This is a genomic window from Actinoallomurus spadix (assembly GCF_024055725.1).
Taxonomy (GTDB): domain Bacteria; phylum Actinomycetota; class Actinomycetes; order Streptosporangiales; family Streptosporangiaceae; genus Actinoallomurus; species Actinoallomurus spadix.
Genome location: NZ_JAMXMX010000035.1, coordinates 1 through 57,671, shown reverse-complemented (window position 1 = coordinate 57,671; position 57,671 = coordinate 1). Strand labels below are relative to the sequence as shown.

Genomic DNA, 57,671 nt, shown 5'->3' with positions numbered 1-57,671 from the left:
ACGACACGACACGGCTGATGCTGCAGCGCGGCCGCCGGTCCGTCGGCGTGGGCTTCTTCTTCGCGATGGGCCACTCGACGGTCGTGCTCGTACTGTCCACGGTCATCGCGCTCGCGGCGGGCGCCGCGACCACCGCGCAGATCGACTCCTTCCGGCAGGTCGGCGGCGCCATCTCGGTCGTCGTCGCGATGGCCTTCCTCCTCCTCGTCGCGGCGCTGAACGCGATGGTGCTGCGCGGCGTCGCCGGGCTCTGGCGGCGGATGACCCGCGGCGAACTCGACGAACGCGAACTGGAACTCCAGCTCCTCAACCGCGGCCTGATGAACCGCATGCTCGGCGGCCGGGCCCGCGCGCTGATCAAGTCGTCGTGGCACATGTACCCGGTCGGCCTGCTGTTCGGCCTGGGCCTGGAGACCGCCTCGGAGGTCACCCTCCTCGGGCTGGCCGCGCAGAGCGCCGGCCAGGGCGCGCTGCCGCTGCTGGCGACGCTGACCCTGCCGCTGCTGTTCGCCGCCGGGATGAGCGCGCTCGACACCTGCGACAGCCTGCTGATGACCCGCGCGTACTCCTGGGCGTTCCGCAGCCCCGCGCGCAAGCTCTACTACAACATGGCGACCACCACGATGACCGTGCTCATCGCCGGCTTCATCGGCAGCGTCTACCTCGCCGACCTGCTCGCCAAGTACGCCGGAGCGGCGTTCCTCGACTCCTACGCCGCCCTCGCCGACCACTTCGAGTACCTCGGCTACGGGATCGTCGCCGTGTTCGTCATCTCCTGGCTCGCCGCGGCCGTCCTCTGGAGAGCGGGCCGGTTCGAACAGCGGTACGGGAGCACCCAATGAACACCAGGACCATCCACCCCATCGAGGAACGGTCGTACGCGATCCTGCGGTCGCGCGTCGACCTCAGCCCCATGCCGCCCCTGTGGCGGGCGGTCGCCGAGCGCGTCATCCACGCCAGCGCCGACCTGGAGTACGCCGTCGACCTCGTCACCGACGAGGCCCACCTGCGGCGCGGACTGCGGGCGCTGCGCGCGGGAGCGCCGGTCGTCACCGACGTCGCCATGGTCGCCGCCGGCATCACCGGCCGGGAGACGATCTGCTCGGTCGGCGACCCGGCCGCCGCGCGGATGGCGCGGGCCGCGGGCATCACCCGCTCGGCCGCGGCGATCCGCCTGGCGTACGCCGAGGTCGGCCGGGGCGCGATCTGGGTCGTCGGCTGCGCGCCGACCGCTCTGGAGGAGATCATCGCGCGCGACGTCGACCCGGCCCTCGTGATCGGCCTGCCGGTCGGGTTCGTCGGCGCCGCCGAGTCCAAGGAGGCGCTGCGCGAGAGCGGGCTGCCCGCCGTCAGCAACGTCTCCGAGAAGGGCGGCTCCGCCGTGGCCGCCGCCGCCCTCAACGCCCTCCTGTACTACGAGGGCCCCGTCGAAGAAGAAGGAAGCGAATGACGCCGCTGCTGCTGGTCGGGCACGGAACGCGCGACACGAGCGGGGCCGAGGAGTTCGGCCGGTTCGTCGATCGGTTGCGGGGCCGGCTGCCGGTCGACGTGTCCGGCGGGTTCATCGAGCTGTCGCCCCCGCCGCTGACCGACGCCGTCGCCGAGTTGTACGACGCCGGGCACCGGCACCTCGCCGCCGTGCCGATGGTGCTGGTCGCCGCCGGGCACGGCAAGGGAGACATTCCCGGCGCACTGGCCCGCGAACGCGCCCGCCGCCCCGGGCTGTCGTACGTCTACGGCCGCCCCCTCGGCCCGCACCCCAGACTGCTGGACCTGCTGGACGAGCGCCTGTCCGCCGTCCTGGACCCGGCCGAGCGCGCCGAAACCGCCGTACTGCTCGTCGGGCGCGGCTCGACCGACCCGGACGCCAACGCCGAGGTCCACAAGGTCGCCCGGCTGCTGTGGGAGGGCCGGGGCCTGGCGATGGTCGAACCCGCGTTCGTGTCGCTGGCCCGGCCCGGCGTGCCCGAAGGGCTCGAACGCTGCCGCCGCCTCGGCGCCCGCCGCGTCGTCGTGCTGCCGTACTTCCTCTTCCCCGGCGTGCTGCCGGACCGCGTCGCGGACCAGGCACGCGCGTACGAGGGCCTGGAGGCCCGGTGCGCCGACGTGATCGGCGACTGCGACGGCCTCGCCGACCTGGTCCTCGAACGCTACGAGGAGGCCCTGGCCGGCGACATCCGGATGAACTGCGACACCTGCGTGTACCGCGTCGCGATGCCGGGGTTCGAGGACCGCGTCGGCGCGCCGCAGCTCCCGCACCACCATCCCGACGACCCCGCGCACGGCCACGGCCACGGCCACGGGCACGCTCACGTCCATCCGGGCGACGCCCGTGCCCGCTGACGTCGACCTGCGCCACCACGGCGACGCGGAGGTCGGGCCCGGCCTGGTGGACCTCGCCGTCAACGTGCGCCCGGGGACCCCGCCCGCCTGGCTCGCCGCGCTGCTGCGCGACAGCGTCGCCGGGCTCGCGGCCTACCCCGACGCCGCCCGCGCCCGCGCGGCGGTGGCCCGCCGCCACGGCCGCTCCCCGGAGGAGGTGCTGCTGACCGCGGGCGCGGCGGAGGCGTTCGTCCTGCTCGCCCGCGTCCTCACGCCCCGGCGGGCCGTCGTCGTGCACCCGCAGTTCACCGAGCCGGAGGCCGCCCTGCGGGCCGCCGGCCACACCCCGGACCGGGTGCTCCTGACCGGCGACTTCCGCCTCCCCCCGGCACCGGAGGACGGAAGGGCGCCCGAGGGCCGGGCGATCGCCGAGGGTACGGCGGTGCCTGGAGGCGGGGCGGTGCTCGCGGGCGGGGTGGGGCCTGAAGGTACGGTGGTGTCCGAGGGCGGGGCGGTACCCGAGGACGCCGATCTGGTCATGCTCGGCAATCCGACCAATCCGACGTCCGTGCTGCACCCGGCGGCGGCGATCGCCGCGCTCGCCCGGCCCGGCCGCACGCTCGTCGTCGACGAGGCGTTCATGGACTGCGTCCCCGGCGAGACCGAGAGCCTCGCCTCCCGTACGGACGTCCCCGGCCTGGTCGTCATCCGCAGCCTCACCAAGACCTGGGGCCTGGCGGGGCTGCGCGTCGGCTATGTCCTCGCCGAACCGCCGCTGATCGCGCGCCTGGCCGAGGCGCAGCCGCTCTGGTCGGTGTCCACCCCCGCCCTGGTCGCGGCCGAGGCCTGCACGAGCGCGCGGGCCGTCGCCGAGGCCGACGCGTGGGCCCGAGACCTGGCGGTCGAGCGGGACCGGCTGGCGGCGGCGATCCGCGCCCTCGGCCCGCACGTCGTGCCCGGCGCGCGGGCCTCTTTCCTGTGCCTGCGGGTCCCCCCGGAGCCGGGCGGCCTGGCCGTACGCGCGGCGCTGCGCGACCGCGGCTACGCGGTCCGGCGTGGCGACACGTTCCCCGGCCTGGGACCCGACTGGCTGCGCGTCGCCGTCCGCGACGCGTCCACCGATGACGCCTTCACCGCCGCGCTCAAGACGATGCTGACCTGACCTCCCGGGAGACACAGATGGAGCTCATCGCCGAGACGATCGCCGCGATCCGGCCGCTGGACGAGGCGGCCATGCGCGCGGCTCGCGAACGGCACGACCGGCTGACCAAGCCGCGCGGCTCGCTCGGCACGCTGGAGGAGCTGGGGATCCGCCTCGCGGGCGTCGCCGGCGTGTGCCCGCCGCCGCTGCCGTCGCCGGCCGCCGTGGCGGTGTTCGCCGCCGACCACGGCGTGCACGCCCAGGGGGTGACCCCCTGGCCGCAGGAGGTGACCGGCCAGATGGTGCACAACTTCCTCGCCGGCGGCGCCGTCGTCAACGCCTTCGCCCGGCAGGTCGGGGCCGAGGTCACCGTCGTCGACGTGGGCGTCAAGGGAGAACTGCCCGAGGCACCCGGCCTCCTCGCGAGGAAGGTCGCGCACGGTACCGCCGACATGACCCAGGGGCCGGCCATGACGGCCGCGGAGGCCCGGCGGGCGGTCGAGGTCGGCATCGAGATCGCCCGCGACCTCGTCGCGGCGGGCCACCGGTGCCTGCTGACCGGGGACATGGGCATCGCCAATACGACCGCCTCGGCCGCCCTCATCGCCGCCTTCACGGGCCGCGCGGCCGAGGACGTCACCGGGTACGGCACGGGCATCGACGACGCCACCCACGCGCGGAAGATCGAGGTCGTCCGGGCCGCCCTCGCCCGCGCCCGTACCGAACCGTCCGGGGAGGCCGACGCGGCCGGTCGAGCGGACCCGCTGACGGTCCTCGCACAGGTCGGCGGGCTGGAGCACGCGGCGATCGCCGGCTTCGTCCTCGGCGCGGCCGCCCACCGCGTGCCCGTCGTGCTCGACGGCGTGATCGCCGGCGCCGCCGCGCTCGTGGCGGTCGCGCTCGCCCCCGGCGCCCGCGACTTCTGCGTGGCCGGACACCGGTCCGCCGAACCGGGCCACGCCGCCGCCCTCGCGTCCCTCAGGCTGCGCCCGCTCGTCGACCTGGAACTCCGACTGGGGGAGGGCACCGGCGCCCTCCTCGCCCTGCCGCTCGTCGCCGGCGCGGTGCGGGTGCTGCACGAGGTCGCCACGTTCGACTCCGCAGGCGTCGCCGACAAGGACGCCGCCGCCACGGATCCGGCCGAGGGGGCCGCCACGGTTCCCGCGGAGGGAACCGCCGGGGGCGCCGCCGCGGACCCGGCGGACGGGTCCGGCGGCGACGCCGCGCGGAATCGCGCCTGACGGGCGCGGGTACCTTTGGTGCCGGACCAGACCGTCCACGCTTCGACCAGGAGACCTTCCTTGCCGCCCTACCTTCTCGGTCTGCGCTTCGACGGCCGCCGCGTCGTCGTCATCGGCGGCGGGCGCGTCGCCCAGCGCCGCGTTCCCACCCTGCTGGCCGCCGGCGCCGACGTGCTGCTGATCGCGCCCGAGGCCACGCCGATGCTGGACGATCTGGCCGCGCGCGGCGAGCTCACCTGGGAGCGCCGCCCGTACCGGCCGGGTGACTGCGCCGGAGCCTGGCTGGTGCAGGCCGCCACCGACGACGGTGAGGTCAACACCGCCGTCGCCGCGGAGGCCGAGGCCCAGGGCACCTGGTGCGTGCGCGCCGACGACGCGGAGCTGTCCCCGGCCTGGACCCCGGCGAGCGGCAGGGTCGGTGAGACCACCGTCGGCGTGCTCGCCGGCGGCGACCCGCGTCACGCGGCCGGGCTGCGCGACGTCATCGTCGCGGGGCTGCGCGACGGCACGATCGAGGCACGGCACTCGCGGCGGCGGCCCGTGGGCGTGGCCCTCGTCGGCGGCGGCCCCGGCGATCCGGGCCTCATCACCGTACGAGGCCGGCAGCTGCTGGCGCAGGCGGACGTCGTCGTCACGGACCGGCTCGCCCCCCGCGAGCTCCTCGACGAGCTGCCGGCCGACGTCGAGATCATCGACGCGTCCAAGATCCCGTACGGCCGTTCGGTCACGCAGGAGCGCATCAACGAGGTGCTCGTCGAGCAGGCGAAGGCGGGCCGTTTCGTGGTGCGCCTGAAGGGCGGCGACCCGTTCGTCTTCGGCAGGGGAGGCGAGGAGGTCCTGCACTGCGTGCGGGAGGGCGTCCCCGTCACCGTGGTCCCCGGCATCACCAGCGCGATCGCCGTGCCCGCCGCGGTCGGCGTGCCCGTCACCCACCGGGGCGTGTCACAGGAGTTCCACGTGGTGTCCGCGCACGTCGCTCCGGGGCACCCCGCCTCGACCGTCGACTGGGAGGGGCTCGGCCGCGCCCAGGGCACGCTCGTCCTGCTGATGGCGGTGGAGCGCATGAGGGTCATCGCCGACACGCTGATGCGCTATGGTCGGTCGCCTGACACTCCCGTCGCCGTCGTTCAGGACGGTACGCTTCAGAACCAGCGCGCTCTCATGGCGACGCTCGCGACGGTTGTGGACGAGATGACGGCCACCGGCGTGCGGCCTCCGGCGATCGTCGTCGTGGGCGACGTCGTGCAGGTGGCGCACCAGATCGACATGCTGAACGCGGATATGGGGCGGACTCCGTGACACCCCCGGCTGACCAGAGCGCGATCAAACGCGCGGCGACACCCCTTCCCCTCGACGAGGCCCTGGTCGATCTACGGGACCAGATCGCCTCCTTCCGGTTCGTGCTCGACGCCCCGGGCGTCGACGAGGCGCGCGCCATGCAGCAGGATCTGCTGAACCAGCTCGACGACTACCTCCTGCCCCGGGTGCGCCGCAAGGACGCCCCGCTGCTGGTGGTGCTCAGCGGGTCGACCGGCGCGGGCAAGTCCACGCTGGTCAACACCCTCGTCGGCGAGCGGGTCAGCGCGACCGGCGTCCTGCGGCCCACGACGAGCAGCCCGATCCTGGTCTGCCATCCCGACGACGCCGACTGGTGGCTCGACGAGCGCTACGTCCTGCCCGGCTTCGGGCGGGTCCCGGGCCCGGCGCCGGACGCCGTGGTCGGCGACCAGCTGGTGATCATGAAGAGCGACGTGCTGCCCAAGGGCCTGGCGCTGCTCGACAGCCCGGACGTCGACTCGGTGTTCGAGGAACACCATGATTTCGCGGCACAGTTCCTGGCCGCAGCCGACGTCTGGATCTGCGTGACCACCGCCGCACGCTACGCCGACGCCCTGGTCTGGCGCCTCCTGCACCGCGCCCGCGACCACGGCGCCACCCTCGGCGTCGTCCTGTCGCGCGTGCCCGAGGGCGGCGAGGAGGTCGTCGGCCACTTCACCGAGATGCTCAAGGACCACGGCCTGGAGCAGGCCGCGCAGTTCGTCATCCCCGAGACCACGGTCTCCGGCGGGATGCTGCCGTCCGAGGCGGCCGACGAGGTGCAGATGTGGCTGGGCGGCATCAGTGAGGACGAGGACGGCCGCGCGGAGGTCATCCGGTCTACTCTGGGTGGTGTGCTCGACACCTTCCGCACCCGCGTCCCCGAGCTGGCCGCGAAGGTCGAGGAGCAGGTCGCGCTGCGCACGCTGCTCCGCGAGGACGTCGAGGGCGCCTACGCCACCGGCCTCGCCGAGCTCGACGAGGCCACCCGCAACGGCTCGCTGCTGCGCGGCGAGGTCCTCGCCCGCTGGCAGGACTTCGCCGGCACCGGCGACCTCGAGCGCGCGCTGCACGCCGGCCGCGGCCAGACGGGCCACCGCGGCAGCCGCCGCAATCGCGCCCCCGCGCGGGTCCGCGCCCTCAAGGCCGCCCTGCGCAGTGCCCTGGAGTCCCTGATCGTAGCCGGCGCGGAGCGCGCCGCCGATGAGGTCGTGAGCCGCTGGCGGAGCCGCCCGGCCGGCGCCATGCTGCTCGAAGGGCGCGACGAGACGCTCGACCGCGCCTCCGCGGAGCTGCCCCGGCGCGTCACCCGCGCCGTCAGCGCGTGGCAGGACCACATCGCCGACCTGATCCGTACCGAGGGCGTCACGAAGCGTTCGGTCGCCAAGTTCGTCTCCTACGATGACGAGGCGCTGGCACTCGTGCTGATGGTCGGCCTGTTCGGCTTCGGCACCAGCGACATCGCGGTCGAGGGCGGCACCAGCGCCGTGCCGCAGCGGCTGCTCAAGGCGCTGTTCGGCGCCGAGTCGCTGCGCAGCATGAGCGCCAAGGCGCGGGCCGACCTTCGCGGTCGCGTCGGCATGCTGTTCGATGAGGAGGCCATCCGGTTCGGGCAGGTGCTCGACGGCGCCGGGGTGGCCGACGAGACCACCCCCGTCCAGCTCTACCAGGCCACTTACAACCTCGAGGTCGCCCGGTGACCGAGGAGGATCGCGACCGATGACGACGACCACCCCCGGCGTCTCCGGCACGTCCGAGGAGACCTCGCCCCAGCAGACGGCCGCACCGAGGCGGGACCCGGCGGCGCCGTCCGAGGTGTCCGGGCTGACCCACCGCCTCGCCACCCTGGACCGCCTCGTCGAGCTCGGCGAGGGCCGCGTCGACCAGGATCTGATGGACGACGCCGCCGCGCTCCTCGCCCGGGCCGGCGACCGGCTGCGCCTGTCCGGCGACCACACGATCGTCGCGCTCGCCGGCGGCACCGGCAGCGGTAAGTCGTCGCTGTTCAACGCCGTCTGCGGCCTCGAGCTGTCCCCGACGGGGCTGCGCCGCCCGATGACCTCGTCCGCGCACGCCTGCGTCTGGGGTCTCGACGGCGCCGGCCCCCTGCTCGACTGGCTGGAGGTCGACAAGCGCCACCGGTACGCCCGGGCCAGCGCGCTCGACCAGGCGAGCGGCGAGGAGCAGGCCGGCTCGCTGCAGGGGCTCATCCTGCTCGACCTGCCCGACCACGACTCGATCCGGTCCGAGCAGGTCGCGGAGGTCGACCGGTACGTCGGCGTCGCCGACCTGCTCATCTGGGTGCTCGACCCGCAGAAGTACGCCGACTTCGCCGTGCACCGGCGCTACCTGGAGCCGCTGGCCGGCCACGACGGCGTGAGCCTCATCGTGCTCAACCAGATCGACCGCCTCGCGCCCGAAGAGATCGACGAGTGCGTCAAGGACCTGCGGCGGCTGCTGGAGGCCGAGGGGTCGCGCACCCCGCACATCCTGACCACGTCGGCCAAGTCGGGGGCCGGCATCGAGGACTTCCGCGACGTCATCGCGGACACCGTGGCCGCCCGGCGGGCCCGCACCCAGCGGCTCGTCGCCGACCTGGACCGGCTCATCCAGCGGTTCGAGGACGCCTTCGGCGCGGTCGAGCCGCCCGCCACCATCGACGGCAAAGGCGCGGCGGCGCTGGTCGAGGCCCTGGTGGACGCCGCCGGGATTCCCGCCGTGGCCGAGGCCATGGAGAGCGCGTACGCACTTCGCGCGACCGACTACGTCGGCTGGCCGCTCACCCGTCTCGCCACCCGGCTCCGCAGCGACCCGCTGCGCCGCATGCGCCTCGTCGAGCTGCGCGACGAGCTGCGCGCCGCGTTCACCACCCCCGTCAACGCCCAGCAGGCCCACGTCGACAACGCCCTGCAGGACGTCACCGAGGACGTCGTCCGCGACCTGCCGCCGTCCTGGCGGCGCTCGGTCCGGGAGGCAGGCCGGTCCAATGCCGAGGCCCTCCCGGAGACCCTCGGCGCCTCGCTGCGCGCGGTCGTACCATCCTTCAACCAGGTGCCGGGCTGGTGGTGGGCGGTGCGGATCTGGCAGTACCTCCTGCTGGTCGTCGCCGCCGTCAGCGTCGTCTGGCTCGTCGGCATCGCCGCCTTCGCCGGGCTCAAGGTCGCCCACGCGCCGACCCGGCTCCTCGGCGAGGCGGGGCTCGCGCCGTACGTCGCGCTGGTGCTGGTCTGCGTCCTCGGACTCGGCCTCCTCACCGCGCTGGTCGCCCGCAACCTCGTCGCGCTCACGGCGGCGAAGCACAGCGAGCGGATGGAACAGCAGATGCGCGAGGGCGTCACGGCGGCGGCGCGGGAGCTCGTCATCACGCCCGTCGAGGAGGAGCTCGCCGTCTACGCGCGGTTCCGCGACGAGGCCGGCCACGCCATCCGCGACGTCGCGCGGTAAGCGCGGTAAGACGGCTCCGGCGGTCACCGGTGCGTACCGGCGCCGGGCGCGATGGCCTGCCCGGGCGAGTCCACCGGCGTCGCGGTTATCCACAGTTCGCCACAGGGGGTGTCGGGCGGGATTCCGCATCCACGACGGTGGGGGTGTGACGGCGGCGGCGCAGGGCCGCCGCGCACGCACCCGAGGAGCCTTCGTGAACGACGCGCTGATCACCGTCATCGGTTTCGTGGCCGCCGAGCCCCACTTCGAGGTCCTGTCCAGCGGCACGTCCCTGATGTCCCTCCGCATCGGCAGCACCCCGCGCCGCTTCGACCGCGACCTCGGCCAGTGGCGCGACGAGGATCCGATGTTCCTGACCGTGACCTGCTGGCGCTCCCTCGCCACCAACCTCCAGGCGAGCGACCTCAAACGCGGCGACCCGGTCATCGTGACGGGCCGCCTCCGGATCCGGGAGTACGCCAAGGACGGGCAGACACGCTTCTCCGCCCAGATCGAGGCGACCACGGTCGGCCACGACCTCAGCCGCGGCGTCGCCCGTCTGCAGCGCTCTCAGCGCTCCTCGATCAACCTGTCGGAGGACCGCCGGCAGGCCGACGACCTCGCCGACCGGTGGCTCGAGGCGGGCGCGGACGGCACCGAGGAGCTCACGAGCCAGGTCGCCGAGGGCTCCGGCGAGGCCGAGGAGACCGCCGAGCCGGCGGGGATCCGGGCGGTCGCCTGATGCGCCCCTCCGGCGTCTCCTGGGTGCGCGCCGGCACCTGGCCGGCACGGAGACGGTAGCCCCCGGACGTCCGCCGGAGGCGGGGCGCTCCCGCCGCTCCGCCTCCGGCCTCTGCCTCCGGCCTTCGGCCTGCGCTGCCCCCTGCCCTCGGCCTCCGGCTTGTGCGGGCCCTGCCTTCGGCCTGCGCCGCTCCGACTGTGCCGCTCCTGACATCGGCTTGTGCGGGCCTTGCCTGCGCGGCTCCTGACCTTGGCCTGTGATGCTGCTGATTTCGCCCTGCGTTGCCCCTGACTTCGGCCGCCTGCGCAGCTCCGGCTTCGGCCGGCCGGACGCTCTCGCCGGTCGATGACGAGGTGGCCGCAAGCGGACACGCCCTCGTGGCGGGGCCGCGTGGGTGGGGGTAGGGGTGATGGATCGCTCAGATCCAGGAGATGCCGCGCATCATGCCTTCTTTCCGGGATGGCGCGTCCGCCGGCGTGGGGAGCCGGCACTCGCGAGCGCGTCAGGTGATGCGGGGCGGCGCCCATCGCCCCGGGCGACCGCGGCCGACCACCGGGCCGCCCGAGAAAGGTACCGAATTTCTTGCCCGCTCCGCACCCATTGCAACTATCCTATTACTGAACGTGATTCGATCAAGAGCGAGCATGAGCCGCCGTCCTGCGTCGCGGCGACCGCCCGGACGGGCGGTCACGGTCTGACCCGTAGGAGGATGAATGACGGCACTGCACACCTCCGGCGACGGGCGCGGTGATGTCGCCGCCGCCGCCCCGCGGCGATGGCCGTTGCTGCAGCAGCCGGCTCTGCTCGCCCCGTACGTCCTCGTGGTCGTCGCGCTGTACGCCGTGCTGATCGGGCTGGCGGTGACGCACACGGTCTGGCGGCCCCAGGCGATGCTCGTGTTCGCCGCGCTGCTGGCCTGCGGCGCGATCAGCATCGAGGCGTCGCGGCGGCTCGGCATGCCGGCGGGTGTCGCGCGTGACCTGCTGTCGGCGTGGTGGTTGCCCGCTGCGCTGCTGCTGCCGCCGGTCTACGCGCTCCTGATGCCGATACCGCTGCAGGTCCTGCTGCAGTTGCGGGTGCGCCGTACGCTGCTGCACCGGCGGGCGCTCGTCACCTCGGCGCACGGCCTGGCCGGCGCCGCCGCCTCGGTGACGTTCCACACGATCGTCCCGCATCCGCTCCGGGACGCCGGCGCGTGGCTCTCCGACCTCGACGCCATGATCCCGATGGTGGTCCTCTGCGCCGTGCTCTTCACGATGATCAACACGGCGATCGTCATGGTGGCCGCGCGCATCGCGAAGGCCGAGTGCTCCTGGCGGAAGCTGGTGGGCAACCGCGAGATCCTCCTCCTCGACCTCGTCGAGATCTGCGTGGGGATCCTGATCACCATCTCCTGCGCGCTGACGCCGCTGCTGCTCGTGATCGCGCTGCCGCCCGTGATGCTGCTGCAGCGCAGCCTGATGCACACCCAGCTGCGGGCGGCCGCCCGGCTCGATTCCAAGACCGGCCTGCTCAACGCCGCGACCTGGCAGCTGGAGGCCGACACCGAGATCACCCGCGCGGTCCGCACCCACGACTCGCTCGCCCTGCTCCTGATCGACATCGACCATTTCAAGCGGGTCAACGACGCGTACGGGCACCTGACCGGCGATCAGGTGCTGGCCGGGGTGGCCGGCACCCTGGTCCAGCAGCTGCGGGAGTACGACGTGGTGGGCCGGTTCGGCGGGGAGGAGTTCGCGGTGCTGCTGCCGAACGCCGACATGCTGGAGGCCTGCCGGGTCGCCGAGCGGCTCCGCAGCAGGGTCGGCCGGATGTGCGTCCCCGCCGACGACGCCACGATCACGGTGACGATCTCGATCGGCGTCGCCCTGTTCCGCACTCACGGGCACGACCTGATCGAGCTGCTCGCCTCCGCGGATCTGGCGCTATACCGCGCCAAGGAGTCGGGCCGCAACCGGATCTGCCTCCCAGCGACGAAGAAGCCGGGCGAGCCGCGCCGGATCACGGCAAGGCCATCCCCTCGGAGGCTCTAGTCTTGACACCATGCCGGAGTACATCTACACGATGCAGCGCGTGCGCAAGGCGCACGGCGACAAGGTGGTCCTGGACGATGTCACCCTGAGCTTCCTGCCCGGGGCCAAGATCGGTGTCGTCGGCCCCAATGGCGCCGGTAAGTCCACGCTGCTGCGGATGATGGCCGGCCTCGAGCAGCCCTCCAACGGTGAGGCCCGGCTGATGCCGGGGTTCACCGTCGGCATCCTGCAGCAGGAGCCGCCGCTGAACGAGGAGAAGACCGTCCTCGGCAACGTCGAGGAGGGCGTCGCCGAGACCAAGGCGATGCTCGACCGGTTCAACGAGATCGCCGAGCAGATGGCGACCGACTACTCCGACGAGCTGCTCGAGGAGATGGGCAAGCTTCAGGAGCAGCTGGACCACCGCAACGCCTGGGACCTCGACAGTCAGCTCGAGCAGGCGATGGACGCGCTGCGGTGCCCGCCGGCGGACGCGGACGTGACCAAGCTGTCCGGTGGTGAGCGGCGCCGCGTGGCCCTCTGCAAGCTGCTGCTGGAGGCGCCGGACCTTCTGCTGCTCGACGAGCCCACCAACCACCTCGACGCCGAGAGCGTGCAGTGGCTGGAGCAGTACCTCGAGAAGTACGCCGGTACGGTGCTGGCGGTCACTCACGACCGTTACTTCCTCGACAGGGTCGCCGGCTGGATCTGCGAGGTCGACCGGGGCCGGCTGGTCGGCTACGAGGGCAACTACTCCACCTACCTGGAGAAGAAGGCCGAGCGCCTCAAGGTCGAGGGTCAGAAGGACATCAAGCGCAAGAAGCGCCTGGAGCAGGAGCTGGAGTGGGTCCGCTCCAACCCGAAGGCCCGCCAGACCAAGAGCAAGGCCCGTCTCCAGCGGTACGAGGAGATGGCGGCGGAGGCGGCCAAGACCCGCAGGCTCGACTTCGAGGAGATCCAGATCCCGCCGGGCCCGCGCCTGGGCACCACGGTGATCGTCGCCGAGCACCTGACGAAGGGCTTCGACGACCGCCTCCTGATGGAGAACCTGTCCTTCAACCTGCCGCCGAACGGCATCGTCGGTGTCATCGGCCCCAACGGCGTCGGTAAGACCACGCTGTTCCGCATGATCGTCAATGCGGCCGGGGCGGGCGCGCCCGATGGCGTGACCGCGGACGAGAAGCCGGACGAGGGCAGCCTGAAGGTCGGCGACACCGTCAAGATCTCCTACGTCGACCAGAGCCGGGGCGGCATCGATCCGCAGAAGAACGTCTGGCAGGTCGTCTCCGACGGGCTCGACCACATCAAGGTCGGCCAGGTCGAGATGCCCAGCCGGGCGTACGTCGCGGCGTTCGGCTTCAAGGGCCCGGACCAGCAGAAGCCGTCCGGCGTGTTGTCCGGTGGTGAGCGCAACCGCCTCAACCTCGCGCTCACCCTCAAGCAGGGCGGCAACGTCCTGCTGCTGGACGAGCCCACCAACGACCTGGACGTCGAGACGCTCGGCTCGCTGGAGAACGCCCTGCTGGAGTTCCCCGGCTGCGCCGTGATCACATCGCACGACCGGTGGTTCCTCGACCGCATCGCCACGCACATCCTGGCGTGGGAAGAGGGCTCGAACTGGTTCTGGTTCGAGGGCAACTTCGCCGACTACGAGAAGAACAAGATCGAGCGGCTCGGTGCCGAGGCGGCCCGCCCGCACCGCGTCACCCACCGCAAGCTGACCCGCTGACACGCCACGACGACGGGCCGCGCGACCTCCGGGTCCCGCGGCCCGTTCCCTTCCGGCCCGCCGTGAGAGCCCTGCCCCGGCGCCTCCGGGCGCTCACCCGAGTTCGGGAGTGTCCGGCCGCCGGTGCCCTCGAGCCGATCACCTGAGATGGACGGACGATGACCCAGCCTGTTCTCGACCCCGGTCACGTCGGCACGCCGCGTGTCCACGTGCACGAGTTCCACGTACGGTTCGGTGACATCGACTCCCTGGGCCACGTGAACAACTGCCGGTACCTGACGTACCTCGAGGACGCCCGGGTGGCGATGTTCTACACCGACCCGGACCGCGAGGGACGCCCGCGGCCCCTGCACGGCCTGGTCGTGGCGCGGCACGAGATCGACTATCGGCGGCCCCTGCTGCTGCGGCCCGAGCCGGTGCGCGTCGAGACGCGGGTCACGGAGATCCGCGCGGCGTCCTTCCGCCTGGCGTACGAGGTGTGCGACGACGAGCACGTGTACGCGCGGGCGGTCTCCGTGATGGTCGGCTACGACCTGGAGCAGGGCCGGACCCGGCGCTTCGACGACGAGGAGGCCGCCTTCCTGCGGCAGTACCTCGTGTGACCGGCGGGACCCGAGCGACAGTTCCGTAACGAACGCCGAGGAGATCGGCTTTTGTCGCTGCTTTGCCCCGTAATGTCGCGGTTGCATTCTCGCGATCCGACACAAAAGGGGTAAGAATGCGCAACCTCTCTCGAGGAGTGCTGGCGCTGCTGCTGGCCGCCGGACTGGGCGGCGCCGGCGGTACCGCGCGTGCCGCGTCGGCCCGGGGCGGGGACGACGACGTCCTGACCAGGCTCAAGGCGATCCCCGGCATGACGGTGCAGGAGAAGACCTCCACGCTCTCGGGCTACCGCTGGTTCTGGCTGAACTACCGTCAGCCGATCGACCACCGCCACCCGGACCGCGGCTGGTTCGAGCAGCGGGTCCTGCTGGAGCACAAGTCCGCCGACCGGCCGATGGTCCTCTACACCAGCGGCTACAACACGCCGGAGACGATGTTCCTGTCGGAGCCCACGGCGCTGGTGGACGGCAACCAGATCTCGGTGGAGTACCGCTACTTCACGCCGTCGCGGCCCGAGCCGCCGGTGTGGACGAAGGACACGATCTGGCAGGCCGCCACCGACGAGCACCGGCTGATCAAGGTCCTCAAGACCGTCTACCACGGCAAGTGGATCTCGACCGGCGCCAGCAAGGGCGGTATGACCGCCACCTACCACAAGCGCTTCTATCCGTCCGACGTCGACGGCACGGTCGCCTACGTCGCTCCCAACGACGTTAACAACAAGGACGACAGCGCGTACGACCGGTTCTTCAAGACCGTCGGCACCGACCCGAAGTGCCGCGCCAACCTGGAGAGCCTGCAGCGCGAACTGCTCAAGCGGCGCCCGGAGATCCTCGCGCGGATGAGCGCCGACGCCCAGAAGGCCGGCCAGACCTGGAAGATCCTCAAGACCGTCGACCGGGCCTTCGAGAACTCGGTGATGGACTTCGAGTGGGGCTTCTGGCAGTACCACCTGCAGTCGGAGTGCGAGGACGTCCCGGCGGCGACCGCCTCGACGGATGAGATCTACTCCTTCTTCGACACGATCTCCGGCGCGCTGACCTACACGGACCAGGGCCTGGAGCCGTACATCCCGTACTACTACCAGGCGGGCACGCAGCTCGGCTGGCCGTCGCCGAAGTTCAAGCACCTGCGCCCGCTGCTGCGCTACGAGAGCACCTACCAGCCGCGGACGTACGTGCCGGGTGACATCCCGATGCGGTTCGACCCGTCGGCGATGAAGGACATCGACCACTGGGTCCGCACCCACGCGACCCACATGATGTTCGTCTACGGCCAGAACGACCCGTGGGGCGCCGAGCCGTTCCGCGTCGGCCCGGGCAGCCGTGACTCGGCCGTGTACGTCGCGCCGGGCCAGAACCACAGCGGGCGGCTGATCTCCAAGCTGTCCGACGCGCAGCGCGCGCGGGCCACCGCGGACCTGCTCCGCTGGGCCGGCGTCTCCTCGTCGCAGCAGGCGCGGACCCTCTCGGTCCCGGCGCAGGTCGCCGAGGACCCGATCCTCGCCCAGCGTCCCCCGCTGTGACGGGAGACCGCTCACGGCCCGGCCGTACGCCGTGACGCGCCCGTCGTCCGCATGACGCGCCACCGGTCCCCTGCGAGGGGCCGGTGGCGCGTCGCGTTCCGCGGTCTCACCCGCGCGGGCTGTCTCATATGTTGATACGCTAATATCAACATATGAACAGACGGTGGTCGGTCCTCGGGGTCGGATTGTTGGCCATGGTCGCCGGGTGCGCCTACCAGTACGGCCTCCCGTACCTCATCCCCGCCCTGCGCGCCGACGCCGGTCTCTCCCTCGGCCGGGCCGCGACACTGATCTCCTGCCCGGTCGCGGGCCTCCTCGTCTCGCTCGCGCTGTGGGGCGTGGCCGCCGACCGCTGGGGCGAGCGGGTCGTCCTCGCCACCGGCCTGACGATCGCCGGCGCCGCGCTGCTGGCCGCCGCCACCGTCCACCATCCGGTGCCGCTCGGCGTCTGCTTCTTCCTCGCCGGAGCGGGCGGCGCGTCGATCCACGCGGCCAGCGGCCGGCTCATCCTCGGCTGGTTCGCCGCCCACGAGCGCGGTCTGGCCATGGGCGTGCGCCAGACCGGGCAGCCGCTGGGCGTCGGGCTGGCCGCCCTCGTCCTGCCGCCTCTCGCGGCCGGAGCGGGGCTCGCGGGTGGCCTGGTCTTCCTCGGCTGCTGCTGCCTCGCCGCCGCGCTGCTGGTGGCCGTGCTCGTTCGCGACCCGGCACGTACGGAGGGCGACGAGCCGCACGGCGGCCGCTCGCCGTACCGCACCTCCGTGCTGTGGCGGATCCACGCCGCGAGCGCGCTCCTCGTGGTCCCGCAGTTCACGGTGTCCGCGTTCGCCCTCGTCTACCTCGTCGACGCGCAGGGTTGGAACGCCGGGACCGCCGGCCGGCTGCTGGCGGCCGCCCAGCTCGGCGGCGCCGCGGCCAGGCTGGCCGTCGGCCACTGGTCCGATCGCGCGGGCAGCAGACTGCGCCCGATGCGCGTCCTTGCGCTGGGAATCGGAGCCGTGATGCTGGCCCTGACGATCGGCGCGCTGGCGGGCTGGGGAGCCGCCACCGTCATCCTCGTCGTCGCCTCGGTGATCACCGTGACCCCCAACGGGCTGGCCTTCACGGCGGTCGCGGAGTACGCGGGACGGACCTGGGCCGGGCGGGCGCTCGGCTTCCAGAACACCGGCCAGAACCTCCTCGCCGCGGCGACCCCGCCGGTGCTCGGTTCCCTCATCGGCGGGTCGGACTACGGGACGGCCTTCGCGATCGCGGTGGCGTTCCCCGTCGTCGCGGGCCTGCTGCTCCCCGTACGAGCCGAACGCGCGCCGGCCCGTACGCCCTCCTCGGCGGCGACCCCCGCGCGCTGAGCGGTCGCGCCGCCCCGGAGGACCCGTACGCGGTGAGCCGGCGTGCCGGCCCGTACGGCCGTGTGGGCACGGACCCGTACGGGGGGAGCCGGCGCACCGGCCCGTACGGCCGCCGCGGCGGCGAGCCGCGTGCGGGCATGGGTCAGCCGGGCGCGTTGATCAGGCTGTTCGCCGCCATCACGAGGTAGTCCCAGAGCATCGTCTCCAGCGGCTCGGGAAGCTCCAGCTCGTCGATGGCGTCGCGCATGTGGCCGAGCCAGGCGTCGCGCTCGGCCTCGCCGATCCGGAACGGCACGTGCCGCATGCGCAGCCGGGGGTGGCCGCGCCGCTCGCCGTACGTCCGCGGACCGCCCCAGTACTGCATCAGGAAGAGCCGGAGCCGCTCCTCGGCCGGCCCGAGATCCTCTTCGGGATACAGCGGGCGCAGGAGGGGGTCTGCGGCCACCCCTTCGTAGAACCGGTGGACCAGGCGGCGGAAGGTCTCCTCGCCGCCGACCGCTTCGTAGAAAGTGACCTCTTGTGTCATGACCTGCCCCAGCCTACGCGGCCGTGAAGGCCGCGATGGTCAACCCGGCCGAGTCGAACGCCTTCTTGAGGCGCTCGCGCAGCTCCGACGCGGCATCCCCCTGCCGGCCGGGGGTCGTCTTGCAGACGACGCGGACGACGACCGCCTCGTTGGACAGCGCCTGGATGCCCCAGACCGTCGGCTCCTCCAGGATGATCTCGTCCCACGGGGGCTCGGCGGCCATGACCGACGCCGTCTCGCTCAGGATCGTCCGGACCTTGTCCAGGTCGACGTCGTACTCGACCGGGACGTCGAGGACGACGCGGGCCCAGTTCTGCGACTCGTTGCCGACCCGCTTGATCTCTCCGTTCGGGATGTACCAGACGACGCCGTCGGCGTCGCGCAGGCGCGTCGTGCGCAGCGTGACCGCCTCGACCGTGCCCTTGGCACTCCCGACGTCGATCACGTCACCGACGCCGTACTGGTCCTCCAGCAGCATGAACATGCCGCTGAGGAAGTCCTTGACGAGGTTCTGCGCGCCGAAGGCGACGGCGACGCCGATGATGCTGGCACTGGCCAGGAAGGGCGTGAGGTTGAGCCCGAGGTACCCCAGCACGGTGAGCGTCGCGGCGCCGAGGATGATCACCGAGGAGATGCTGCGCAGCACCGACCCCATCGTCTCGGCCCGCTGCCTGCGCCGCTCGCTGACCAGGACGGGACTGCCGTCGAAGATGGTGCGGGTCTTCTCGCGGAGCCGCTCGGGCATGGTGCCCTCGGCCATCCGGGTCGTGACCTTGGTGATCAGCTTGTGCGTCAGCCTGCGCAGGACGTACGCGATCACGATCGTGAGGACGACCTTCACGGTCCAGGTGATCGGGCTGCTGCCGTCCAGCCACACGTGGTACCAGTGGGCGAGGTCGCCGTTGTGCGTGATGTTCCAGGTCAGCCGGCACCCGGTGGTGATGTGGCCGGGGTCCTTCGGCCTCGGGTCGTCCGCGCAGGCGCTGGTGAGTGACGTCTTTCCGCTCAGGGACGGCAGAACAGACATCGCAAGACGCGCGAACACGAGACATCCTCCCGGGTGGTCCCCGTGCTGGGCGACCGTGTTGGACCGGCGAACCTACGGGATGGATCGTAGGCGACGGCGGGACGTCCCCGGTGCCATCGGGTGGACGGGCGCTCTGAGCGGGCCCCGCGGAGCCGGTCGGTCCGCGCCACTGGCAACAGGCTCCGCGGGGGGCTCTTCAGGCGCCGTGCGCCTCCAGGACGCGGGCCACCTTGACGGCGGCGCCGCAGGGGTCCTCGACGTCGTGCATCGGCTCTCCCCAGGACCACCAGAAGTACCAGGACCGCTGGTCAGGGGTGTCCGGCGCCGGCGCGCACGTGACGTTCTCCGACATGCTCGCGGCGTCCGGGTTGACGACCCGGCAGAACGCCGGGCCGGAGCGGCTGCGGACCACGCGCGCCACCAGACCGCGTTCGCCTAATTCCCGCGCCAGTCCTTCGAGATATCCCAGTCGACGTTCGTCGAACACGGAGCGTGCCTCCCTCGCTCACCCGGTGAACTCACCTCGTTACGCGGTGCGAGAATCGCAAGTCCGGTGGGAGGGGGTCAAGGGACGCTCCCGGCGGTAGGGGACCAACATCCGTCGACTCGGGTAGAGGTTTCTCAACTCGCGATGAAGCTTTTTCTGCTCCGGTATGGGGACTGCGACCGTATCGCGCGCCTTTCTGACTGAATCAGTTGGCGGATCGCGATGCCAGAGTTACGCTGCGTACGCGAGATTTCATCTCCGTGGCCATGAATCATCCGGTCGGCTCTTCCCCCCGAGGAGGCCGGGAATGACAGATCCCCCGAGAACAGAACCCTCAAGAACAGATCTCCCACGAGCAGAAGTAACAGATCCCCGCAAAAAGGACCCACCTCGCAAAGAGGCTGATACGGCACGTCGTATCCGTGCCCGCGGGCTGGCCCAGGGCCTCGCGCCACCGGAGATCGCGCGGGAAATTCACGATCAATGCGCGCCGATCTTCGGAACCAGTCCGATCAAAGCCCAGCGACTCGCGCACGGCATCGCACTGTCCGATGTCGTCGCCCAAGTCAGGGCGCTGTACGAACTGGAAGGCAAACCCCTTCCCAAGCTCGGTGAGACGCTGCTGTCGGCGTACGAGAGCGGCTACAAGCGCCCGGGTCCCGAATATCTGCACTATCTCTGCGGCGTCTACCGCGTAGAGCCCGCGGACCTCGGCTTCCAAGGGCCGTGCGTCTGCGGCAACCGGCACGACCGCCCACGTGCCGGCGCCCAGGAGACCGGCGCTCGCGAGCCCGACAGCGTGGTCGGGCCACGAGGCGTCGTCGCCGGCGGCAGCGACTGGGCGACGAAATTCGACCGAACCTCCGGTCCGCACCTCTCCCGGGTCCACTACCGCGCCGAAGACCCGGGGACCGGCACGGACGGGGACGAGGAGGACATAGTGCTTCGGCGAACTCTCCTGCAACTCCTGGCCGGAGCAGGCGTGGTGCTCGACGGCCAGATCCTGGGGGCGGTGGACGGCATCCGCCGCCGTATGGACGACACCCTGGTCAACGCCTCGGTGTCACCGACCATGCTCGACCAGTGGGAGGAGACCGTCCAGGGGTACGGACAGCAGTACATGTCCACCCCGCCGCTGCGGCTGCTCTGCGACGTCCTGCTGGACTTCAGCGAGGTCCGCCGCATGTGCGAGCAACGGCAGCCGATCGAACTGCAGGAACGCCTGTGCCGCATCGCGGCGCAACTGTCCGGCCTGTCGGGCGTCATCATGATCGACCTCGGCGATCACCGCCTCTCCCGCTCGTTCTTCCGCACGGCGCGGACGGCCGCCGACGAGACCGGCGACCGGGCGCTCCGCGCCTGGGTGAGCGTCCGCGAGGCGCTCGTGCCGATGTACTACGGCGACCCCCGGGAGGCGCTGCAGCTGGCACGCCGGGCGCAGGACCTGGCCGGCCGCGTACCCAGCGTGGCCGGCGCCATGGCGCCGATCGTCGAGGCCCGCGCCCTCGGCATGCTCGTCAAACGGGGCCGTAACGAGGCGGTCCCCAGCGCCAAGCGCGCGATCACCCGCGGCCAGACGGTCTTCTCCCAGCTAGGGAAGGACCAGGTGCAGGACACCGCCTTCGGCTACACCGAGCGCCAGCTGGCCTTTCACATGGGCGACACCTACACCAACCTCGGCGACCACGGCAACGCCGACGAGACGCTCCGCAAGGCACTGACCCTCTATCCCGCGACCGAGGAGCTCGATCGCACGCTCATCTGGCTCGACCGGGCGTCGTGCCGTCTCCAGGAAGGAGAGCCCGAAGAGGCGCTGCGCACCGCCAAGGAGACCATCCTCGCGGTGTCCGCCGCGCACCGGACCGACATCGTCATCCACCGGGCCCGCCAGCTCGCCAGCGCGGTCGTCTCGCAGTACGGCGACATCCGGGCGGCCCAGGAGTTCCGTGACGCACTCGCCGGTCCGGCCACGGCGGGCATCGCCCGGAAGCAGGCCTGACGGGTGGCCCGCCTGCCGGGAGGCGTCTCGGCGCGCGTGCGGCGGCTGTCGTACGACCCGCCCGAGTGGGAGTCCGCCGGCCTGCTCCTGCGGCGCTACACCGCCCGTGACCACCAGGCGGTGTTCGCCCTCCATCAGGAGTGCCTGTTCCGGGTGGGGGTGCGTCCGGGCGACGGCGTCTACTACGACGACGACTTCGCGCGCATCGAGGAGATCTATCTCCGTGACCGGGGCGAGTTCCTCGTCGGAGAGGTGAACGGCGAGGTGGCGGCACTCGGCGGGCTGCGGCGCGTCGACGACGTCACCGCCGAGATGGTGCGCCTGCGGGTCCGGCCGGACCTGCAGGGCCGGGGCTACGGCGCGGTGCTCGTCACCGTCCTGCAACAGCGCGCCGCCGAACTCGGCTACCGCGTGCTGCGGGCCGACACGACGGTGCGGCAACGGGCCGCGCTCGCGCTGTACCGCAGGTTCGCCTGGCGGGAGGTCGACCGCAAGGTCACCGGCGGCACCGTCACCGTCTACCTCGAGAAAGATCTGCACGGGGAGATGCCGCGCGGACGCGCGGGCCCCGTGCGGTGAGCGCCGCGTACGGGTGGTGCCCTGGCGGGGGGAGACCGCCCGTACGCGGTGTCCGCCGGCCACGCCGGCGGCCACGTGACGGCGGTCCCGGGACGGCCCGCCACACGCGGCCGCGCCGGGACCGCCGTCACGTGGCGGCACGAAGGCCGCCGGTCACGTGGCCGGGCCGAGGAGGCCGGTCATGGCGAGGGCCGCGGACATCAACGACTCCGGCCGGGCGTCCGCGCGGCGGGCGCCCGGCCGGGGCAAGGGGGCCGTGAGCGGCGGCGGTGCAGACCCGCCGCCGCTCACGTCACGCCGCGCGGACGCGGGTCCCGGTCCGCTCACCGTCGCCCACATCACAGCGATGGGGCGCCCGCCGGAGGGACGCCGCCGGGCGTGGACCCTCAGCCGCAGCAGCCGCCACCGCAGCAGCCGCCGCTCCTGGGCGGGGCCGCGGTGGTACCGCCGGTGACCGCCACCGTGGACAGCAGCTTCACCGTGTCGTCGTGACCGTCGGGGCAGGCGGCCGGGGCGGACGCCTCGGCCATCGGGCGGGACACCTCGAACGTCGCGCCACAGGCGCGGCAACGGTAGTCGTAACGTGGCACGGCCACAGCGTACGACGTCACCGCCCGCCCGTCATGCCCCGTCCGCCGTTCGGAGCGGTCAGGCCGCGGGTTCGGAGACGTAGGGCGCCCACTGGGGATCGCCGTCGTTGACCAGGCCGATCAGCCGCCAGTGCGCCCCGCGCGGAACGGACGGGACGAAACGCAGGCTCCAGCCGATCTCTTCAAGGAGTTTGTCGGCCTTGCGATGGTTGCAAGGCATGCAGGAGGCGACGCAGTTCTCCCAGACGTGCTTGCCGCCGCGGCTGCGCGGGATGACGTGGTCGATCGTCTCCGCGCGAAGGCCGCAGTAGGCACACCGGAAGTTGTCGCGCCGCATGAGCGCCGCCCGGGTGAGCGGCACGCGTTGTCGGTACGGAATCCGGACGTAGCGCAGGAGCCGGATCACCGACGGCATCTCGACGACGACGGAGGCCGAATGCAGCCTCGCCCCCGAGGCGTCATGGTGGACGATCTCCGCCTTCTCCCGCAGGATCAGGCAGACGGCACGCCGCAGGGGGAGGGTCGTCAGGGGCTCGTACGTCGCGTTGAGCAGCAGGACCTGTCTCATCAGACGGCCCCCGCGCCGCAGGTGCCGGCCGCCTCCCGGGCCGCGCTCCAGCGCGCCTCGGTATGAGGCTCGTCGGTCGTTCTCACCAGCGCACCCGCCACGAGGACCTCCTCACGGGTGATACCCAGAGTTGCAATCAGTGTGGCTGCTGAGATGCCGATCGCGCTACCCATAAATCGTGGTATTCGCTGGAGACACGCCCGGGAGGCGGCCCGGCCGGTCAGTGGCCCGGGTGGTGGTTCCTCTGGGCCCCGGTGTCCGCGGCGGTCGGCCGGTCGCGCCACGTCATCTTCGCGTCGACGCGCAGCGGGCCGCCCGCGAGACTGCCCGTGGTCCTGGTCCAGCCGGTGCGCTTCTCCCCGGCGCCGATCGTGTCGTACCGGCACACGGCCGTCTCGTGCTCCGACGCGCAGGGCTTCGACAGCCCGAGGATCTTGTGGCCGGACGTGACCGTCTGGGCCGCGATGACCTCGTCGGCGGCGCCGGCTCCCTCGTTCACGAGCGTCCAGCGCCAGAGGACGCCGGATTTCCCGGCGGCCGCGGGCCGGTCGAAGACGAGGTGAAGGTCCGCTCCCTTCGCCCGGTGCCCGCCCGGTGCCTCCTGCGAGCGCCGGGATCCGTCACGCGCCGGCCGGGCCGTCTGGGACGGCGCGTGCGTCGGCTGAGCCGAGCGCGACGGCGTTGGCACGTGCGTCGGCCGAGCCGTACGTGACGGCGACGGAGACGGCTGCGGCGTGCGACCCGGGTGCGCCGGCCGCCTCAGGTCCTGCTGCGGCGCCGGACGCGGCGGCTGGGGCGTGCGCGCGTGCGCGGGCCCGCCGCTCAGGACCGCGGCGGCGAGGCCGGCCACGGCCAGTCCCGCCGCGGTACGGCGGGCGTGACCGCCACCCCGCGAGACCGGTCTGCACGGGTCATGCGTGTCCTTCATTGTTCCCCCCGATCGACGTGGAAAGACGCGCCCCACATCTTTCTTGGTGCGGCGACCATGGGGAAAGCGCCACGCCACGCACGGGCGGCTCCGCCGACCTCGTAAAGTGCGACTCATGAGCCGACCGCCGTACCCGTCCGCGCATCGTCAGGACATCGTGGAGGAGATCCACGGTCACCGTGTCGCCGATCCCTACCGGTGGCTGGAGGATCCGAACGCCGACGACACCAAGAAGTGGCTTACGGCGCAGGACGAGCTGTTCCACCGTGAGGTCGACGACCTGCCCGGCCGGGACCGGCTGCGGACCCGGGTGCGCGAACTGCTCGGCGCCGGCAGCGTCGGCGCTCCGGTGTGGCGGGGCGAGCGCCGGTTCTTCATGCGGCGCACCGCGGAGCAGGAGCACGCCGTCCTCTACACCGTCGACCCCGGCGGTGCGGAGCGGGCGCTGATCGACCCGATGGCGCTCGACCCGTCGCACACGACGACGCTGGACTCCTGGCAGCCGGACAAGGAGGGCCGCCTGCTGGCCTACCAGCTGTCCCACGGCGGCGACGAGGAGTCCAAGCTGTACGTGATGGACGTCGCCACCGGCGAGACGGTCGAGGGACCGATCGAGCGGTGCCGCTACACGCCGGTCGCCTGGCTGCCGGGCGGCGAGGCGTACTACTACGTCCGCCGGCTCCCCGCCGACCGGGTCCCGGCCGGGGAGGACCAGTACCACCGCCGCGTGTACCTGCACCGGGTGGGGACCGACCCCGAGACCGACGACATGATGATCTTCGGCGAGGGGCGGGAGAAGACCAACTACTACGGCGTCGGCGTCAGCCGTGACGGCCGCTGGCTCACCCTCTCCTCCTCTCAGGGGACCGCGCCGCGCAACGACCTGTGGATCGCCGACCTGAGCACGTCCGCCCCGGAGACCCCGGAGCTGCGGGTCGTCCAGGAGGGGATCGACGCCGAGACCGGTGTGCACGTCGGGCGCGACGGCCGCGCGTACGCCTTCACCGACCTGGACGCGCCGCGCGGCCGGCTCTGCGTCGCCGACCCGGCCGACGTGTCGCCCGGCACCTGGCGCGACCTGATCCCCGAGGACGCCGAGGCGGTCCTGTCGGACTTCGCGATCCTCGACGACCTGGACCGGCCGATCCTCCTCGCCGGATGGACCCGCCACGCGATCAGCGAGATCACCATCCACGACCTGGCGACCGGGGAGCGGATCGGGGAGGTCCCCGTGCCCGGCCTCGGCTCGATCGGCGGGATCGTCGAACGCCCCGAGGGCGGCCATGAGGCGTGGTTCACCTACGTCGACCACACGGCGCCGTCGTCGGTCTACCACTTCGACGCCGCGACCGGCGAGACGACGCTCTGGGCGGCCCCGCCCGGCACCGTCGACGTTCCCGACGTCGAGGCGCGCCAGGTGACGTACACCTCCAAGGACGGCACCGAGGTCCGCATGCTCATCGTCGCCCGCGCCGACGCGGTGCCAGGCGAGCCCCGGCCGGCGATCCTGTACGGCTACGGCGGCTTCAACGTCCCGCTGACTCCCGCGTACTCCGCGGGGACGCTCGCGTGGGTCGAGGCCGGCGGCGTCTACGCGGTCGCCAACCTGCGCGGCGGCTCCGAAGAGGGCGAGGAGTGGCACCGCGCCGGGATGCTGGGCAAGAAGCAGAACGTCTTCGACGACTTCCACGCCGCCGCCGAGAAGCTGATCGCCGACGGGTGGACCACGGCGGACGGGCTGGCGATCTCCGGCGGTTCCAACGGAGGCCTGCTCGTGGGCGCGGCGATCACCCAGCGGCCCGACCTGTACGCCGCGGCGGTCTGCTCGGCGCCGCTGCTCGACATGGTGCGGTACGAGCGGTTCGGCCTCGGTCAGACCTGGAACGTCGAGTACGGCTCCGTCGAGGACCCCGAGCAGTTCGCCTGGCTGTACGCCTACTCCCCGTACCACCACGTGCGGGAGGGCGTGATCTACCCGGCGACCCTGTTCACCGTGTTCGAGAGCGACACCCGCGTCGACCCCCTGCACGCCCGCAAGATGTGCGCGGCGCTCCAGCACGCGTGCGCGGAGGAGGGCGGGCCCATCCTCCTGCGCAACGAGGCCGAGGTCGGGCACGGCGCCCGCGCCGTCAGCCGTTCGATCGAGCTGAGCGTGGACACGCTGTCCTTCATGGCGGCCCACACGGGGCTCACGATCGAGGAGGAGGCTTCCCGGCCATGAGCGAGGCGAGCGGGGGTGGCCGGTCGAACGCCCTGGACCGCGTCCTGCCGCTGCTGGACCGGCCGCCCGGGGAACCGGACGTGTCGCGTGGCTACCTCGACCTCCTCGGCGAGGCGCGGCCGCACGACACGATCGCGCAGCGCCTCATGCGGTCCGGTTTCCTGCCCAGGATCTACGAGGATCTGTGGCGACCGGTGATCTTCGGTGTCTTCAAGGGCCCGCTCGGCCCGGACATCGAGGAGGAGTACACCCTCGCCCGCGACTGGCTGAACCTCGCCGCGACTCCGGACGGCACCGTCCTCGACGTGGCCTGCGGCCCGGGCAACGTCACCCGCGCGCTGGCGGCCGGCATGACGGGCCACGGCCTCGTCGTGGGCATCGATGCCTCCGCGACCATGCTCGACCGTGCCGTGGCCGACACGGTGCGGCCGAGCCGCCGCGGCGAGAACGGCGCCGCCGACGTCGCGTACGTCCGCGGCGACGCGGCGGACCTGCCGTTCGGCGACGGGGTCTTCGACGCGGTGTGCTGCTTCGGCGGCCTCTACCTGTTCGACGACCCGTGGACGGCGGTCGACGGCATCACCCGCGTGCTGCGGCCCGGCGGCCGGGCCGTGTTCCTGACGACCCGGCGGCCGGAGCTGCCCGTCATCGGCCTGGGCAGCTCCGTCCTCGGGCGGCTGGCCGGCATCCGGATGTTCGGCGCCGACGACCTTTGTTACGCCCTCCGGGGCCGTGGCTTCACCGGCCTGCGCCAGCGCTCGTACGGCCTGATGCAGTTCGTCGGCGCCACCCGCGGCTGAGCACGGCGCGCGCACGACCGACGCGGTCGCGGTGAAATCCGCGACCTGCGCGAATCCCCTGGACGACGACGCCCCGCCCGGATCATCCCGGGCGGGGCGGTCGCGTTCGCGGGTGGTCTGCCGCGCTCGCCGCGGGTCGTCTGCCGGAGGGGTCAGCCGCCGAGCTGGGAGATGTCGCGGGCGGCGCCGGTGGAGGCGGACGTGGCCATCGCGGCGTACGCCTGCAACGCGGCGCTGACCGGGCGGTGCCGGTCACGCGGCCGGAAGGAGCCCAGCTCCTTCAGGAGGCGCTCGCGGCGGGCCTGGAGCTCGTCGGCGGGCACGTCGAGGCGGAGCTCGCGGCGCGGGATGTCGATGACGATCCGGTCGCCGTCCTCCACCAGGGCGATGTCACCGCCGGCCGCGGCCTCCGGGGAGGCGTGGCCGATGGACAGGCCGCTGGTGCCGCCGGAGAACCGCCCGTCGGTGATCAGCGCGCAGGCCTTGCCGAGCCCGCGGCCCTTGAGGAAGGACGTGGGGTACAGCATCTCCTGCATGCCCGGGCCGCCCTTGGGGCCCTCGTAGCGGATGACGACGACGTCGCCGGGCTTGACCTTGTTGCCGAGGATGCCCTCGACGGCGTCCTCCTGGCTCTCGAAGACGACCGCCGGGCCTTCGAAGGTCCACAGGGCCTCCTCGACGCCGGCGGTCTTGACGACCGCGCCGTCGACGGCGAGGTTGCCGTACAGCACGGCCAGGCCGCCGTCCTTGGTGTAGGCGTGCTCCGCGTCGCGGATGCAACCCTGCTCGCGGTCGAGGTCGAGCTCCTGCCAGCGGTTGTCCTGGCTGTACGGCCTGGTGGTGCGGACTCCGCCGGGCGCGGCGTGGAACAGCTCCACGGCCTCCGGGCGCACCTTGGAGGAGCGGACGTCGTACGCATCGAGGAACTCGGTGAGGGACCCGCTGTGGATCGTGTGGACCGTGCGGTTGAGCAGCCCGGCCCGGTCGAGCTCGCCGAGGATCGCGGGGATGCCGCCCGCCCGGTGGACGTCCTCGACGTGGTACTTCGCGGTGGCCGGGGCGACCTTGCAGATGCAGGGCACGCGGCGGGAGAGCTCGTCGATCTCCTTCAGGCCGAAGTCGACGCCGGCCTCACGGGCCGCGGCGAGCAGGTGCAGGATCGTGTTGGTCGAGCCGCCCATGGCCACGTCGAGTGCCATGGCGTTCTCGAAGGCGTCGCGGGTCGCGATGTTCAGCGGGAGGACGGACTCGTCGTCCCCGGCGTAATACCGGTTGGCGATCTCGACGACGCGCCGCCCGGCGTCCTCGAACAGCTTCTTGCGGTCCGCGTGCGTCGCGAGGACCGTGCCGTTGCCGGGGAGGGACAGGCCGATCGCCTCGGTCAGGCAGTTCATCGAGTTGGCGGTGAACATACCCGAGCAGGACCCGCAGGTCGGGCAGGCGTTCTCCTCCATCTGGGCGAGGGTCTCGTCGGACACCGACTCGTCCGCGGCGGCGATCATGGGGTCGATCAGGTCGAGCTTGGTCGTGCCGTCGACCGGCTTGCCCGCCTCCATCGGCCCGCCGGAGACGAACACCGTCGGGATGTTGAGACGCATGGCGGCGATCAGCATGCCCGGCGTGATCTTGTCGCAGTTCGAGACGCAGATCAGCGCGTCGGCGCAGTGCGCGTTGACCATGTACTCGACCGCGTCGGCGATCAGCTCGCGGGACGGCAGGGAGTACAGCATGCCGCCGTGGCCCATCGCGATGCCGTCGTCGACCGCGATCGTGTTGAACTCGCGCGGGACGCCGCCCGCCTCCTTCACCGCGGCGGCGACGACCTGGCCGACCTCGCGCAGGTGGACGTGGCCCGGAACGAACTCGGTGAAACTGTTGGCGACCGCGATGATGGGCTTGCCGAAGTCCTCGCGCGCTACGCCGGTGGCCCGGAGGAGGGCCCGGGCGCCCGCCATGTTCCTGCCGTGCGTGACCGTTCGTGACCTCAGCGGGGGCATCTGCCTCTCCCATCGTTTGTGCTCAGAGTTCGATCGTATGGGGTCGGCGGCCCGGATGAGACGGTGGTCTCAGTTTCCGAGACATCCGGGTCGCGCGATCGAGGCTCCGGGCACGAGGAGGGGAGGGGTCAGTCCGCGTCGGAGTCGGGGTACTTCGGGGGTAGCACGCGCTCGGCGGCGTTGTAGATCCGCTCGATGTCCACGGCGGTGAGGATCTTGGGCCTGCGGCGCAGGTAGTTGCGGGCCCGCCCACCGGAGTAGACGTCGACGTTGCGCACCATCAGGACCTTCCAGGAGATCGCCGGGCCGTAGATGGCCAGCGACGGCTGCACCGGCACCTCATAGCCGAGCTCCGCGCTGATCAGCTTGCTCGCCTGGTCGGCCTCCCAGCGGGCCTCGTCGAGCCGCTCCTTCTTGTTGAACGGCCCGAGGAACAGCTTGCGGTGCGACAGCGCGCGCACGGGCAGCCGCTTGTCCCACTTCTCCGAGTCGACGGCGTACACGCCGGTCGGCCCGATGACGAGGTGGTCGATCTGGCCGTCGCTGACGCCCTCGTCGTCGCGGGGGACGGCGCGGGCGTGCAGGGCGCGGTAGCCGGCCTTCTCCATGCTCCGCAACTGCCGTTCGGTCCGGCGTTCCGCGACCGACGGCTTGCGCCATGCCTCGACGCTGGAGTGCTGGCGTGACCGCCGGACGATGTCGACGATCACGGTGAGCACCGCCACGGCCAGGCCGATCCGGATCTCGAAGACGATCGCGAACAGCAGGCCCAGCACGGCGGCCGCGCCCGCCCGGATCATCCAGCGCTGGATCTGTGGATCGCTGATCCGGCCTCCGATCGGCTGTTCCCTCCGCCGCCTGGGCGGGCGTCCCTCGTCAGGACCTCCGGCCGAGCCTCCGCCACCGGGCGGCTCGATCGGACGTTCGTCGTCGGGGTGCTCGCGTGTGGACGTCTGAGTGGACTCGCCTCGCTCCACACTGGCCATGTCGACACTCCGTGCTCGATGGACTGCAGCACACATGATCTTTCCTGCTGCGAAGCGTAACCAGAGCCCGCGCCGAGTGCATAGTCGTGTCCGGTTGATACTTTTGTCTCCGCGCATGCGTGGTTCAGTGGCATGTTACCCGGGTAGATAAATCCCATCCCCCACTGCTCTGCTGCAACTTTCGGTGGGCGTACCGTTTTCACTTGTGACGCATATCCACGATCTCAGCGTTCGGGAGCAGGCCGCCGCGATCCGCGGCCGGGAGCTCTCACCCGTCGACATCGCCGAGCACTACCTCGACCGCATCGACCGCCTCTCCGACGCCGTCGGCGCCTATGTGACCGTGACCGCCGACCTCGCGCGCGACCAGGCCAAGGCGGCCGAGCGGGCGGTCATGTCCGGCGAGGAGGCCCCGCTGCTCGGCGTGCCGATCCCGGTCAAGGACCTCAACATGGTCAAGGACGTCCGCACGACGCTCGGCTCGGCGGCCTTTGCCGACTTCACGGCATTCACCGACGACAACGTCGTGACTTTTCTGCGCCAGGCAGGGACGATTCTCCTAGGGAAGACCAATACGCCAGAATTCGGACTGCCCTGTTATACCGAGAACGAGGTGGCGCCCCCCGCGCGCACCCCCTGGGACCTCGAACGCTCCGCCGGCGGATCCAGCGGAGGCGCCGCCGCGGCGGTCGCGGCCGGCCTCGCGCCCGCCGCGCACGGCAGCGACGGCGGCGGGTCCATCCGGATCCCGGCCAGCGTGTGCGGGCTCTTCGGGATCAAGCCGACGCGCGGCCGCATCAGCCCGGGCCCGATCGCCCCCGACCTCGTCGGCCTGGCCACCAGCGGCCCGATCGCCCGGAGCGTACGCGACGCCGCCCTGCTCCTCGACGTCATGGCCGGGAACGCTCCGGGAGACATGTACCACGCCGCGCCGCCGGAGGGGACCTTCCTGGAGGCAGCCGACCGGCCGCCGCGACGCCTGCGCGTCGCGCGGAGCGCCGTCCCCCCGGTCCCCGGCGCCCCCGTGCACCCCGACTGCCTGGCAGCGTACGAGTCCGCGAGCGGGCTGCTGGCGGAACTCGGCCATGAGGTGGAGGACATCGACCCGCCGTGGCAGGACGAGCTGATGCCCCACTTCGCGGCCCTCTGGGCGTCCATGGCCACGATGACCCCGGTCCCGCCCGAGAAGGAGGAGCTGCTGCGCCCGCTGACCCGCTGGCTCCGCGAGCGGGGCAACGAGGTCACCGCGCCGCAGCTGCTGCGCGCCCAGGCGGCCCTGCAGCTGGCCGTACGGTCGGGACTGCCGCTCCTCGAACGCTACGACGTGATCCTGCAGCCGACCCTCGCGCTGCCCCCCGTGCCCATCGGCCACTTCGACGAGGTCGGGCCCGAGGAGAACTTCCTGCGCCAGACGCTCTTCACGCCGTTCACGTCGATCTACAACGTCACCGGCCAGCCCGCGGTCAACGTCCCCCTGCACTGGACCGACGGCGGACTGCCGATCGGCGTCATGCTCGCCGGCCGGATGGGCGACGAGGCGACGCTGATCGCCCTGTCGGCGCAGCTGGAGGAGGCGCGTCCGTGGGCGCATCGTCATCCCGCGATTTGGGACTGAACGGCGGGGCATCGTAGGCATCGTGAGGACCGGCGAGGACGACGGAACCGGGGGAGAGGGCACCGTGGCAGAGGGCACCGAGGACCTGAACGCGCTGGCCGCCGCGTACGGGGTCGAGACCTCCTACATGGACTGGCGGGGCCGGCCGGCCGACGTGCCGGAGACGACCATCACGGCGGTGCTCACCGCGCTGGGCGCGGACGTGTCCTCTCCGGAGGCCGTACGCCGGGAACGGGGGCGGATCGACCGGGAGCGCCGCTCCCGGCTGCTCCCGCCCACCGCCGTCGTCTTCGCCGGAGAGGACCTGCTCGCGGCGGACGACGCCGAGATCCGGGTCGAGCTCGCCACCGGCGGCGAACTCCGCCTCGCCGCCGGGGAGACGGCGCCCGCCGTCGTGACAGGCCGGCCGCCCGCCACGTCGGCGGAGGCCGCCGGGTTCCGCACGGCGTACCCGCTGCCGCCCGGGACACCGCTCGGATGGCACCGGGTGCGGGCCCGGCGCGGCGAGCGGGAGGAGGTCGCCCCGCTCCTCGTCGCGCCGTCGAGGGCACCCGACCCCGGCGGGCGCGCCTGGGGCCTGATGGCCCAGCTCTACTCCGTGCGGTCGAGCCGGTCGTGGGGCATGGGCGACCTCGCCGACCTGCGGGAGCTGGCGACCTGGAGCGGCGGCGAACTCGGCGCGGGCTTCGTCCTGGTCAACCCGCTGCACGCGGGGGAGCCGGCGCCGCCGGTCCGGCCGTCGCCGTACCTGCCGATGAGCCGCCGCTACACCAGTCCGCTCTACCTGCGGCCGGAGGAGGTCCCCGAGTACGCCGCGGCCGACCCGGACGCGCGGCGCCGGATCGACGAGCTCGCCGGGCCGCAGCGGGCCCGGTCACGGGAGACCGGCGAGATCGACCGGGACGCGGCCTGGACGGCGAAGCGCGCGGCGCTGGAGCTCCTGGCCGCGGTGCCGCTCACGCCGGAGCGCGCGGCGGCGTACGCCGCGTTCCGCGAGCGTGAGGGCGAGGCGCTGACCGCCTTCGCGACCTGGTCCGCGCTGGCGGAGGAGCACGGGTCGTACTGGCCGTCCTGGCCGGCCGAGCTGCACGACCCGCGGTCCGCGGCGGTCGCGGCCGAGCGCGAGCGCCGCGCCGGCCGGGTGGAGTTCCACCGTCGCCTGCAGTGGTGGCTCGACGAGCAGCTCGCCGCCGTTCAGGGCGCCGCGCGCACGGCCGGCATGGACCTGGGGGTCGTGCACGACCTGGCCGTCGGGGTGGACCCCGGCGGGGCGGACGCGTGGGCGTACCAGGATCTGTTCGCGTCGGGGATGAGTGTGGGCGCGCCGCCGGACGAGTTCAACCAGCGCGGCCAGGACTGGGGGCAGCCGCCCTGGCACCCGCAACGGCTCGCCGCGGCGGGGTACGCGCCGTACCGCGAGATGCTCCGCCACGTGCTGCGGCACGCGGGCGGGCTCCGCCTCGACCACGCGATGCAGGTCTTCCGGCTGTGGTGGGTGCCGCGGGGCGCTTCCCCGGCCGACGGGACGTACGTCTCCTACCCCTTCGGCGACCTGCTCGGCGTGCTGCTGTACGAGGCGCACCAGGCCGGGGCCGTGGTCGTCGGCGAGGACCTGGGCACCGTGGCGGCGTACATGCGGGACGTGTTCGCCGAGCGCGGGGTGCTCGGCACCTCGATGGCCTGGTTCGAACGCGATGAGAACGGCGCTCCGCTGCCGCCCGAGCGGTGGCGGGAGCTGTGCCTGGCCACCGTGGGCACCCACGACATGCCGCCCATCGACGGGTACCTGAACGGTGACCACATCGCGCTGCGCGAGCGCCTCGGCCTGCTCACCCGGCCCGCGGCCGACGAGTACGGCGAGCTCGCCCGATTCCTGGGCGAGTGGAAGGAACTCCTGACCTCGCTCGGCCTCGACACCGCCGACATGACGGCGGCGCTGCACGCGTTCCTCGCGCGCACGCCGGCGCGGCTGGTCGGCGTCTCGCTGGCGGACGCGGTCGGCGAACGCCGCACGCAGAACCAGCCGGGCACGACGGATGAGTACCCGAACTGGCGGATCCCCCTCGCCGACGCCGCCGGGCATCCCGTGCTGCTCGACGACCTTCCCCGCCACCCGCGGCTGCCGGCCGCGCTCGGCCCCGTCCTCGGCTGACGAACCGCGGGCGCCGCCCGGCCCTCGTCCCAGGCCGGCGCGGTCGTTCGCGCCGCTCGGCTCCGTTCGCGGCCGGCTCGGTCGCCGGCCGCGTTCGGCTAACGATCGAGGATCGCGACGATGTGCGCGGCGACGTCGTGCAGCAGGGTGTCGGGCAGGATCGGGCGCCCGGCGGCCGCGGAGAACAACTCGGGCAGGCCGGGCAGGCAGTAGGCGGTGCCGGGGTCGGTGACCGCGCGGCCGAGCGGCTGGTTGCCGACCGACCGGCGGGTGCGCGCCCACGCCTCCTCGACCTCCTCGGGGCTCGGCACCCCGAAGCCGTGCCCGACCGGCGCCGCGTGGCGCAGCCGGACGAGCGCGCCGTCGGCGAACTCCTGGGCCAGCCGGCATCGGGCGGTCAGGGACTCCAGCACGTCGGAGGACAGGCGCGTGGTCACGTCGCAGGGGGTGCGGCAGGACGCCGCGCAGCGGCCGAGGGCGGACGCGAGCGTGCTGTGCTGCCGGTCGAGGTAGGCCCGCCAGCCGGGGCCGGGCTCACCGGCCACCCGCAGCGCGCGCTCGGCGGCGGACTGCTCGGGACGCGTCAGGTCGCACTCGCGCGGCCGGCCCGGCTCCGGCATGATCCCGAACCTGCTGCCGTCGCCGGCGACCGCCGCCGGAAGCAGCGCCGGGTCGCCGGCGTGGCCGAGAACCGGTTCCCAGGCCAGCAGCGGGAGGTACTCCGAGGCGATGTGCAGGGCGGCGACCAGGGCCGCCATCTCCCGCCGCCGCCAGCGCGCCTCGATCACCTCGAGCAGCAGGCCGTACGCCGGGCGGAGCGTCCGCAGGGCGCCGCGCGTGCGCTCCTTGGCCGACTGCGGCATCCTGCTGGCCCGGGCGCGGGCGAGCAGGTGGTCCGGCACCTTGTGGGCGTCGACGACCGGATCGCCGGTGACCTCCGGGACGCCGAAGTCCTCGGCGTCCAGGTCGATCAGCCGCTGGCCGAACGAGCACAGCAGCCGGACCTCGGCGGCGATGTCCGGTCGCAGCCCCGCCGCCCCGGCCTCGCACAACGCGGCGAGGTCCCCGAAGGCGTAGCGCCTGGCGAGTGTCGTGAGTACTTCCCGTGCCGTCTCCACCCGTTCACTTTGCCATGCCATGGGGGTCATCACCGCCGCCCGCGGCCGGGATTCCCGCGCCGGAGCCGCATCCCCGGTGGGCAGGGCGGGAGCCGGCGGGGATGCGGCGACCCGAACCGCGCAGTTACAAATCCGTATTCCAATTGATGGATCTTGGTTCGCTCTCAGTGAGATCATGTCGGCTGACACGGCGATCGTCCGGTTTCGGCGCCGCCGCAGCGAACAGGTGGCCCGGCCGGCCGCGACGGCGGCCGGGGCGACGGGCCGGGCGGCGCTCCCGCCCAGGCCGGGTGACGTACCGGCGGCCGTCGGGCGACATACCAGCACGAAGGCAGAAAGAGGAGATTTGCTAGTGACGCCGCAGCGGTCCGTTCCGACCGGCATTTCCGACTGGCTGCCCTGGCTCAGCGCAGCCATGGCCCCGGACGCGGACGCCGTCTCCTCGCGCCTCCACCACGGCGCCCGTTCCAATGAAAGCGGGTACTGAAGATGCAGATGGGAACCCAGCTCGCGGTCAAGGTGCTGGTCGCCGGTGGATTCGGGGCGGGCAAGACCACCCTGGTCAACACCGTCAGCGAGATCCAGACGCTGCGCACCGAGGAGATGCTCACCTCCGAGAGCGTCGGCGTCGACGACACCTCCGGCGTCGAGCAGAAGACCACCACGACCGTCGCGATGGACTTCGGCCGCATCACGCTCGGCGACGGCCTCGTCCTGTACGTGTTCGGAACGCCGGGCCAGAAGCGGTTCTGGTTCATGTGGGACGAACTGGCCGTCGGCTCGATCGGCGCGGTCGTCCTCGCCGACACCCGGCGGCTGGCCGACTGCTTCTCCTCGATCGACTTCTTCGAGCGCCGCGGCATGCCGTTCATCGTCGGGCTCAACCGCTTCGAGGGCGCGGCCCAGCCCGACATCGAGGCGGTCCGCAGCGCGCTGGACCTCGACCCCCACGTGCCGGTGATCACCTGCGACGCCCGGGAGCGGGAGTCGGTCAAGCAGGTGCTCATCACCCTGGTCGAGCACGTCCTGGGCACCCGGCAGCGGCAGCGCCAGCGGTCCGCCGCCTACCAGGCCTGATGACACCGCCGACCGCGAAGGAAAGGCCCGGCCGGGGAACCGGCCGGGCCTTCTTCGCGCTGGTGCTCAGGCGCTCTGGCGGTCCTTCTCCCGGGCCCGCAGGGCGCGGGCGACGCCGTCGCGCCCCTCGATGAGGAGGCGGCGCAGGGCGGGCGGCGGGTTCTCCGCCTCGAGGTACGCCGTGGTGCGGTCGATCGTCGCCGGCGAGATCACCAGGAACGGGTAGGCCGTCTCGGCGAATGTGCTGGCCATGTCGCTGGACCACGACGACCAGACGCGGCCGACCTCGGCGAAGTACTTCTCGACGTACGGCTCCAGCAGTGAGGTGTCGTCGGTGTCGACGAAGCCGCCGAGCGTGGCGCGGAACAGCGCGTTCGGCAGCTCGCCGCCGATGATGCGCTCCCACGCCGCGGCCTTGGCCTCGGCCGTCGGGACCGCGGCGCGGCCGGCGACCGCGTGCCGCTCGCCCGCGGCGGTCGCGTCCCGGCGCAGCTCCGCCTCGACCTCCTCCGCGTCCGCCGCACCGCGGACGACGAGCCGGCGCAGCAGCGACCAGCGCAGGTCCGTGTCGACGACCAGGCCGTTCAGGGTCGCGGAGCCGTCGAGGAGACCGCGGACGTACGCGACGTGCTCGTCGGAGGTGGCCACCGAGACGAACGCCTGGGTGTAGGCGAGCTGCCAGTCCGAACCGGCCTCGGCCTCGGTCAGCAGGGTGTGCAGCTCGTCGGCGAGCAGGCGGTAGCCGGTCTCCCGCCACGCCGGGTCGGCGTACTGCGAGGTCGCCAGCCGGGCCTGCCTCAGCAGCGTCTGGGCCACCGAGACGTCGGTGACGCCGCGGATGCCGGACAGCACCAGCCGGACGTAGTCGCGCGCGGCCAGTTCCGCGTCACGGCACATGTCCCAGGCCGCCGACCAGCACAGTGCCCGCGGGAGCCCCTCGGCGATCTCCCCGATGCCGTCGACGAGCGTGCGCAGCGAGTGCTCGTCGAGGCGGACCTTGGCGTAGGTCAGGTCGTCGTCGTTGACCAGCACCAGGTCCGGGCGGCTCTCGCCGACCAGCTCGGCGACCTCCGTACGGGCACCGACGACGTCGAGCTCGACCCGCCTGCGGCGCACGATGCCCTCGCCGGTCCGGTCGTACAGGCCGATCGCCACCCGGTGCGAGCGCAGCGTCGGGTGGTTCTCCGGCGCCTCCTGCAGCACCGCGAACGAGGTGAAGCGGCCCTCGTCGTCGACCTCGTACGACGGGCGCAGCGTGTTGACGCCGGCGGTCTCCAGCCACTCCTTCGACCAGGAGGTGAGGTCGCGGCCCGAGGTCTCCTCGAGGGCGTCGAGTAGGTCGGACAGCGAGGTGTTGCCCCACGCGTGCCGGTCGAAGTAGGCGCGGACGCCGCTGAAGAAGTTGTCACGCCCGACGTAGGCGACGAGCTGCTTGAGGACGCTGGCGCCCTTGGCGTACGTGATGCCGTCGAAGTTGACCTCGACCGCCCGGATGTCGGGGATGTCGGCGGAGATCGGGTGGGTCGACGGGAGCTGGTCCTGGCGGTACGCCCAGGTCTTCCAGAGGTTCGCGAAGGTCGTCCAGGCGCCCGTCCACCGGGTGGCCTCCGACTGGCAGAGCACGCTCATGTACGTCGCGAACGACTCGTTCAGCCACAGGTCGTCCCACCAGCGCATGGTGACCAGGTCGCCGAACCACATGTGCGCCATCTCGTGCAGGATCGTCTCGGCGCGGCGCTCGTAGGCCGCGTCGGTGACCCGCGACCGGAAGACGTAGTCCTCCAGGAACGTGACGCAGCCGGCGTTCTCCATCGCGCCCGCGTTGAACTCCGGTACGAACAGCTGGTCGTACTTGTCGAAGGGGTACGGCCGGGCGAAGGCGCGGCGGAAGAAGTCGAAGCCCTGCTTGGTGACCTCGAAGATCGCGTCGGCGTCGAAGTGCTCGGCGAGACTGGCCCGGCAGTAGGCGCCCAGCGGGATGCGCTGGCCGTCGGCGACGTACTCGTCACGCTCCACGTGGTACGGGCCGGCCACCAGCGCGGTGATGTAGGTGGAGATGCCGGGCGTCGCCGGGAAGTGCCAGCGGCCGCCCTCGGCGCGGTCGGGCGCGTTGTTGGTGATGACCTGCCAGTGCTCCGGGGCGGTCACGCTCAGCTCGAACCGCGCCTTCAGGTCCGGCTGGTCGAAGCACGCGTACATGCGGTGCGCGTCGCAGGTCTCGAACTGCGTGTAGAGGTACGCCTCCTGGTCGACCGGGTCGACGAAGCGGTGGAGCCCTTCGCCGGTGCGGGAGTAGGCGTTGTCGGAGATCACCCGCAGTTCGTTCTCGGCGGCGAGGCCGGGCAGCGGGATGCGGCCCTTCTCCGGGTCGTAGGACCCGGGGTCGAGCGCCCTGCCGTTGAGGGTGATCTCGCGGACCGTCGCGTCGTGGAGATCGACGAAGCTGGACGCGCCGGGCTCGGCGCAGCCGAACCTGATCGTGGTGTCCGAGACGAACGTCTCCGCTCCCGCCGTGAGGTCGAGATCGACCTCGTACGACTCGACGGTCAGCAGCCGGGCGCGCTCCCGCGCCTCATCGCGCGTCAGATTGCCAGCCAAGTGAACTCCTCGCCTCATATCACGACGTCGTGGCCCTACCAACGGTACGGCCCGAGGGCCGGCGGCACGAACGGCGGGCCGCCTCGGCACCCATCTAACCGCGAGTTCACGATCACACCCTCGGATCTGGGCGAACTCCCGGCGGAATGCGGACCGGAACGCGTCGGTTGCCGGTTGGGAGGGTCCGGCGTCGCCGTGACGTCCGGCCCGGTGACACAGACCGGCGGCCTCGGTTCGAGGTCTCGCCGGAAGGTTTACGGGCGGCGGTCCGCGAGGACGTGCCCGCGGGATCGTGGAGGTTGCGTTGACCGAGACCGAGCGCACACCGGTGGACTTCTGGTTCGACCCGAGGTGCCCGTGGGCGTGGATCACCTCACGGTGGATCCTCGAGGTCGAGCGGCTGCGGCCCATCGACGTCCGGTGGCACGTCATGAGCCTGGCGGTGCTCAATGAGGGGCGCGACGTCTCGGAGCACTACGCCGAGTTCCTGAAGACGGCGTGGGGACCGGTCCGCGTCTGTGTCGCGGCGGAGAAGAAGTACGGCGCCGAGGTGCTCGGCTCCCTCTACACCGAGCTCGGCACCCGCTTCCACAACGAGCAGCGGAAGGATTTCGGCCAGGTCATCGAGGACGCCCTCGGGGCGGCCGGTCTCGACCCCGCCCTGGCGGCCGCCGCCGGCACGGACGACCACGACGAGGCCCTGCGCGCCTCGCACGCCGACGGCATGGACCGGGTCGGCTACGAGGTCGGCACGCCGGTGATCTCCGTGGAGGGCGCGTCGTTCTTCGGCCCCGTCGTGTCGCCGATCCCGCGCGGCGAGGCCGCCGCGAGACTCTGGGACGGCGTCCGTCTCGTCGCGGGCACCGACGGCTTCTTCGAGCTCAAGCGCAGCCGCACCCGCGCCCCGATCTTCGACTGACCGAGCGGACCGCCGGGACCGCGCGTCCCGGCGGTTCCGCGTTTCGGCGGTCCTGCGGCCTGGCGGTTTCGTGGTCCTCAGGCGTCGGAGTCCTGCAGGGCGGCCGACCAGCGCTGCTCGATCCGGCCGAACCGCCAGATCGCCAGGGCCGCCGCCCAGGCGACCACGAGGAGGCCGGTGACGACGAAGCCGGCGACGTTGAGGTCCAGATTCGCGATCCAGTCCCAGAAGCCTCCGTGCAGCCCGAACCGGTCCTGAGCGACCTGCAGCAGCTCCGTACCGCCGATCACGAAGGCGAACGCCACCGAGATCCCGGTCAGCACGATGTTGTAGAAGATCTTGCGGACGGGGTTCGAGAACGCCCAGCCGTACGCGAAGTTCATGAACGTGCCGTCGATGGTGTCCCACAGCGACATGCCGGCCGCGAAGATGACCGGCAGGCACAGCACGGCGTACCAGGGGAGGGAGCTCGCGGCGGCGGCCGAGCCGGCGAGGGCGAGCAGGCCGACCTCCGTGGCGGTGTCGAAGCCCAGCCCGAACAGGAAGCCCAGCGGGTACATCTGCCACGGCTTGGTGATCGCCTTGGTGAAGCGGCCGAGGAAGCGGTTCATGAACCCGCGGTTGTTCAGCTGCTCCTCGAGCGCGGCCTCGTCGTAGACGCCCGCGCGCATCTCGCGGAACACCTTGATGATCCCCATGAGGATCACCAGGTTGATGATCGCGATGATGGCGAGGAAGGTCCCGGAGACGGTCGGGCCGATCGTGCCGGTGATCTGGTGCAGTCCGGAGTTCTCGTCGGAGACTCCGTTGGACAGCGCCTTGACGCCGAAGCCGAGCAGCAGGCAGGCGACGAAGACCACCGAAGAGTGCCCGAGCGAGAACCAGAACCCCACGGAGACCGGGCGCTGGCCGTCGGACATCAGCTTGCGGGTGGTGTTGTCGATCGCCGCGAGGTGGTCCGCGTCGAACGCGTGCCGCATGCCCAGCGCGTACGCCGTCAAGGCGATCCCGACGCCGAACAGCTTCCCGTTGCCCAGGTGGTAGTGACCGGGAACGACGAGGAGCAGCAGGAGCCCCCAGCCGACGACGTGCAACAGCGCCACGAAGCCGGCCATCCCGGCGAGGCGACCCCACTCCGCCCGGCCCAGCCGGGTTCGTGCCGTGGACCGCACCGTCGTCATCCATCCTCCTCGTGCCGGCCGTGAGCGCGGGAAGGCGCCCCTTCCGCCATTCAATCCCTATTGCAAAACACTTGCAACAGCCGCTCATATGCCGGCCCGGCCCCCGCCGGTCCCGAGCGCCGATCGGGAGCCGTCGCCGATCGGGGACCCGGCGGTGCCGCCACCGGGGACCCATATCCCTCACCTGGACGGTTGGTCGGTGCCCGGCGACCGGGGGAAGGATGAATGACATGCGCGATGTGATCTATGTGGGCGGGGCGTGGGCGGACTCATCGGCCACGGCGACGATCGACGTCATCAACCCGGCGAACGAGCAGGTCATCGACCGGATACCGGAGGGCGCCGCGGCGGACGTCGACCGTGCGGTGGCCCAGGCGTGCCGGGCACGGCGGGACTGGGAGGCGACGACGCCGGAGGAACGCGCCGCATACCTCCGCGCGATCCTGACCGGCATCGAGGCCCGCCGGGACGACCTGGCCCGGATCATCACGACCGACCTGGGCGCCCCGTACGCACTGGCGCAGAAGGCGCACGTCGGCACGCCGATCGCGGTCCTGACCGCCGTCATCGACCTCCTGGAGACGTACGACTTCGCGGGGGAGCGCTGCGGCAACTCGGTGATCGTCCGCGAGCCCGTCGGCGTCGTCGGCGCGATCACGCCGTGGAACTACCCGTTGCACCAGGTCGTCGCCAAGGTCGGCCCCGCGCTCGCGGCCGGCTGCACCGTCGTCCTGAAGCCCAGTGAGGTCGCGCCGCTCGCCGCGTACGCGCTCGCCGACATCATCGACGAGGCCGGCCTGCCGCCGGGCGTGTTCAACCTCGTCGCGGGGACCGGCCCGGTCGTCGGCGAGGCGATCGCGGCCCACGAGGACGTCGACATGGTGTCCTTCACCGGCTCCACGCGGGCCGGGCGGCGCGTCGCCGAACTGGCCGCCGCGTCCGTCAAACGCGTCGCGCTCGAACTGGGCGGCAAGTCCCCGAACCTCATCCTCCCGGACGCGGACCTTCCCCAGGCCGTCAAGGTCGGGGTGGCCAAGGCGTTCGTCAACGCGGGGCAGACGTGCAACGCCCTGAGCCGCATGCTCGTACCGCGCGCCCTGTACGACGAGGCGGTCGCGCTCGCCGCCAAGGCCGCGGAACGCCACACGCCCGGAGACCCGTTCGAGGAGGGCACCCGGCTGGGCCCGCTCGCCTCCCGCGCCCAGCTCGACCGCGTCCGCGATTACATCGACACGGGCGTGGAGGAGGGCGCGCGCCTGGTGACCGGTGGCGCGGAGAGCTCGCTGCGCCCCGGCTACCACGTGCCGCCGACCGTCTTCGCGGACGTCACACCATCGATGACGATCGCCCGTGAGGAGATCTTCGGCCCCGTCCTGTCGATCCTCGCCTACGACTCCGAGGACGAGGCCGTGCGCATCGCCAACGACACGCCGTACGGTCTCGCGGCGGCCGTGTGGTCGGCGGACCGCGACCACGCCGTCGCGGTCGCGCGCCGGATCAAGGCCGGTCAGGTCGACATCAACGGCGGCCGTTTCAACCCGTCGGCGCCGTTCGGCGGATACAAGCGGTCCGGCCTCGGACGCGAGCTCGGCCGCTACGGGCTGGAGGAGTTCCTGGAGGTCAAGTCACTGCAGTTCTGAGCGGCCGGCGGGCCCGAGGGGGCCCGTGGGGCCGAGCGGCCCGGCCGGGACCGCTCCCACGCCCGCCCGCCGCCTGGAGGCCCCGGCCGCACGGCGGGCGGTACCGACCTGACAGACTTTGCGCATGCGCGTCTTTCTCGGTTCCGACCACGCGGGCTACGAACTCAAGCAGCACTTGATCGGATGGCTCACCGAGCACGGGCACGAGCCGGTCGACTGCGGGCCGAAGGACTACGACCCTCAGGACGACTATCCGCCGTTCGTCATGGACGCGGCCGCCCGCACCGCCGCGGAGCCCGGATCACTCGGCGTCGTCATCGGCGGCTCCGGCAACGGCGAGGCGATCGCGGCCAACAAGGTCCCCGGCGTACGCGCCGCCCTGGCCTGGAGCGAGGAGACCGCGCGGCTCGGCCGTCAGCACAACGACGCGAACGTCATCAGCGTCGGTGCGCGGATGCATACCACCGACGAGGCCACCCGGTTGATCGAGATCTTCCTCGGCACGCCGTTCTCCGGCGAGGAGCGGCACGTCCGGCGCATCGCCATGCTGACCGCATACGAGCAGACCGGAGACCTGCCCCGCCTGCCGGACTGATCCACGCGGCGGGGTCGGTACGGCCGGGGAATCAGAGGCGGGCGGCGCGGCGTTTCGCGAGCCGGCGCTTCTCTCCACGGCGGGGCTTGACGGGCTGGGACGGAGCGGCTGCGTTCCTCGGCGCCTCGTCCTCCGAACGATCGCGCGAGACGTCGCGGGCCCGCATCGCCGCGTCGACCGTGACACGCATGGCCTGTCCCATCCGTCACCTCCGAAAAGATCTGTGATCCGGTAGATCTCCCCTGGATGAGCGGCCCGAAAACACCCGCGCGGCGGCACGCCCGCGCCTCCGGCGTCCGCGGAGGGCGCACGGGCGTACGGCACAACGGCGTTTCGGACGGCCGAGACACAGGTCCGGGCCACCGCGCGTCAGCATGGATCACGCGATGCTCGATACAGTGCCCGCATCATGCTTCATCGCCTGGTCCAGCTCCTGCCGCCGAGGGTCCGCGCGTTCCTGCGCCGGATCCCCGTCCTGGTGCGGCTGTACCAATGGCTCCAGCGCGGCCAGCTGACGCAGGATCGCAACGCTCTCGCGGCCCTCGTCACCGTGACCGTCGTGATCGCCGTCTCCGCGCCGGCGTCGCAGACCTGGTTCTCGCCCAGTGCCGTCGTCCTGACCGTGCTGGCCGGCGGTCTCCTGCTGCGCGTCCGCAGTCTCCGGATCCTTCTGGGCTTCGTTGCGGCGGCGCTGCTGTACGACGCGATCGCCATGGGCTTCTCACGCGTCGGCCCCGGCGTCGTCGGCACCATCATCGTCACGGCGGTCCTCGCGACGGTGCTGGCCCGCAGCCGGGAGCAGATCGGCGTGAAGGGCCTGCGCGGCGAGCTGATGCTCCTCGAACTGCGCGACCGGCTGCGCCGCCACGGCGAGATGCCCGCGCTGCCGAGCGGCTGGGACTCCAAGGTGGTCCTCCTCCAGGCCGGCGGCTCGTCCTTCGGCGGCGACTTCTTCGTCTCGGTCTGCCGTGACGACACCCTCGAGGTCGCCCTCGTCGACGTGTCGGGCAAGGGCGTCGACGCCGGCACGCGCGCGCTCATGCTGTCCGGCGCCTTCGGTGGCCTGCTCGGCTCCGTCGAGCCCGAGAGGTTCCTCTCGGCCTGCAACGCGTACCTCCACCGCCAGCGGTGGGACGAGGGGTTCGTCACCGCCGTGCACCTCACCATCGACCTGCGGACCGGCGAGTACGTCGTCGAGTCGGCGGGCCACCCGCCCGCCGTGCAGTTCGATGCGGGGAGCGGCACCTGGCGGGTCAGCTCGGCCAAGGGCATCGTGCTCGGCGTCGTTCCCGAGATGAGCGCCGAACCCGAGCGTGGCCTGCTCCGCCCCGGCGACGCGCTGCTCCTCTATACCGACGGCCTGGTGGAGGCGCCGGGCCGTGACCTCGACGCCGGCATCGACCGGCTGCTCGGGGCCGTCGAGCGCCTCGTCCCCAGCGGATTCCGCGAGGGCGCCACCGAGCTCGTCACCGAGATGGCCGCCGCCCGCGACGACGACTGCGCGCTGGTCCTCATCTGGCGCAAGTGACGGGCCACCCGGGAGCCTCCCGGACGGGTCCCCGGCGCGAGTCACCGATCCCGGGCCGTGCCTCCACGTCACCACGGCCCCGACCTGGCAGTCTGCGACTATGAGCACTGTCACACTGCAACCGGTCGACGAGAACCTGTTGCCCGGGTTGCTCGAGCTCGCGGTCACCGACACCGACCCGTACGAGGTCGTGTCCGGCGCGTCCGAGGCGCCCGGATGGACCGCCGAGCGCCGCGCCGCCTTCCAGGAGACCCACCGGCCGGCGGGCGGGGCGGCCTACGCGGTGCTCGTGGACGGCCGGCCGGTCGGCGGCGCGCGCATCACGCCGGCCGAGGCGCCAGGTGCGTTCCAGGCGTACGTCTGGCTCGCCCGCTCGGCCCGCGGAAAGGGCTACAGCACGAAGGCGTTCTGCCTGCTGATCGACGAGGCCCGCGCGCACGGAGCCAGCGCGATCATCGCCGAGACCGGGATCTCCAACCTGCCCGCCGTCTGCATGCTCCGCTCCCTCGGCGCGACCGTGTGGGAGGACCCCGACACCGGGTCGGCGCACGCCACGCTCCGCGTCGGCGAGAGCGACTGACGGCGCCGTCCAGGGGCACGTACGCATGGCGCGCCCGTACGAACCGCCATCCGCGGGCTCCTGCGGCTCAGTTCACGGCGCGGCTCACCCGGAGTCGACTCTCGCACCGGCGATCAGGAACCGGAAGCCCGCCGCCTCAGGGGCCGTCCGGAGGTCGCAGACGGCCTCGAACAGGTGCCCTCCCGAACCGGTCCAGACTTCTTCACGGCCGTCGCTCGCCTCGACGCGCCAGTTCCCGGTGTCCTCCCTGACCGCCCTGACGGACCACGACTCCACGTCCCCGTGCGGGGTGAGCACAGAGATCGTTTCCCTCAACTCACCGGCCATGCGTACGACCTCCGATCTTTCAGGTCTCCTCCCGGCATCCGCATACTTCCTTGCCGCCGGTGTGCTCGGACAGAGGGGACGAATCGGACGAAGCATGGTCCACTGCGGTGGCATGGTGACCACTACGGCGGCGAAGTAGGGGTCTCGGCCCGCACCTCGTTCAGCGCGGTGCTTCTCGTGCCACGCGGTACGCGGACCGCAAGCCCGCTACATCGCGGACCCGATCGGGCACGGAGCGGGCAGCGAAGCGGGACAAGGCCTGGTTGAAGATCGAAGGCCCAGGTCTCCGGATGTCGGATGACCTGGGCCTTCGTGGTTGGAGCGGGCGACGGGAATCGAACCCGCGTAGCCAGTTTGGAAGACTGGGGCTCTACCATTGAGCTACGCCCGCGTGCGCCGGAGAACAGTGGACGACCGCCGATCTCACAACGTCCCTCGCGTAGCGTACCGGTTCCCGAGCCCCGGTTGTGCACGCGCCAACGGTGATCCTATGCACGGCTCGCTTCCGACCCCCGATCCTGCCGCGGTCGTGTGCGGCGCGGTCTGCGGCCGGCGGACCGGTCACCGGCAGGCCTGGCGCGGGTGGGGCGGGCGGCCGCGCCATCGTCGGTGAACAGCTGGGCGAACTGCGCGGGCAGCCGCCGGAAGAGCCGGGGTGTGCCGAGCGTCAGGACGTAGCCCCAGAGGATCATCAGGTTGCGGCAGCGGTCGTGCACCTCAGCGTCCGCGACGTTGACGATTGCGAGGACGAACAGCGTCAGCTCGCCCAGGAGGAGGACCATTCCCCATCCGGCGAGCCCGACCAGGCCCCAGAGCACGACGGACGGCGGCAGGCGCAGACCGGTGATGTGGAGGCCGTCGTGGCGGGCCTCCGCCAGCCACCATCCGGTCCCGCTCGCTCCGAACAACCCGCCGGCGACGTACACGACGCCGCGGTTCCGCCGGGGACGGGGGCGGGCATGCCGGTGCCGCGTGGACGAGGCCGCGCCTCCCTTGGTGGTGGCCGGCGTCCGCTCGTCCCTGACGGCCGGTGCCGGTCGTCTCCCCTCGCCCGTCATGGCCTGCGACGGAGGCGGCCCGGCCACGGCGGCGGCCGGGCCGCCTCCGGTGTCGTTCACGATGGTCGGAGACCGTGGTGTCAGGTCATCCATGGCGGCCTCCGGTGGTCGCGCGCGGTCCGCCTCGGCCGGAAGCGTGAAACCTCCGACCGGTGGACCGCCGGTGGCGTACCGTAGGGCGCGATGGCAACCCGTGACCGCCATGAGGTCGGCTCAATGGCGGTATAACGCGCGAAATAGCCATTTCGTGGACTCCCGCGAGCCTTGTCTGTTTCCCGAAACCGGCAGGTTCGATGGAGGAGGGGGCCGCCCGCGTCTACCGCCGGCTGCGCCAACAGTCCCCGGTCGGAGATGGGGGCGGCCCTGATGTCTTTTCTGTTGTACGACGTCCTCCGGCGCCGGTCGTGCTCTTCGGCCACCGCCGGCTCGGCGTTCGCTCCTCGTACGGCGGGGCCGTTGAAAAAGATCTCGTAACGCCTTCAGGGCGCTCTTCCTTATTACCGGCAGTGACGACCGAGGCGCCGGAACCTGCGGCGGACGCGGGGCTCCCGGCCTCACGGTCGTGTGACGTGTGCATTAGAGTAGCTGATCAGAGGTGCTTTGCGACCACCGTGGACGCATTAATTGATCGCACCATTAATAAGATCACTTTTAGCGTCGGCGTGGTTACCGAATGTGAATACCGCCTGGTGACAATCCGGGCGAAGTGCCCCGGCCGTGTACTCGGCGCGGTGGCCGATGACCCGCCGACGCATTCGCGGAATTGGCGCCGAATTCCTATTGGCCCGATATTTCCGGGCGGTGTGGAGGCATGGCCGGCGACCGCTGGGGCGGAGGTGTCGATCTCTGTCCGCCCTCGGTGGGAGTGTCACCGTCCGTGAGAACGACGTGGCCGCCGGGAAGGACGGCTTTTCGGTACACTCGGTGACTCACGGGCTGTAGCGCAGCTTGGTAGCGCACTGCGTTTGGGTCGCAGGGGTCGGGAGTTCGAATCTCCCCAGCCCGACATCACGCTCCGATGAGGAACCCCCGGGCGGCAGGCCCGGGGGTTCCTCATCTCATCGGATCGCCGCGGATCTCATCGGGTCACCGCGGCCGGTGCCGGCTCACGGCAGATCGCCGCTCCCGTGCGGGTCCGGCTTGAGCGGGTCGTGCCCGAGGGTCATCAGCTCCCGGCGCCATGCGTCGTCCGCCGCGCCTCGCCCCGGTGGCGACTCCAGCCGCCGGGTCACCTCCTCGACCGTGCGCCGCATGTTCCGCAGGTCGTCGTCGGTCAGGTCCACCTTGCGCTTACCGAGGATCTTCACCACCTCGGTCCCGAGTCCGAACCAGAGCCGGTCGGGATCGTCGGGGAACGCCTCCTCGCCCGAGGTGATGGTCAGCAGCCAGGTCCGCAGTTCCTCCGAGGTCATGTTGACCACCCGGTGGAACTCCTCCCACAGCGTCCCGACCTCGGGAGCGGTACGGTCAGCCACGCTTCCTCCTCCGTCGTAGACGTCTACCTCGGAGTCCGCCCTACCCGCCCGGCACAGAACATGCGGCCCGCCGGCCACGGACCCCTGCGAGGGTGCCGCCCGCCAGGTCACCGTCCGGTCGAGGTCGCCGGCGGCCGCCCCGGTCGTTCCGGCGGCCGAGCGGCGGGGGCGGCCACCTGCGGGAACTCCCTCCGGCTCCGCTTCGACCACCGATCGACGGGGAACCGCTTAGGACATGGCGGTATGACGAGACTCGGGGGGATTGTCATGGCTCACTGTGATGTCTGCGGCAATGAGTACGACAAGGCGTTCACCGTGATCACGGCGGACGGGGCGTCACGCGTGTTCGACTGTGTCGAGTGCGCCGCGCACGCGATCGCTCCGGTGTGCGAGCACTGCGGCTGCCGTGTCCTCGGGCACGGCGCGGAGGCCGGCGACCGCATCTTCTGCTGCGGCGCGTGCGCCCGGGCGGTCGGCCTCGAGAAGGTCCACGCCTGAGCTGGAGGCGGGCGACGGCCGTCAGGCCGCCTTGGGCAGCCGGCGACCGGAGATCAGCTCCGGCGTGATGGCGATGAAGTGGTCCTGGGCGGTCGGCGCCCACGTGCGCAGCGGCAGCCCGCGAAGCTCGGAGAGCTCGCCGTTCTCCGAGACGATGCGGGAGTGCCCGACGATCACCACGGACCAGCCGGTACGGATCGCCGGGTCGAACTCGTCGACCTCGAACGCCACCACGGCGTTACGGGCCGCCGCCGCGAGCTTCGACCCGGACGACGTCCGGATGATCACTTCGCCGTTGGCCATGAGGAAGTTGACCGGCTGGATCGCCGGGAGCGCGCGATCGGTGAAGACGATCCGGCCGAGCGGGACCGCGTCGATCAACCGACGGCATTCCTCCTCCGTCAGGATCTCCAGGCCACCGGAGTCGTACACGGCATCCCTCACCCAGGGTCCACGACATGCATGCGTACACGGTAACGACGGCCGGCTGAGCCGCGGCGAGGCGAAGATCCCCGGATCGGGGGACCAAGGTCCCTTGTTCCGATCATCAGCGGATCGCGGTACGGCGCACGGTCTCCGCCCGCCGATCGCCGTACGCCGCGTACCGTCAGTGGCCGTCCGTACGCCGCGTACCGTCGGCGATGACCGTACGGCGTGTGACGTCGCGGGCCACGATGCGCGGCGCCGTCCTCGGGAACCGGCGGGTCAGGAACCGGCGCAGGTGTGCCTGAGGTCGTTCGTGGCGGAGATCAGCGCGGACGAGTCGACGCTCGACCCGGTGCCGTCCGCGGCGGCCTTCACCTGCCGTCCGAGCTGGTCGAGGGCGCCGGCCGCCCTCTCGGCGGCCTTGCGCAGGCGCCCGTCCGTTCTCCCGGCCTGGGCGCGGAGGGTCGCGGCGCCGGAGGTGTAGGTCCGCGCGACGCGGGCCGGGTCGTCCACCTGCGTCATGGCCTGCTGCCGGATGCCGCCGAGGGTGCTCTCCAGCCGGCCGCACGCCTTCTTGTCCACTCCGCCCCCGCACGCGACCAGGGACAGGGCCAGCGTGCCGAGCAGGCACACGCTGAGGAGGCGGGGCGGGAGCATCACAGCATCATGGCAGGACATTTACTTTTCGTGGGTGCCTCGTGGCGCCCACCTTGGCGATCCTCGTGCTGAGGTACCCGATGGCGGCCGGGCGCCCCTCCGGAATGAGCGCCCTTTCGGAATACTTGGGCGCACATTGCCGCCCCGACTGTCCCCGGACATGGCGGAACACCATAGACTTGGCGCGCGAAGGCGCGCGGTGCCCGCATTCGGCGTGCCCGCGACCGGCTGACAACGCCGCCGCCCACGACATCCAACGTGAAATCCGTGCCGCGGCCGGATCAAGGAGACCGCCCCAGTGAAGACCGATGTTGAGGAGCTGAGCCCGACCCGGGTCAAGCTCACCGTCGAGGTGCCTTTCGACGAGCTGAAGCCCAACCTCGACAAGGCGTACAAGGAGATCTCGCAGCAGGTCCGCATCAAGGGCTTCCGCCCGGGCAAGGTGCCGGCCCGCCTGATCGACCAGTACGTCGGACGGGGCGCGGTCCTGCAGGAGGCGGTCAACGACGCGCTGCCCGACCTGTACGGTCGCGCCGTCCAGGAGAGCGAGGTCTTCGCGCTCGGCCAGCCCGACGTGGAGATCACCGAGCTGCAGGACAACGAGCAGTTCGCGTTCACCGCCGAGGTCGACATCCGGCCGAAGTTCGAGGTGCCGGACTACGACGGCCTGGAGATCACCGTCGACTCCGTCGAGGTGACCGACGAGGAGATCGAGCAGACGATCTCCAACCTCCGCGAGCGCTTCGCGACGCTGACCAACGCGGACCGGCCGGCGGAGGAGGGCGACTTCGTCTCCATCGACCTCGCCGCGAAGATCGATGGTGAGGACGTCGAGGACGCCCGCACCACCGGCTACTCCTACGAGGTCGGCAGCAACTCCTCGATCGACGGGCTCGACGAGCAGCTCGTCGGCATGAACGCCGAGGAGTCCAAGACCTTCACCTCCACCCTGGTCGGCGGCGAGCACGCCGGCGAGGAGGCCGAGGTAACGGTCACCGTGCAGAGCGTGAAGATCAAGGAGCTGCCGGAGTTCGACGACGAGTTCGCCCAGCTCGCGAGCGAGTTCGACACGATCGAGGAGCTGCGCGAGGACGTCCGTAAGCGGCTGGAGCAGCAGAAGCGCGCCCAGCAGCTCGGCCAGGCCCGCGACAAGGCGCTCGAGGCGCTCATGGACAAGCTCGACATCCCGCTCCCGGAGAGCGTGATCGAGGCCGAGATCCAGCGCCGCAACGAGCAGCTCGACCAGCAGCTGCAGATGTACGGCCTGGACCGGGAGAAGTACCTCGAGCAGCAGGAGCAGAGCGCCGAGGAGTACGACGAGGAGCTGAAGAAGGACGCCCGTGAGGCGGTCAAGGGCGGCTTCATCCTCGACCAGCTCGCCCTCCAGGAGGAGCTGACCGTCGAGAACGAGGAGCTGACCGAGTACGTCGTCTCCAACGCCCTGCAGATGGGCGTGCAGCCCGACGTCCTGGCACGGCACCTGACCGAGAACAACCAGATCCCGGCAGTCGTGTCCGAGGTCCTGCGCAGCAAGGCCCTCAACCTCGTCGTCGAGCACGTCAAGGCCAAGGACGAGGACGGCAACGAGGTCGACCTGGCCGCGCTGCAGCGGGGGCTCGCCGGTGAGGACGAGGCGGAGGCCGCCGAGGCTCCCGAAGCCTCCGAGGCCGCCGAGAGCACCGAGAGCGCCGAGGCGGAGAACGAGAAGACGGACGCCTGAGCAGGCTGAATTTCCGGACGGGCCGGCGCCTCTGGTGCCGGCCCGTCCGTATTCCCGGCTCCGGCTTCCACGCCGAAAGCGAACAAGCCGCCCCGAGGGCTTAACCCTCCGCTCCAGCGCGTTAATGTCGCAATCAACCGACCACGAACAACGAACCGGAGCAGGTGACGCAGTGACCACGCCTCCGACCTTCGACCGTCCGGCGCGCGTAGATGCGCGTACGGCCGAGGCGCCCCTTCTGCCGTTGGGGGACCAGCTTTATCAGCGGCTGCTGCGCGAGCGCATCGTCTTCCTCGGTCAGCAGGTCGACGACGACATCTCCAACCGCATCTGCTCGGAGCTGCTGCTGCTGGCGGCCGAGGACTCCCGGCGGGACATCTACCTCTACATCAACTCGCCGGGCGGCTCCGTGACCGCCGGCATGGCGATCTACGACATGATGCAGTACGTCCCGAACGACGTCGCGACGGTCGGCATGGGCCTGGCCGCCTCGATGGGGCAGTTCCTGCTCTGCGCCGGAACGCCGGGCAAGCGCTACGCCCTGCCGCACGCGCGCATCATGATGCACCAGCCGTCCGGCGGCATCGGCGGCACCGCGGCCGACATCAGGATCCAGGCCGAGCAGATGCTGTACGTGAAGACGACGCTCGCCGAGCGCATCGCCTTCCACACCGGCCAGCCGCTCGAGCAGATCCAGACCGACTCCGACCGCGACCGGTGGTTCACCGCGGAAGAGGCGAAGGACTACGGCTTCATCGACCACGTCGTGCACAACGCCAACCAGGTCGCCTCGGAAGGCGCGGTGTCATGACTTTCGACCCGAGGGGACTGAACTCCGTGAACCACGAGATCCGGGCCGGCCTCCAGCCGGTGGAGAGCCGGTACATCATCCCGTCCTTCGTCGAGCGCACGACGTACGGCGTCAAGGAGATGAATCCGTACAACAAGCTCTTCGAGGAGCGGATCATCTTCCTGGGCGTGCAGATCGACGACGCCTCGGCCAATGACGTGATGGCGCAGCTGTTCACGCTGGAGTCCATCGACCCCGAGCGTGACATCAGCATTTACATCAACTCGCCCGGTGGCTCCTACACCGCCATGACGGCGATCTACGACACGATGCAGTTCGTCCGGTGCGACATCCAGACGGTGTGCATCGGTCAGGCCGCGTCGGCGGCGGCGGTGCTGCTGGCGGCCGGGACGCCCGGCAAGCGGGCCGCGCTGCCGCACTCGAGGATCCTGATCCACCAGCCGGCCACCGAGGGCGGCTACGGCCAGGCCAGCGACATCGAGATCCAGGCGAACGAGATCCTCCGGATCCGTGAGGAGATGGAGACCATCCTCTCCAAGCACAGCGGCCAGGACGTGGAGAAGGTCCGCCGGGACATCGAGCGCGACCGTTTCCTCACCGCGGAGGAGGCCAAGACGTACGGTCTGGTCGATGACATCATCGCCAGCCGCAAGAAGCGTCCTTCCGAGGTAGTGTCGTCATAGGTGGCCCGTGGGTGACGCCCCGGTGTCCGCCAGATTGACCACGCCAGAGGGCGCACTCACCCTCCAGGAGACGGTAACGTCGAGACACAACGTCGAGAGCCTCAGCACGCTCCCTCGCCCCGCTCACAGCGGGTGAGCGGCCCCACGAAAAGGAGACAGGGTGGCACGCATCGGCGACGGTGGTGACCTGCTCAAGTGCTCGTTCTGCGGAAAGAGTCAGAAGCAGGTCAAGAAGCTCATCGCGGGTCCGGGCGTGTACATCTGCGACGAGTGCATCGATCTTTGTAACGAGATCATCGAGGAGGAGCTCTCCGAGTCCTCCGATCTCAAGTGGGACAACCTGCCGAAGCCACGGGAGATCTTCGAGTTCCTGGACTCGTACGTGATCGGGCAGGACAAGGCCAAGAAGGCCCTGTCCGTGGCGGTGTACAACCACTACAAGCGGATCCAGTCGGGCAGCGGCGGCAGGGACGAGAGCGTTGAGCTCGCCAAGTCGAACATCCTGCTGCTGGGCCCGACCGGTTCCGGTAAGACGCTCCTCGCGCAGACGCTCGCCAAACTGCTCAATGTTCCGTTCGCCATCGCCGACGCCACCGCCCTGACCGAGGCCGGCTACGTCGGAGAGGACGTCGAGAACATCCTGCTGAAGCTGATCCAGGCCGCCGACTACGACGTCAAGAAGGCCGAGACCGGCATCATCTACATCGACGAGGTGGACAAGGTCGCTCGCAAGAGCGAGAACCCCTCGATCACGCGGGACGTCTCGGGGGAGGGCGTCCAGCAGGCGCTGCTGAAGATCCTGGAGGGCACGACCGCGAGCGTTCCGCCGCAGGGCGGCCGCAAGCACCCGCACCAGGAGTTCATCCAGATCGACACGACGAACGTGCTGTTCATCTGCGGTGGCGCGTTCGCCGGTCTGGAGAAGATCGTCGAGCAGCGCGTCGGCAAGCAGGGCATCGGGTTCAACGCGGTCCTGCGCACCAAGGACGACGGTGAGGACAGCGCCGACCTGTTCGCCGACGTCATGCCGGAGGACCTGCTGAAGTTCGGCATGATCCCGGAGTTCGTCGGCCGGCTGCCCGTGATCACGAGCGTGCACAACCTCGACCGTGAGGCGCTGATCAGCATCCTCACCGAGCCGCGCAACGCCCTGGTCAAGCAGTACCACCGGCTGTTCGAGCTGGACGGCGTCGACCTGGAGTTCACCGACGACGCCCTCGAGGCCATCGCCGACCAGGCGATCCTGCGCGGCACGGGCGCCCGTGGCCTGCGCGCCATCATGGAGGAGGTCCTGCTCTCCGTGATGTACGAGGTGCCGAGCCGCGCCGACGTCGCCCGGGTCGTGATCACCCGGGAGGCCGTGCTGGAGCACGTCAACCCCACCCTGGTCCCGCGCGAGCGCACCAAGCGCGAGCCGCGCGAGAAGTCGGCCTGACCGCCCGCCTCTCCGTCTCCGGAGAGGCGGCCTCCGGTCCGTACGCTCCGGTCCTTTCCGGCACGCGTCTCTGATCTGACGGCGGGACGGTGAGCGCGCCGAAGCGCCGATGGGGCGATTGTTACCAAGGGGGAATCCGGATCCGCGGGCCGCGGCCACGGAGCCGCCGGAACATCCCTAGACTTTTCGCGTGACTTCCCGTGCTGACCTGCCGACTCAATACACTCCGGCCGACGTCGAGGGGCGGCTCTACGAACGCTGGATCGACGGCGGCCACTTCACCCCGGACGCCGTACCCGGCAAGCCCCACTTCTCGATCGTCATCCCGCCGCCGAACGTAACGGGTTCGCTGCACGTCGGCCACGCGCTGGACCACTCGATCCAGGACGCGCTCATCCGCTGGCAGCGGATGCGGGGCGCCGCGACGCTGTGGCTGCCCGGAATGGACCACGCCGGCATCGCCACCCAGAACGTCGTCGAACGGCAGCTCGCCAAAGAGGACCTGTCCCGGCACGACCTCGGCCGCGAGGCCTTCGTCAAGAAGGTCTGGGAGTGGAAGGCCGAGTCCGGCGGCAAGATCCTCGGCCAGATGCGCCGTCTCGGCGACAGCGTCGACTGGACCCGCGAGCGGTTCACGATGGACGAGGGCCTGTCCCGGGCCGTGCTGACCATCTTCAAACGGCTGTACGACGACGGGCTGATCTACCGCGCCGAGCGCATCATCAACTGGTGCCCGCGCTGCCTCACCGCGCTGTCCGACATCGAGGTCGAGCACTCCGAGGACGAGGGCGAGCTCGTCTCGATCCGGTACGGCGAGGGTGACGCGTCGATCGTGGTCGCCACCACCCGGGCGGAGACCATGCTCGGCGACACGGCCGTGGCCGTGCACCCCGACGACGAGCGGTACACCCACCTGGTCGGCACCGAGATCGAGCTGCCGCTGACCGGCCGCCGCATCCCGATCGTCGCGGATGAGCACGTCGACCCGGCGTTCGGCACCGGCGCCGTCAAGGTGACGCCCGCCCACGACCCGAACGACTTCGAGATCGGCCGCCGGCACGACCTGCCGTCGATCTCGGTCATGGACGAGCGCGGTGTCATCACCGCGCACGGCCCGTTCCAGGGACTGGACCGGCTCGAGGCGCGCCCGGCGGTCGTCGGCGCGCTCCGCGAGCAGGGCCGCATCGTCGCCGAGAAGCGGCCGTACGTCCACGCGGTCGGCCACTGCTCCCGCTGCAAGACGGTCGTCGAGCCGCGGGTGTCGCTGCAGTGGTTCGTCAAGGTCGCCCCGCTCGCCAAGGCCGCCGGTGACGCCGTCCGGGACGGCCGCGTGCGGATCGTCCCGCAGGAGATGGCGCCCCGCTACTTCGAGTGGGTCGACAACATGCACGACTGGTGCATCAGCCGCCAGCTGTGGTGGGGGCACCGCATCCCGGTCTGGTACGGCCCCGGCGGTGAGATGACCTGCGTCGGCCCCGGCGAGGAACCGCCGGAGGGCTGGACGCAGGACACCGACGTGCTCGACACGTGGTTCTCCTCGGCGCTGTGGCCCTTCTCCACCCTGGGCTGGCCCGACGACACCCCCGAGCTCCGCGCGTTCTATCCGACGTCCGTGCTGGTCACGGGCTACGACATCCTGTTCTTCTGGGTGGCCCGGATGATGATGTTCGGGCTGTACGCCATGGACGGCGTCGAGCCGTTCAAGGTCATCGCGCTGCACGGCATGGTGCGCGACCAGTTCGGCAAGAAGATGTCCAAGTCGTTCGGGAACGTCGTCGACCCGCTCGACTGGATCGACCGGTACGGCGCGGACGCCACCCGCTTCACCCTGCTGCGCGGCGCCAACCCCGGCAGCGACGTCGCGGTCAGCGAGGAGTGGGCCCAAGGGTCCCGCAACTTCTGCAACAAGCTCTGGAACGCGACCCGCTTCGCACTGCTGAACGGCGCCACGAGCGTGGCGGGCGGCGTCGGCGCGGTCGGTGAGGGCCTGCCCGAGGACCTGACCGTGGCGGACCGCTGGATCGTCTCCCGGCTCTCGACGGTGGTCGCCGAGGTGGAGACGCACTTCGAGCGGTTCGAGTTCGCCAAGGCGTGCGAGACGCTCTACCACTTCGCGTGGGACGAGTTCTGCGACTGGTACGTCGAGCTGTCCAAGGTGCCGGGGATGAGCACCGACGCCTCGGCGGTCCTGGGGCACGTGCTCGACGTCCTGCTGCGCCTGCTGCACCCGCTGACGCCCTTCGTCACCGAGGAGCTCTGGACGGCGCTGACGGGCGGCGAGACCATCGTCGCGGCGTCCTGGCCGCGTCCGGGAGGCTTCGCCGACCCGGACGCGGAGGCGGAGATCGCCGGGTTCCAGCGGCTCGTCACCGAGGTCCGCCGGTTCCGCGCCGACCAGGGACTCAAGCCGGGCCAGCGGGTCGCCGCGTCCCTGGAGGGCATCGACCCGGCGTACGAGGAGGCCGCCCGTACGCTCCTGCGGCTGACGCCCCCGGAGGACGGCTTCAGCCCGACCGCGTCTCTGCCCGTGGACGGCGTGACCGTACGCCTCGACACCGCCGGTGTGATCGACGTCGCGGCCGAGCGCGCCCGGCTCGAGAAGGACCTCGCCGCCGCCCGCAAGGAGATCGCCCAGGCGGAGGGCAAGCTGGGCAACGAGCAGTTCATGGCCAAGGCCCCGGAGAAGGTCGTCGCCAAGACCCGGAGCCGTCTCGAGCAGGCCCGTACGGACGTGGCACGGCTGGAGGCCCAGCTCGCCGCTTTGCCGAGCGCCTGACCGTCCTTCACGGCACCGGAGCCGCCGAGCGCCGTCCCGAGGCCGGCTCTTCAGACCCCCGGGTCTGGAGAGCCGGCCTCGGCCGTGTCCGGAACCGCCCCGGGAATGTTCGGCGTCTCTGGACCGTTGGAATCCTTGGTCGCCACGGTGGGGGTACATCCCGCAGTGACCGGCGGCGACCCGTGGGGCCGCGGATCGTCAAGTTGTTCCAGCGGCAGGGGTTTCGGCCGAGGACCACTGGGGTAGAAGCAGGACAGCGAACCTGACCAGCGGATTCTTGCGTGCCGGTGGCGAGATTTGACCTTGCTGCCGTGGGCACGTAGAGTTCCTCTTGCCCGCAGGGGAGCGGGACGCCGAGAGGCGGCCGGCCCCGCGGAAGACACCCCACACAGGATCTGGTGGCAGAGGCATCTCTGGCAGCGGGTAGGGTGGGGCGTCGATCCGGTCGAGTACGTGACGCCAGTCGGCGGCGCGGTCACCGGGAGCCTTCCAGGGAAGAGTGCGAAGTCATCGACTTCGGTGCTTTAAACTGGGTGGACGCCGAGAAGTTATCCCGAGTCGGTCAATTCGACAAAGGAAAGCAAATCGGTAAGATTGAGGAAATGCCCCGGACGGGAAACTGGAAACAGGGTCCTGATGGTGTGTGTCCGTTTCTTGAGAACTCAACAGTGTGCTAAAAGCCAGTGCCTTTAT

49 protein-coding genes, 2 tRNA genes and 1 pseudogene (1 of these 52 running past the window's edge) are annotated in these 57,671 nt (G+C 71.5%); 33 read left to right on the top strand and 19 right to left on the bottom strand.

Going from position 1 to position 57,671, the window contains the following annotated elements; translation table 11 throughout:
* The 14 genes from NE235_RS33825 to NE235_RS33760 form a co-directional block, all read left to right on the top strand.
* Nucleotides 1–842 carry the 3' portion of a HoxN/HupN/NixA family nickel/cobalt transporter gene (locus tag NE235_RS33825; RefSeq protein ID WP_252810371.1) on the top strand. 229 nt of this gene lie to the left of the window's left edge, so 842 of the gene's 1,071 nt are visible here — the last part of the coding sequence; the start codon falls outside the window, past its left edge; the stop codon is at nt 840–842.
* On the top strand, nt 839–1,450 hold the full coding sequence (locus NE235_RS33820) for a precorrin-8X methylmutase (RefSeq protein WP_252810369.1): 612 nt from the start codon (nt 839–841) through the stop codon (nt 1,448–1,450). Before NE235_RS33825 ends, NE235_RS33820 begins: the two co-directional genes overlap by 4 nt.
* Complete coding sequence (locus NE235_RS33815) at nt 1,447–2,343, top strand: sirohydrochlorin chelatase (RefSeq protein ID WP_252810365.1); 897 nt, start codon at nt 1,447–1,449, stop codon at nt 2,341–2,343. Before NE235_RS33820 ends, NE235_RS33815 begins: the two co-directional genes overlap by 4 nt.
* Nucleotides 2,333–3,484, top strand: coding sequence for an aminotransferase class I/II-fold pyridoxal phosphate-dependent enzyme (locus NE235_RS33810; RefSeq protein WP_252810363.1), 1,152 nt, complete (start codon nt 2,333–2,335; stop codon nt 3,482–3,484). Before NE235_RS33815 ends, NE235_RS33810 begins: the two co-directional genes overlap by 11 nt.
* A gap of 17 nt (nt 3,485–3,501) precedes the next feature.
* Nucleotides 3,502–4,704 (top strand): nicotinate-nucleotide--dimethylbenzimidazole phosphoribosyltransferase, encoded by a 1,203-nt coding sequence (gene cobT / locus NE235_RS33805; RefSeq protein ID WP_252810357.1) that lies wholly within the window; start codon nt 3,502–3,504, stop codon nt 4,702–4,704.
* 60 nt (nt 4,705–4,764) lie between these two features.
* Nucleotides 4,765–6,003 (top strand): uroporphyrinogen-III C-methyltransferase, encoded by a 1,239-nt coding sequence (gene cobA / locus NE235_RS33800; protein ID WP_252810355.1) that lies wholly within the window; start codon nt 4,765–4,767, stop codon nt 6,001–6,003.
* Entirely contained in the window at nt 6,000–7,721 is a 1,722-nt protein-coding gene (locus NE235_RS33795; RefSeq protein WP_252810353.1) for a GTPase family protein, read from the top strand. The genes cobA and NE235_RS33795 overlap by 4 nt, the downstream gene beginning before the upstream one ends.
* Nucleotides 7,722–7,740: 19 nt before the next feature.
* Entirely contained in the window at nt 7,741–9,465 is a 1,725-nt protein-coding gene (locus NE235_RS33790; protein ID WP_252810351.1) for a P-loop NTPase family protein, read from the top strand.
* Between the two features lie 193 nt (nt 9,466–9,658).
* Entirely contained in the window at nt 9,659–10,186 is a 528-nt protein-coding gene (locus NE235_RS33785; protein WP_252810349.1) for a single-stranded DNA-binding protein, read from the top strand.
* Nucleotides 10,187–10,899: 713 nt separating this feature from the next.
* Nucleotides 10,900–12,219: a GGDEF domain-containing protein gene (locus NE235_RS33780; RefSeq protein ID WP_252810347.1), complete on the top strand. Its 1,320-nt coding sequence runs from the start codon at nt 10,900–10,902 to the stop codon at nt 12,217–12,219.
* Nucleotides 12,220–12,229: 10 nt separating this feature from the next.
* On the top strand, nt 12,230–13,927 hold the full coding sequence (gene ettA / locus NE235_RS33775; protein ID WP_252810345.1) for an energy-dependent translational throttle protein EttA: 1,698 nt from the start codon (nt 12,230–12,232) through the stop codon (nt 13,925–13,927).
* 158 nt (nt 13,928–14,085) lie between these two features.
* Nucleotides 14,086–14,529, top strand: coding sequence for an acyl-CoA thioesterase (locus NE235_RS33770; protein ID WP_252810343.1), 444 nt, complete (start codon nt 14,086–14,088; stop codon nt 14,527–14,529).
* Nucleotides 14,530–14,645: 116 nt separating this feature from the next.
* Nucleotides 14,646–16,055 (top strand): S28 family serine protease, encoded by a 1,410-nt coding sequence (locus NE235_RS33765; RefSeq protein WP_252810341.1) that lies wholly within the window; start codon nt 14,646–14,648, stop codon nt 16,053–16,055.
* 152 nt (nt 16,056–16,207) lie between these two features.
* Nucleotides 16,208–17,401 (top strand): MFS transporter, encoded by a 1,194-nt coding sequence (locus NE235_RS33760; protein ID WP_252810339.1) that lies wholly within the window; start codon nt 16,208–16,210, stop codon nt 17,399–17,401.
* A 148-nt stretch (nt 17,402–17,549) separates the two neighbouring features.
* Here the strand turns inward: NE235_RS33760 and NE235_RS33755 are convergent.
* The 4 genes and pseudogenes from NE235_RS33755 to NE235_RS33740 form a co-directional block, all read right to left on the bottom strand.
* Nucleotides 17,550–17,927 (bottom strand): annotated as a pseudogene (locus NE235_RS33755) (globin); the annotation flags it as partial.
* Nucleotides 17,928–17,940: 13 nt separating this feature from the next.
* Complete coding sequence (locus NE235_RS33750; protein ID WP_252810335.1) at nt 17,941–18,954, bottom strand: mechanosensitive ion channel family protein; 1,014 nt, start codon at nt 18,952–18,954, stop codon at nt 17,941–17,943.
* A 196-nt stretch (nt 18,955–19,150) separates the two neighbouring features.
* Complete coding sequence (locus tag NE235_RS33745) at nt 19,151–19,441, bottom strand: hypothetical protein (RefSeq protein ID WP_252810332.1); 291 nt, start codon at nt 19,439–19,441, stop codon at nt 19,151–19,153.
* A gap of 334 nt (nt 19,442–19,775) precedes the next feature.
* The gene (locus NE235_RS33740) at nt 19,776–20,405 is read right to left on the bottom strand and encodes a hypothetical protein (protein WP_252810330.1); all 630 of its coding nucleotides are present in this window, start codon (nt 20,403–20,405) and stop codon (nt 19,776–19,778) included.
* On the opposite strand from NE235_RS33740, the gene NE235_RS38485 reads away from it, so the two are divergent.
* A complete protein-coding gene (locus NE235_RS38485; RefSeq protein WP_252810328.1) occupies nt 20,382–21,440 on the top strand; it encodes a tetratricopeptide repeat protein in 1,059 nt (352 codons plus the stop codon). The genes NE235_RS33740 and NE235_RS38485 overlap by 24 nt on opposite strands.
* Before the next feature lie 3 nt (nt 21,441–21,443).
* Nucleotides 21,444–22,019 (top strand): GNAT family N-acetyltransferase, encoded by a 576-nt coding sequence (locus NE235_RS33730; protein ID WP_252810326.1) that lies wholly within the window; start codon nt 21,444–21,446, stop codon nt 22,017–22,019.
* Nucleotides 22,020–22,405: 386 nt separating this feature from the next.
* On the opposite strand, the gene NE235_RS33725 is transcribed toward NE235_RS33730, so the two are convergent.
* From NE235_RS33725 to NE235_RS33715, 3 genes are all read right to left on the bottom strand, one after another.
* The gene (locus NE235_RS33725) at nt 22,406–22,609 is read right to left on the bottom strand and encodes an FmdB family zinc ribbon protein (protein WP_252810325.1); all 204 of its coding nucleotides are present in this window, start codon (nt 22,607–22,609) and stop codon (nt 22,406–22,408) included.
* Nucleotides 22,610–22,667: 58 nt separating this feature from the next.
* A complete protein-coding gene (locus NE235_RS33720) occupies nt 22,668–23,177 on the bottom strand; it encodes an HNH endonuclease (protein WP_252810323.1) in 510 nt (169 codons plus the stop codon).
* A 220-nt stretch (nt 23,178–23,397) separates the two neighbouring features.
* Nucleotides 23,398–23,865 (bottom strand): hypothetical protein, encoded by a 468-nt coding sequence (locus NE235_RS33715; protein ID WP_252810321.1) that lies wholly within the window; start codon nt 23,863–23,865, stop codon nt 23,398–23,400.
* A 355-nt stretch (nt 23,866–24,220) separates the two neighbouring features.
* On the opposite strand from NE235_RS33715, the gene NE235_RS33710 reads away from it, so the two are divergent.
* The gene (locus tag NE235_RS33710; RefSeq protein WP_252810319.1) at nt 24,221–26,326 is read left to right on the top strand and encodes a prolyl oligopeptidase family serine peptidase; all 2,106 of its coding nucleotides are present in this window, start codon (nt 24,221–24,223) and stop codon (nt 26,324–26,326) included.
* The gene (locus NE235_RS33705) at nt 26,323–27,126 is read left to right on the top strand and encodes a class I SAM-dependent methyltransferase (RefSeq protein ID WP_252810316.1); all 804 of its coding nucleotides are present in this window, start codon (nt 26,323–26,325) and stop codon (nt 27,124–27,126) included. Before NE235_RS33710 ends, NE235_RS33705 begins: the two co-directional genes overlap by 4 nt.
* 152 nt (nt 27,127–27,278) lie before the next feature.
* Here the strand turns inward: NE235_RS33705 and ilvD are convergent, their stop codons facing one another.
* Both ilvD and NE235_RS33695 read right to left on the bottom strand, forming a co-directional pair.
* Nucleotides 27,279–29,123: a dihydroxy-acid dehydratase gene (ilvD, locus tag NE235_RS33700; RefSeq protein WP_252810314.1), complete on the bottom strand. Its 1,845-nt coding sequence runs from the start codon at nt 29,121–29,123 to the stop codon at nt 27,279–27,281.
* 128 nt (nt 29,124–29,251) lie between these two features.
* Nucleotides 29,252–30,109, bottom strand: a complete 858-nt coding sequence (locus NE235_RS33695) for a nuclease-related domain-containing protein (protein WP_252810312.1) — start codon at nt 30,107–30,109, stop codon at nt 29,252–29,254.
* Nucleotides 30,110–30,314: 205 nt separating this feature from the next.
* On the opposite strand from NE235_RS33695, the gene NE235_RS33690 reads away from it, so the two are divergent.
* Both NE235_RS33690 and malQ read left to right on the top strand, forming a co-directional pair.
* Nucleotides 30,315–31,724: an amidase gene (locus NE235_RS33690; protein ID WP_252810310.1), complete on the top strand. Its 1,410-nt coding sequence runs from the start codon at nt 30,315–30,317 to the stop codon at nt 31,722–31,724.
* Nucleotides 31,725–31,746: 22 nt separating this feature from the next.
* Nucleotides 31,747–33,876: a 4-alpha-glucanotransferase gene (malQ, locus tag NE235_RS33685; RefSeq protein ID WP_252810308.1), complete on the top strand. Its 2,130-nt coding sequence runs from the start codon at nt 31,747–31,749 to the stop codon at nt 33,874–33,876.
* Between the two features lie 98 nt (nt 33,877–33,974).
* Here malQ and NE235_RS33680 read toward each other — a convergent pair whose 3' ends face one another.
* Nucleotides 33,975–35,015, bottom strand: a complete 1,041-nt coding sequence (locus tag NE235_RS33680) for a hypothetical protein (RefSeq protein ID WP_252810306.1) — start codon at nt 35,013–35,015, stop codon at nt 33,975–33,977.
* Between the two features lie 468 nt (nt 35,016–35,483).
* Here NE235_RS33680 and NE235_RS33675 point away from each other — a divergent pair, with 468 nt between their 5' ends.
* On the top strand, nt 35,484–36,071 hold the full coding sequence (locus tag NE235_RS33675) for a GTP-binding protein (RefSeq protein ID WP_252810304.1): 588 nt from the start codon (nt 35,484–35,486) through the stop codon (nt 36,069–36,071).
* 66 nt (nt 36,072–36,137) lie between these two features.
* Here NE235_RS33675 and pepN read toward each other — a convergent pair whose 3' ends face one another.
* Nucleotides 36,138–38,669 carry an aminopeptidase N gene (pepN, locus tag NE235_RS33670; protein ID WP_252810301.1) on the bottom strand — a complete coding sequence of 844 codons (2,532 nt, stop codon included), beginning with the start codon at nt 38,667–38,669 and terminating at the stop codon, nt 36,138–36,140.
* A gap of 304 nt (nt 38,670–38,973) precedes the next feature.
* On the opposite strand from pepN, the gene NE235_RS33665 reads away from it, so the two are divergent.
* Nucleotides 38,974–39,588, top strand: coding sequence for a mycothiol-dependent nitroreductase Rv2466c family protein (locus NE235_RS33665; RefSeq protein WP_252810299.1), 615 nt, complete (start codon nt 38,974–38,976; stop codon nt 39,586–39,588).
* A gap of 77 nt (nt 39,589–39,665) precedes the next feature.
* Here NE235_RS33665 and NE235_RS33660 read toward each other — a convergent pair whose 3' ends face one another.
* Nucleotides 39,666–40,769, bottom strand: a complete 1,104-nt coding sequence (locus tag NE235_RS33660) for a Nickel transporter NicT (protein ID WP_252810296.1) — start codon at nt 40,767–40,769, stop codon at nt 39,666–39,668.
* A 230-nt stretch (nt 40,770–40,999) separates the two neighbouring features.
* Here NE235_RS33660 and NE235_RS33655 point away from each other — a divergent pair, with 230 nt between their 5' ends.
* Nucleotides 41,000–42,409, top strand: a complete 1,410-nt coding sequence (locus NE235_RS33655) for an aldehyde dehydrogenase family protein (protein WP_252810294.1) — start codon at nt 41,000–41,002, stop codon at nt 42,407–42,409.
* Nucleotides 42,410–42,533: 124 nt separating this feature from the next.
* Entirely contained in the window at nt 42,534–43,004 is a 471-nt protein-coding gene (locus NE235_RS33650) for a ribose-5-phosphate isomerase (RefSeq protein WP_252810292.1), read from the top strand.
* 31 nt (nt 43,005–43,035) lie between these two features.
* Here the strand turns inward: NE235_RS33650 and NE235_RS33645 are convergent, their stop codons facing one another.
* Complete coding sequence (locus NE235_RS33645) at nt 43,036–43,206, bottom strand: hypothetical protein (RefSeq protein ID WP_252810290.1); 171 nt, start codon at nt 43,204–43,206, stop codon at nt 43,036–43,038.
* Nucleotides 43,207–43,413: 207 nt separating this feature from the next.
* Between NE235_RS33645 and NE235_RS33640 the strand changes: the two genes are divergently transcribed.
* Both NE235_RS33640 and NE235_RS33635 read left to right on the top strand, forming a co-directional pair.
* Entirely contained in the window at nt 43,414–44,532 is a 1,119-nt protein-coding gene (locus NE235_RS33640; protein ID WP_252810288.1) for a PP2C family protein-serine/threonine phosphatase, read from the top strand.
* A gap of 100 nt (nt 44,533–44,632) precedes the next feature.
* Nucleotides 44,633–45,112, top strand: a complete 480-nt coding sequence (locus NE235_RS33635) for a GNAT family N-acetyltransferase (RefSeq protein ID WP_252810286.1) — start codon at nt 44,633–44,635, stop codon at nt 45,110–45,112.
* Nucleotides 45,113–45,196: 84 nt separating this feature from the next.
* Here the strand turns inward: NE235_RS33635 and NE235_RS33630 are convergent, their stop codons facing one another.
* The 3 genes from NE235_RS33630 to NE235_RS33620 all read right to left on the bottom strand — a co-directional run bounded on the left by NE235_RS33630 (nt 45,197) and on the right by NE235_RS33620 (nt 46,590).
* The gene (locus NE235_RS33630; RefSeq protein ID WP_252810284.1) at nt 45,197–45,439 is read right to left on the bottom strand and encodes a hypothetical protein; all 243 of its coding nucleotides are present in this window, start codon (nt 45,437–45,439) and stop codon (nt 45,197–45,199) included.
* A gap of 317 nt (nt 45,440–45,756) precedes the next feature.
* Nucleotides 45,757–45,830, bottom strand: a tRNA-Gly gene (locus NE235_RS33625).
* Nucleotides 45,831–45,927: 97 nt separating this feature from the next.
* Nucleotides 45,928–46,590 carry a hypothetical protein gene (locus NE235_RS33620; protein ID WP_252810283.1) on the bottom strand — a complete coding sequence of 221 codons (663 nt, stop codon included), beginning with the start codon at nt 46,588–46,590 and terminating at the stop codon, nt 45,928–45,930.
* An 839-nt stretch (nt 46,591–47,429) separates the two neighbouring features.
* Here NE235_RS33620 and NE235_RS33615 point away from each other — a divergent pair.
* Nucleotides 47,430–47,503 (top strand) — tRNA-Pro (locus tag NE235_RS33615).
* Between the two features lie 100 nt (nt 47,504–47,603).
* On the opposite strand, the gene NE235_RS33610 is transcribed toward NE235_RS33615, so the two are convergent.
* Entirely contained in the window at nt 47,604–47,972 is a 369-nt protein-coding gene (locus NE235_RS33610) for a DUF3140 domain-containing protein (RefSeq protein ID WP_252810281.1), read from the bottom strand.
* 267 nt (nt 47,973–48,239) lie between these two features.
* On the opposite strand from NE235_RS33610, the gene NE235_RS33605 reads away from it, so the two are divergent.
* Complete coding sequence (locus NE235_RS33605) at nt 48,240–48,470, top strand: hypothetical protein (protein ID WP_252810279.1); 231 nt, start codon at nt 48,240–48,242, stop codon at nt 48,468–48,470.
* Between the two features lie 21 nt (nt 48,471–48,491).
* Here the strand turns inward: NE235_RS33605 and NE235_RS33600 are convergent, their stop codons facing one another.
* Nucleotides 48,492–48,914, bottom strand: a complete 423-nt coding sequence (locus tag NE235_RS33600) for a pyridoxamine 5'-phosphate oxidase family protein (RefSeq protein ID WP_252810276.1) — start codon at nt 48,912–48,914, stop codon at nt 48,492–48,494.
* Nucleotides 48,915–49,175: 261 nt separating this feature from the next.
* Nucleotides 49,176–49,553: a hypothetical protein gene (locus NE235_RS33595; RefSeq protein WP_252810274.1), complete on the bottom strand. Its 378-nt coding sequence runs from the start codon at nt 49,551–49,553 to the stop codon at nt 49,176–49,178.
* Between the two features lie 298 nt (nt 49,554–49,851).
* Here NE235_RS33595 and tig point away from each other — a divergent pair, with 298 nt between their 5' ends.
* The 5 genes from tig (at nt 49,852) to NE235_RS33570 (ending at nt 56,978) form a co-directional block, all read left to right on the top strand.
* Nucleotides 49,852–51,273, top strand: coding sequence for a trigger factor (gene tig, locus NE235_RS33590; protein ID WP_252810272.1), 1,422 nt, complete (start codon nt 49,852–49,854; stop codon nt 51,271–51,273).
* 172 nt (nt 51,274–51,445) lie between these two features.
* Nucleotides 51,446–52,084 (top strand): ATP-dependent Clp protease proteolytic subunit, encoded by a 639-nt coding sequence (locus NE235_RS33585; RefSeq protein ID WP_308206193.1) that lies wholly within the window; start codon nt 51,446–51,448, stop codon nt 52,082–52,084.
* Nucleotides 52,081–52,767 carry an ATP-dependent Clp protease proteolytic subunit gene (locus tag NE235_RS33580; protein WP_252810270.1) on the top strand — a complete coding sequence of 229 codons (687 nt, stop codon included), beginning with the start codon at nt 52,081–52,083 and terminating at the stop codon, nt 52,765–52,767. The genes NE235_RS33585 and NE235_RS33580 overlap by 4 nt, the downstream gene beginning before the upstream one ends.
* A gap of 160 nt (nt 52,768–52,927) precedes the next feature.
* Nucleotides 52,928–54,202: an ATP-dependent Clp protease ATP-binding subunit ClpX gene (gene clpX / locus NE235_RS33575; RefSeq protein ID WP_252810268.1), complete on the top strand. Its 1,275-nt coding sequence runs from the start codon at nt 52,928–52,930 to the stop codon at nt 54,200–54,202.
* A 190-nt stretch (nt 54,203–54,392) separates the two neighbouring features.
* Nucleotides 54,393–56,978 carry a valine--tRNA ligase gene (locus NE235_RS33570; protein ID WP_252810266.1) on the top strand — a complete coding sequence of 862 codons (2,586 nt, stop codon included), beginning with the start codon at nt 54,393–54,395 and terminating at the stop codon, nt 56,976–56,978.
* Nucleotides 56,979–57,671: the final 693 nt, after the last annotated feature.

Coding starts and splice junctions, on each gene's coding strand:
- NE235_RS33720 (WP_252810323.1), bottom strand. CDS start 23,177: ATGAGACAGGTCCTGCTGCTCAACGCGACGTACGAGCCCCTGACGACC.
- NE235_RS33815 (WP_252810365.1), top strand. CDS start 1,447: ATGACGCCGCTGCTGCTGGTCGGGCACGGAACGCGCGACACGAGCGGG.
- NE235_RS33705 (WP_252810316.1), top strand. CDS start 26,323: ATGAGCGAGGCGAGCGGGGGTGGCCGGTCGAACGCCCTGGACCGCGTC.
- NE235_RS33770 (WP_252810343.1), top strand. CDS start 14,086: ATGACCCAGCCTGTTCTCGACCCCGGTCACGTCGGCACGCCGCGTGTC.
- NE235_RS33660 (WP_252810296.1), bottom strand. CDS start 40,769: ATGACGACGGTGCGGTCCACGGCACGAACCCGGCTGGGCCGGGCGGAG.
- NE235_RS33595 (WP_252810274.1), bottom strand. CDS start 49,553: ATGCTCCCGCCCCGCCTCCTCAGCGTGTGCCTGCTCGGCACGCTGGCC.
- NE235_RS33820 (WP_252810369.1), top strand. CDS start 839: ATGAACACCAGGACCATCCACCCCATCGAGGAACGGTCGTACGCGATC.
- ilvD (WP_252810314.1), bottom strand. CDS start 29,123: ATGCCCCCGCTGAGGTCACGAACGGTCACGCACGGCAGGAACATGGCG.
- NE235_RS33710 (WP_252810319.1), top strand. CDS start 24,221: ATGAGCCGACCGCCGTACCCGTCCGCGCATCGTCAGGACATCGTGGAG.
- NE235_RS33790 (WP_252810351.1), top strand. CDS start 7,741: ATGACGACGACCACCCCCGGCGTCTCCGGCACGTCCGAGGAGACCTCG.
- NE235_RS33780 (WP_252810347.1), top strand. CDS start 10,900: ATGACGGCACTGCACACCTCCGGCGACGGGCGCGGTGATGTCGCCGCC.
- NE235_RS33760 (WP_252810339.1), top strand. CDS start 16,208: ATGAACAGACGGTGGTCGGTCCTCGGGGTCGGATTGTTGGCCATGGTC.
- NE235_RS33680 (WP_252810306.1), bottom strand. CDS start 35,015: ATGGCATGGCAAAGTGAACGGGTGGAGACGGCACGGGAAGTACTCACG.
- NE235_RS33695 (WP_252810312.1), bottom strand. CDS start 30,109: ATGGCCAGTGTGGAGCGAGGCGAGTCCACTCAGACGTCCACACGCGAG.
- NE235_RS33635 (WP_252810286.1), top strand. CDS start 44,633: ATGAGCACTGTCACACTGCAACCGGTCGACGAGAACCTGTTGCCCGGG.
- cobT (WP_252810357.1), top strand. CDS start 3,502: ATGGAGCTCATCGCCGAGACGATCGCCGCGATCCGGCCGCTGGACGAG.
- NE235_RS33675 (WP_252810304.1), top strand. CDS start 35,484: ATGCAGATGGGAACCCAGCTCGCGGTCAAGGTGCTGGTCGCCGGTGGA.
- NE235_RS33630 (WP_252810284.1), bottom strand. CDS start 45,439: ATGGCCGGTGAGTTGAGGGAAACGATCTCTGTGCTCACCCCGCACGGG.
- NE235_RS33605 (WP_252810279.1), top strand. CDS start 48,240: ATGGCTCACTGTGATGTCTGCGGCAATGAGTACGACAAGGCGTTCACC.
- ettA (WP_252810345.1), top strand. CDS start 12,230: ATGCCGGAGTACATCTACACGATGCAGCGCGTGCGCAAGGCGCACGGC.
- NE235_RS33580 (WP_252810270.1), top strand. CDS start 52,081: ATGACTTTCGACCCGAGGGGACTGAACTCCGTGAACCACGAGATCCGG.
- NE235_RS33655 (WP_252810294.1), top strand. CDS start 41,000: ATGCGCGATGTGATCTATGTGGGCGGGGCGTGGGCGGACTCATCGGCC.
- NE235_RS33645 (WP_252810290.1), bottom strand. CDS start 43,206: ATGGGACAGGCCATGCGTGTCACGGTCGACGCGGCGATGCGGGCCCGC.
- NE235_RS33650 (WP_252810292.1), top strand. CDS start 42,534: ATGCGCGTCTTTCTCGGTTCCGACCACGCGGGCTACGAACTCAAGCAG.
- NE235_RS33620 (WP_252810283.1), bottom strand. CDS start 46,590: ATGGATGACCTGACACCACGGTCTCCGACCATCGTGAACGACACCGGA.
- NE235_RS33750 (WP_252810335.1), bottom strand. CDS start 18,954: ATGTCTGTTCTGCCGTCCCTGAGCGGAAAGACGTCACTCACCAGCGCC.
- NE235_RS33640 (WP_252810288.1), top strand. CDS start 43,414: ATGCTTCATCGCCTGGTCCAGCTCCTGCCGCCGAGGGTCCGCGCGTTC.
- NE235_RS33765 (WP_252810341.1), top strand. CDS start 14,646: ATGCGCAACCTCTCTCGAGGAGTGCTGGCGCTGCTGCTGGCCGCCGGA.